This is a genomic window from Herbaspirillum lusitanum P6-12 (assembly GCF_000256565.1).
Lineage (GTDB): Bacteria > Pseudomonadota > Gammaproteobacteria > Burkholderiales > Burkholderiaceae_D > Herbaspirillum > Herbaspirillum lusitanum.
In genome coordinates this window covers 1-57671 of sequence record NZ_AJHH01000397.1, presented here as the reverse complement: position 1 = coordinate 57671, position 57671 = coordinate 1, and the positions used below count along the sequence as shown (strand labels likewise).

General features: G+C 52.0%; 49 protein-coding genes and 1 pseudogene (1 of these 50 running past the window's edge). 7 read left to right on the top strand and 43 right to left on the bottom strand.

The features are described from left to right. Positions 1 to 463: the 3' end of an efflux RND transporter permease subunit gene (locus tag HLUSI_RS0113005; protein WP_016834394.1), read on the top strand. The gene continues 2690 nt to the left of window position 1, outside the view; the window shows 463 of its 3153 coding nt (coding positions 2691-3153); its start codon lies beyond the left edge, outside the window; its stop codon occupies positions 461 to 463. Positions 464 to 741: 278 nt separating this feature from the next. After that, positions 742 to 2130 carry an efflux transporter outer membrane subunit gene (locus HLUSI_RS0113000; protein WP_016834393.1) on the top strand — a complete coding sequence of 463 codons (1389 nt, stop codon included), beginning with the start codon at positions 742 to 744 and terminating at the stop codon, positions 2128 to 2130. Positions 2131 to 2202: 72 nt separating this feature from the next. On the opposite strand, the gene HLUSI_RS0112995 is transcribed toward HLUSI_RS0113000, so the two are convergent. From HLUSI_RS0112995 to HLUSI_RS31065, 21 genes are all read right to left on the bottom strand, one after another. After that, positions 2203 to 4182 carry an acyltransferase family protein gene (locus tag HLUSI_RS0112995; protein WP_238533995.1) on the bottom strand — a complete coding sequence of 660 codons (1980 nt, stop codon included), beginning with the start codon at positions 4180 to 4182 and terminating at the stop codon, positions 2203 to 2205. Between the two features lie 155 nt (positions 4183 to 4337). Beyond that, positions 4338 to 5612 (bottom strand): lipid IV(A) 3-deoxy-D-manno-octulosonic acid transferase, encoded by a 1275-nt coding sequence (waaA, locus tag HLUSI_RS0112990; RefSeq protein WP_016834391.1) that lies wholly within the window; start codon positions 5610 to 5612, stop codon positions 4338 to 4340. Beyond that, a complete protein-coding gene (locus tag HLUSI_RS0112985; protein WP_016834390.1) occupies positions 5612 to 6481 on the bottom strand; it encodes a Kdo hydroxylase family protein in 870 nt (289 codons plus the stop codon). Before HLUSI_RS0112985 ends, waaA begins: the two co-directional genes overlap by 1 nt. 37 nt (positions 6482 to 6518) lie before the next feature. Next, positions 6519 to 7514 carry a lipopolysaccharide heptosyltransferase I gene (gene waaC / locus HLUSI_RS0112980; protein ID WP_029363476.1) on the bottom strand — a complete coding sequence of 332 codons (996 nt, stop codon included), beginning with the start codon at positions 7512 to 7514 and terminating at the stop codon, positions 6519 to 6521. A 45-nt stretch (positions 7515 to 7559) separates the two neighbouring features. After that, positions 7560 to 8936 (bottom strand): phosphomannomutase/phosphoglucomutase, encoded by a 1377-nt coding sequence (locus HLUSI_RS0112975; RefSeq protein WP_016834388.1) that lies wholly within the window; start codon positions 8934 to 8936, stop codon positions 7560 to 7562. Between the two features lie 35 nt (positions 8937 to 8971). Beyond that, a complete protein-coding gene (locus tag HLUSI_RS0112970; protein WP_016834387.1) occupies positions 8972 to 10069 on the bottom strand; it encodes an MraY family glycosyltransferase in 1098 nt (365 codons plus the stop codon). 136 nt (positions 10070 to 10205) lie between these two features. Then, positions 10206 to 11630 (bottom strand): hypothetical protein, encoded by a 1425-nt coding sequence (locus HLUSI_RS0112965; RefSeq protein WP_238533996.1) that lies wholly within the window; start codon positions 11628 to 11630, stop codon positions 10206 to 10208. Positions 11631 to 11682: 52 nt separating this feature from the next. Beyond that, complete coding sequence (locus tag HLUSI_RS0112960; RefSeq protein ID WP_040503458.1) at positions 11683 to 14097, bottom strand: hypothetical protein; 2415 nt, start codon at positions 14095 to 14097, stop codon at positions 11683 to 11685. Positions 14098 to 14221: 124 nt separating this feature from the next. Beyond that, on the bottom strand, positions 14222 to 15349 hold the full coding sequence (gene wecB, locus HLUSI_RS0112955; protein ID WP_029363475.1) for a non-hydrolyzing UDP-N-acetylglucosamine 2-epimerase: 1128 nt from the start codon (positions 15347 to 15349) through the stop codon (positions 14222 to 14224). Then, entirely contained in the window at positions 15342 to 16352 is a 1011-nt protein-coding gene (locus HLUSI_RS0112950) for a polysaccharide biosynthesis protein (protein ID WP_029363474.1), read from the bottom strand. Before HLUSI_RS0112950 ends, wecB begins: the two co-directional genes overlap by 8 nt. Before the next feature lie 80 nt (positions 16353 to 16432). Further along, positions 16433 to 17299, bottom strand: a complete 867-nt coding sequence (locus HLUSI_RS0112945; RefSeq protein ID WP_016834382.1) for a dTDP-4-dehydrorhamnose reductase family protein — start codon at positions 17297 to 17299, stop codon at positions 16433 to 16435. Continuing rightward, a complete protein-coding gene (locus HLUSI_RS0112940) occupies positions 17296 to 18543 on the bottom strand; it encodes a glycosyltransferase family 4 protein (protein WP_016834381.1) in 1248 nt (415 codons plus the stop codon). The genes HLUSI_RS0112945 and HLUSI_RS0112940 overlap by 4 nt, the downstream gene beginning before the upstream one ends. Positions 18544 to 18626: 83 nt before the next feature. Next, complete coding sequence (locus HLUSI_RS0112935) at positions 18627 to 19598, bottom strand: glycosyltransferase (protein ID WP_238533994.1); 972 nt, start codon at positions 19596 to 19598, stop codon at positions 18627 to 18629. 364 nt (positions 19599 to 19962) lie between these two features. Continuing rightward, positions 19963 to 20898, bottom strand: a complete 936-nt coding sequence (locus tag HLUSI_RS0112930; protein WP_029363473.1) for a glycosyltransferase family 2 protein — start codon at positions 20896 to 20898, stop codon at positions 19963 to 19965. A gap of 61 nt (positions 20899 to 20959) precedes the next feature. Then, the gene (locus tag HLUSI_RS0112925; protein ID WP_029363472.1) at positions 20960 to 21655 is read right to left on the bottom strand and encodes an NAD-dependent epimerase/dehydratase family protein; all 696 of its coding nucleotides are present in this window, start codon (positions 21653 to 21655) and stop codon (positions 20960 to 20962) included. Between the two features lie 12 nt (positions 21656 to 21667). Then, positions 21668 to 22813 carry a glycosyltransferase family 4 protein gene (locus HLUSI_RS31610; protein WP_083830941.1) on the bottom strand — a complete coding sequence of 382 codons (1146 nt, stop codon included), beginning with the start codon at positions 22811 to 22813 and terminating at the stop codon, positions 21668 to 21670. Between the two features lie 165 nt (positions 22814 to 22978). Continuing rightward, positions 22979 to 23869, bottom strand: a complete 891-nt coding sequence (locus HLUSI_RS31605; protein ID WP_083830940.1) for a class I SAM-dependent methyltransferase — start codon at positions 23867 to 23869, stop codon at positions 22979 to 22981. Positions 23870 to 23902: 33 nt separating this feature from the next. Then, entirely contained in the window at positions 23903 to 24844 is a 942-nt protein-coding gene (locus HLUSI_RS0112905; protein ID WP_016834374.1) for a glycosyltransferase family 2 protein, read from the bottom strand. Between the two features lie 8 nt (positions 24845 to 24852). Then, positions 24853 to 26637, bottom strand: a complete 1785-nt coding sequence (locus HLUSI_RS0112900; protein ID WP_016834373.1) for an ABC transporter ATP-binding protein — start codon at positions 26635 to 26637, stop codon at positions 24853 to 24855. Positions 26638 to 26709: 72 nt separating this feature from the next. Continuing rightward, on the bottom strand, positions 26710 to 28308 hold the full coding sequence (locus HLUSI_RS0112895; protein WP_016834372.1) for a hypothetical protein: 1599 nt from the start codon (positions 28306 to 28308) through the stop codon (positions 26710 to 26712). 106 nt (positions 28309 to 28414) lie between these two features. Continuing rightward, positions 28415 to 29701 carry a capsular polysaccharide export protein, LipB/KpsS family gene (locus HLUSI_RS31065; protein WP_016834371.1) on the bottom strand — a complete coding sequence of 429 codons (1287 nt, stop codon included), beginning with the start codon at positions 29699 to 29701 and terminating at the stop codon, positions 28415 to 28417. A 208-nt stretch (positions 29702 to 29909) separates the two neighbouring features. Here HLUSI_RS31065 and HLUSI_RS0112885 point away from each other — a divergent pair, with 208 nt between their 5' ends. The 4 genes from HLUSI_RS0112885 (at position 29910) to HLUSI_RS0112870 (ending at position 34299) form a co-directional block, all read left to right on the top strand. After that, positions 29910 to 30821, top strand: a complete 912-nt coding sequence (locus HLUSI_RS0112885; RefSeq protein WP_157137848.1) for a hypothetical protein — start codon at positions 29910 to 29912, stop codon at positions 30819 to 30821. Further along, a complete protein-coding gene (locus HLUSI_RS0112880) occupies positions 30818 to 31633 on the top strand; it encodes a hypothetical protein (RefSeq protein WP_016834368.1) in 816 nt (271 codons plus the stop codon). The genes HLUSI_RS0112885 and HLUSI_RS0112880 overlap by 4 nt, the downstream gene beginning before the upstream one ends. A 123-nt stretch (positions 31634 to 31756) precedes the next feature. Then, a complete protein-coding gene (locus HLUSI_RS0112875; protein ID WP_016834367.1) occupies positions 31757 to 33166 on the top strand; it encodes an MBOAT family O-acyltransferase in 1410 nt (469 codons plus the stop codon). 14 nt (positions 33167 to 33180) lie between these two features. Next, on the top strand, positions 33181 to 34299 hold the full coding sequence (locus tag HLUSI_RS0112870) for an SGNH/GDSL hydrolase family protein (protein WP_016834366.1): 1119 nt from the start codon (positions 33181 to 33183) through the stop codon (positions 34297 to 34299). A 24-nt stretch (positions 34300 to 34323) separates the two neighbouring features. Here the strand turns inward: HLUSI_RS0112870 and HLUSI_RS0112865 are convergent, their stop codons facing one another. The 20 genes from HLUSI_RS0112865 to rfbA all read right to left on the bottom strand — a co-directional run bounded on the left by HLUSI_RS0112865 (position 34324) and on the right by rfbA (position 55527). After that, the gene (locus HLUSI_RS0112865; RefSeq protein ID WP_040503448.1) at positions 34324 to 36297 is read right to left on the bottom strand and encodes a hypothetical protein; all 1974 of its coding nucleotides are present in this window, start codon (positions 36295 to 36297) and stop codon (positions 34324 to 34326) included. A 162-nt stretch (positions 36298 to 36459) separates the two neighbouring features. Beyond that, positions 36460 to 37590 (bottom strand): dTDP-4-amino-4,6-dideoxygalactose transaminase, encoded by a 1131-nt coding sequence (gene rffA / locus HLUSI_RS0112860; RefSeq protein WP_029363470.1) that lies wholly within the window; start codon positions 37588 to 37590, stop codon positions 36460 to 36462. A gap of 121 nt (positions 37591 to 37711) precedes the next feature. Next, positions 37712 to 38326 (bottom strand): class I SAM-dependent methyltransferase, encoded by a 615-nt coding sequence (locus tag HLUSI_RS0112850; protein ID WP_016834363.1) that lies wholly within the window; start codon positions 38324 to 38326, stop codon positions 37712 to 37714. After that, positions 38326 to 39216 (bottom strand): class I SAM-dependent methyltransferase, encoded by an 891-nt coding sequence (locus tag HLUSI_RS0112845; protein ID WP_016834362.1) that lies wholly within the window; start codon positions 39214 to 39216, stop codon positions 38326 to 38328. Before HLUSI_RS0112845 ends, HLUSI_RS0112850 begins: the two co-directional genes overlap by 1 nt. Positions 39217 to 39224: 8 nt before the next feature. Beyond that, complete coding sequence (locus HLUSI_RS32665; protein ID WP_016834361.1) at positions 39225 to 39593, bottom strand: DMT family transporter; 369 nt, start codon at positions 39591 to 39593, stop codon at positions 39225 to 39227. A 106-nt stretch (positions 39594 to 39699) separates the two neighbouring features. Continuing rightward, complete coding sequence (locus HLUSI_RS0112835) at positions 39700 to 40611, bottom strand: class I SAM-dependent methyltransferase (protein ID WP_157137847.1); 912 nt, start codon at positions 40609 to 40611, stop codon at positions 39700 to 39702. Between the two features lie 38 nt (positions 40612 to 40649). After that, complete coding sequence (locus tag HLUSI_RS0112830) at positions 40650 to 41297, bottom strand: HAD family hydrolase (RefSeq protein WP_016834359.1); 648 nt, start codon at positions 41295 to 41297, stop codon at positions 40650 to 40652. A 4-nt stretch (positions 41298 to 41301) separates the two neighbouring features. Next, positions 41302 to 42267 carry an ATP-grasp domain-containing protein gene (locus HLUSI_RS0112825; protein WP_016834358.1) on the bottom strand — a complete coding sequence of 322 codons (966 nt, stop codon included), beginning with the start codon at positions 42265 to 42267 and terminating at the stop codon, positions 41302 to 41304. Beyond that, positions 42264 to 43094, bottom strand: a complete 831-nt coding sequence (locus HLUSI_RS31600) for an NAD-dependent epimerase/dehydratase family protein (protein ID WP_029363468.1) — start codon at positions 43092 to 43094, stop codon at positions 42264 to 42266. Before HLUSI_RS31600 ends, HLUSI_RS0112825 begins: the two co-directional genes overlap by 4 nt. After that, positions 43084 to 44079: a glycosyltransferase family 2 protein gene (locus HLUSI_RS28465; protein WP_202946936.1), complete on the bottom strand. Its 996-nt coding sequence runs from the start codon at positions 44077 to 44079 to the stop codon at positions 43084 to 43086. The genes HLUSI_RS31600 and HLUSI_RS28465 overlap by 11 nt, the downstream gene beginning before the upstream one ends. Before the next feature lie 215 nt (positions 44080 to 44294). After that, a complete protein-coding gene (locus HLUSI_RS0112810) occupies positions 44295 to 45026 on the bottom strand; it encodes a class I SAM-dependent methyltransferase (RefSeq protein ID WP_016834353.1) in 732 nt (243 codons plus the stop codon). A 104-nt stretch (positions 45027 to 45130) separates the two neighbouring features. Beyond that, entirely contained in the window at positions 45131 to 46171 is a 1041-nt protein-coding gene (pseI, locus tag HLUSI_RS0112805; protein WP_016834352.1) for a pseudaminic acid synthase, read from the bottom strand. Between the two features lie 142 nt (positions 46172 to 46313). Beyond that, positions 46314 to 47888 (bottom strand): UDP-2,4-diacetamido-2,4,6-trideoxy-beta-L-altropyranose hydrolase, encoded by a 1575-nt coding sequence (pseG, locus tag HLUSI_RS28460; RefSeq protein WP_157137846.1) that lies wholly within the window; start codon positions 47886 to 47888, stop codon positions 46314 to 46316. 30 nt (positions 47889 to 47918) lie between these two features. After that, the gene (locus HLUSI_RS0112795) at positions 47919 to 49946 is read right to left on the bottom strand and encodes an aminotransferase class III-fold pyridoxal phosphate-dependent enzyme (protein WP_029363466.1); all 2028 of its coding nucleotides are present in this window, start codon (positions 49944 to 49946) and stop codon (positions 47919 to 47921) included. After that, positions 49943 to 50845: an aldo/keto reductase gene (locus HLUSI_RS0112790; RefSeq protein ID WP_016834346.1), complete on the bottom strand. Its 903-nt coding sequence runs from the start codon at positions 50843 to 50845 to the stop codon at positions 49943 to 49945. Before HLUSI_RS0112790 ends, HLUSI_RS0112795 begins: the two co-directional genes overlap by 4 nt. Beyond that, complete coding sequence (pseC, locus tag HLUSI_RS0112785; RefSeq protein ID WP_016834345.1) at positions 50823 to 51998, bottom strand: UDP-4-amino-4,6-dideoxy-N-acetyl-beta-L-altrosamine transaminase; 1176 nt, start codon at positions 51996 to 51998, stop codon at positions 50823 to 50825. Before pseC ends, HLUSI_RS0112790 begins: the two co-directional genes overlap by 23 nt. Before the next feature lie 28 nt (positions 51999 to 52026). Continuing rightward, positions 52027 to 52449 (bottom strand): MarR family EPS-associated transcriptional regulator, encoded by a 423-nt coding sequence (locus HLUSI_RS0112780; RefSeq protein ID WP_238533993.1) that lies wholly within the window; start codon positions 52447 to 52449, stop codon positions 52027 to 52029. Between the two features lie 106 nt (positions 52450 to 52555). Then, positions 52556 to 53494 (bottom strand): GDP-L-fucose synthase family protein, encoded by a 939-nt coding sequence (locus HLUSI_RS0112775; protein ID WP_016834343.1) that lies wholly within the window; start codon positions 53492 to 53494, stop codon positions 52556 to 52558. 6 nt (positions 53495 to 53500) lie between these two features. Continuing rightward, a complete protein-coding gene (gene gmd, locus HLUSI_RS0112770; RefSeq protein WP_016834342.1) occupies positions 53501 to 54586 on the bottom strand; it encodes a GDP-mannose 4,6-dehydratase in 1086 nt (361 codons plus the stop codon). Then, positions 54583 to 55527 carry a glucose-1-phosphate thymidylyltransferase RfbA gene (rfbA, locus tag HLUSI_RS28455; protein ID WP_016834341.1) on the bottom strand — a complete coding sequence of 315 codons (945 nt, stop codon included), beginning with the start codon at positions 55525 to 55527 and terminating at the stop codon, positions 54583 to 54585. The genes gmd and rfbA overlap by 4 nt, the downstream gene beginning before the upstream one ends. 309 nt (positions 55528 to 55836) lie before the next feature. On the opposite strand from rfbA, the gene HLUSI_RS0112755 reads away from it, so the two are divergent. Continuing rightward, complete coding sequence (locus tag HLUSI_RS0112755; protein ID WP_016834339.1) at positions 55837 to 56655, top strand: symmetrical bis(5'-nucleosyl)-tetraphosphatase; 819 nt, start codon at positions 55837 to 55839, stop codon at positions 56653 to 56655. On the opposite strand, the gene HLUSI_RS0112750 is transcribed toward HLUSI_RS0112755, so the two are convergent. Together HLUSI_RS0112750 and HLUSI_RS32660 are read right to left on the bottom strand one after the other, a co-directional pair. Beyond that, positions 56585 to 57385 (bottom strand): lysophospholipid acyltransferase family protein, encoded by an 801-nt coding sequence (locus HLUSI_RS0112750; RefSeq protein WP_016834338.1) that lies wholly within the window; start codon positions 57383 to 57385, stop codon positions 56585 to 56587. The two genes, HLUSI_RS0112755 and HLUSI_RS0112750, sit on opposite strands and share 71 nt — an antisense overlap. Positions 57386 to 57499: 114 nt before the next feature. Beyond that, positions 57500 to 57671: pseudogene (locus HLUSI_RS32660) on the bottom strand (dihydroorotase); the annotation flags it as partial.

The window sequence follows — 57671 nt, the reverse complement described above, 5'->3', positions numbered from 1 at the left end:
GCTGGTGGTGCCGCTGGGCATTCTCGGCGCACTGCTGGGCGTGACGCTGCGCGGCATGCCTAACGATGTGTACTTCAAGGTCGGCATGATTGCGGTGGTCGGTTTGTCGGCGAAGAACGCGATTCTGATCATCGAGTTCGCCAAGGATCTGCAAGCACAAGGCATGGGTCTGATCGAAGCGACGCTGGAAGCGGTGCACCTGCGCTTCCGTCCGATCATCATGACCTCGCTGGCGTTCATCCTCGGCGTGCTGCCGCTGGTCATCGCCAGCGGCGCCGGCTCCGCCAGCCAACGCGCCATCGGTACCGGCGTGATGGGCGGGATGATCACGGCAACCGTACTGGCCGTGTTCCTGGTCCCGATCTTCTTCGTCGTCGTGCGCAAGATCTTCAAAGGCAGCGAACGTCAGCGCCAGCTGGACGCGGCCCATCACAAAATCGATGTGGAGGATAAGAATGTTTAAGTTTCCCGCCCTGCGCCTGAAGCAGTTGAGCGCAGCCATGCTGGTGGTCGGCGTATTGTCCGGCTGCACGCTGGCGCCGACCTACGAGCGCCCGCAAGCGCCGGTCGAAGGCAGCTATCCGGCCGACGCCAAGGGCCAGGCGGCTCTTTTGAGTCCAGCGCAAAATCTTCAAAGGCAGCGAACGCCAGCGCAAGCTGGACGCCGCCCATCACAAAATCGATGCGGAGGACCACAATGTTAAGTTTCCCACCCTGCGCCTGAAGCAGTTGAGCGCAGCCATGCTGGTGGTCGGTGTTTTGTCCGGCTGCACGCTGGCGCCAACCTACGAGCGCCCGCAAGCGCCGGTCGAAGGCAGCTATCCGGCCGACGCCAAGGGCCAGTATGACGCCGCCACTCTCGGCTGGCGCCAGTTCTTCCCTGATCAACGCCTGCAGGCACTGATCGCAGCCGCGCTGGAAAACAACCGTGATCTGCGCACTGCGGCACTGAACATCGAAGAAGCGCGCGCGCAGTACCAGATCGCCCGTGCCGATTTGCTGCCGACACTGAACGCCACCGGCAGCGAATCACGCACCCGTTTGTCGGCCAGCCAGTCGACCACCGGCGCACCGCTGATCACCAAGAGCTACCAGGTCGGCCTGGCGATTCCTGCGTATGAACTGGACTTCTTCGGCCGCGTTCGCAGCCTGAAGGACGCCGCGCTGTCGACATACCTGTCGACCGAAGAAGCCAGGCAATCGGTGCAAATCAGCCTGGTATCCCAGGTTGCGCAGGCTTATCTGACCGAGCGCTCCTATGCCGAGCAACTGAAGCTGGCGCAACAGACCCTGGAAAGCCGTCAGTCCAACCTCGGCCTGGCGCAGAAACGTTTCGACGTCGGCGCCTCGTCGGCGCTCGACCTGCGCCTGTCCGACACGCTGGTGCAATCGGCGCGCACGTCGGTAGCAACGCTGCTGCGCCAGCGCGCCCAGGCGGAAAACGCCCTGACGCTGCTGGTCGGCACCAACGTCAAGGACCTGCCTGCAGGCCAGGACCTGTCGCTGCAGAACATCGTCACCGACATTCCTGCCGGCGTGCCGTCGGATCTGCTGACGCGTCGTCCTGACATCCGTTCGGCGGAACAGAAGCTGCTGGCCGCCAACGCCAACATCGGCGCGGCGCGTGCGGCGTTCTTCCCGCGCATCAGCCTGACCGGCTCCTTCGGCAGCGCCAGCAACTCGCTGGGAGGTTTATTCGATTCCGGCTCGGGCGCCTGGTCCTACGGCCCGCAGTTGAGCTTGCCGATCTTCGACTTCGGCCGCAACAGCGCCAACCTGGATGTAGCGGAAGTGCGCAAGAACCAGGCAATCGTGACGTACGAAAAGACCATACAAACGGCCTTCCGCGAAGTTGCCGATGCGCTGGTGGCACGCGGCACGCTGGACGAACAGATCGAAGCCCAGGAAGCCTTCCTGAAAGCGCAACAGGAACGCCTGAACCTCACCGACCTGCGCTACAAGAACGGCATCGCCTCCTCGCTCGACCAGCTCGACGCGCAACGCGATCTGTTCTCGGCGCAGCAAGCATTGATCCAGGCGCGTCAACTGCGCCTGAACAATGCGATCGATTTGTATCGTGCGCTGGGTGGGGGGTTGAATGAGACGACGGTGGCTGCGGCAGCAAAGTAAGCGGCCCCGACCGCCAATGAAAACGCCCCTTTCGAGGGGCGTTTTTTGTTTCTGCCAACAAGACGATATCAATCAGTGCGACACCGCGATCAATGCAGATAATTCCTCAGACGCCCGGGTAGCCAGAAATTCGGCGCCATAGGCGCTCAGGTGACCCGGATCGTAGTACAGGATACGCGGGCCGTCGATGACCTTGCAGCCATCCTTACTGCAAAAATAGGGATAAGGGTCGAATACCGGCACCTTCAAGCGCTGCATCTGAGGCAGCAAGGTGTCCCGGTAATGGGTGTCGAATTGTTCCGCGCGCGCCAGCGGCAAGTCGCAGAAATTGGCATCCGACAGACGCACTGCGCGCATGATGCATGCCTTGGGATTGGCGCCGTTTGGCGGCGACAACAGAATGACGACACGCTTGCCCAACTGACGATAGAACACCACCGTACGCTCCAGCGCCTGTGTGAACTGCTCGCCGTCGGCAAGATAGTAGCCAGGCCAGTTCTCTGCCAGCACGATTGTCTTGATGGAGGCTGTACGCTTGACGTACTCGGCAATCTTGCCGCTGATTTCACGGCAATAATCGAGGCCATATTCCAGCAGGGAAGGACACGCGCCCCGGGCGAATTGCCGGAAGACCTGATCCGGCACCGGCTTCGACCGATACAAGCTGGCGAATGTGGGCGCATACGCGCCCGAATAACTGTCGCCGATCAGCAGAAATGCAGGCTCCTGCGACGGCGCCACGGCATTGGTACACCAGTCGCGCGGATGGGCGGCGCCGACTAATTGGTCACAAGAGGGATGCGGCAATTCAAAGCGATTCAACACGGCGACTTGTTCAACATCCGCGTTAAAGAGCTTGGTGATCCGGCCCATGTCGCGAAACTCCATGCCGTTGCGCTGCACGGTGTAGTAGCCCACATAGCCGACAAACAGCATGAGGCAAGCCAGAACACCGGCAATACGTCGCCCACGAGCGCCGACACGGATGGGACGCTCGACGAACCGATAGGTCAGCCAGGCCAACGCAATGGCCAGGCAAACCGCCGCGATCCGGATTGTCGCCGGCGGCGTCTGCCCTACCAGCAGACGGGCCAATGCCAGCAATGGCCAGTGCCACAAATAGAGCGGATAACTGATGAGTCCGATCCAGACCATCGCACGCGCCGAAAAGACCCGACGATTGAGCCAGGCTTGCGGGCCGGACGCCAGTATCAGCCAGGCGCCCAGCACCGGAAAAATGGCCCACCATCCCGGGAAAGCGTGAGTTTTTGTCACCAGGCCCATCGCTGCCGCCACGGCGACAAGACCGACCCAGGAAAAGACAGTCGCTCCCGGAAGAACAAACCCCGGTTTGCGAAAAGAAAGATATGCCAGGAGCGCGCCGGCAGTGAGTTCCCAGAACCGAGAGAACGGAAGGTAAAACGCTGCGGCGCTGTCGGTCTGCACCGTTGCGATATTCACGCCGAACGACAAGAGCGCGATCACGATAAAAACCACCCCGCAGCGCCGCTTCCAGACCGCCCAGAGCAGCAGGGGCCAGATCAGGTAAAACTGCTCTTCCACACCCAACGACCATAAATGGAGCAAGGGCTTGGTGTCGGCTGACGTATCGAAGTAACCGGCCTCGCTCCACAAAACAATGTTGGAAACAAAACCGGCGCCAGCCGTCATATGCTTGCCGAGTTGTCGGAACTCCTCGGCTAGCAAAGAGAACCAGCCGAGCACGAAACAGGTGAGCATGACAAGGATCAACGCCGGGAAGATCCGCTTGATGCGGCGAACGTAGAAATCGAGGATGCTGAACGATCCTCGCTTCAGATCGTTGAACAAGATCCCGCTGATGAGGTATCCCGAGATGACGAAGAAGATATCAACGCCGACGAATCCACCGCGCAGCAAGTCCGGGAAAGCATGGAATAGCACGACCGATACCACGGCGAGGGCGCGCATGCCGTCGATGTCGGGACGATAGATAGGATGGTTATGCAGAGGATGGGCGACGCTGTCGGCTTGAGGCGGCATGAGGCGGCAAAAGAAACGTAAAGGCGGCATTATATTCTGCTCGACCGCGATTCGGCTTTTGTCAGCAAGCAGAAACTGGTCCTCAACCTCACGGACTCACGACCGGGCCAGACCTTGCGTGAGGACGTGTCGCCGCCTTGAGCAGGATCGGAAACACCTCCGCAACATCCTGGTGTGCGGTCGATTTAGTGACGGAGCAATCCTTCGACCAGGCCCAGCGTACGCTGTGTGGCGCCGCGGTGGCGTCGCGCAAATGCAGCAGCATGCCCGCTCATGGTTTCGCGCGGCTCAGCTTGCGCCAACAATTTCACTGCGGCGCGCAACAGATCGTCGGCGTCTGCAATACGGACGGCTGCCCCGGCCGCGACTGCCTGTTCACTGATGACCTGAAAGTTGAAGGTGTGCGCGCCGATCATCACCGGCTTGCCTAGCACGCATGCCTCGATCAGATTCTGCCCCCCGAGCGGTAGCAGGCTGCCGCCGATGAAAGCGACGTCGCACGCAGCGTAATAGGCGAACATTTCCCCCATCGAGTCACCCAGGACGACATCGACCGCCCTTGCGACCGATGCCGTGCCCAGCGAGGAACGGCGTTGCGTCGCAAACCCGCGTGTTGTCGCCAGAGCAGCCACTTCATCGAAACGCTGCGGGTGGCGCGGCACGATCACGGTGAGGAAATCGCGATTCGCAACCCCGCGGAGCGCGTCAAGGATCAACGCTTCTTCACCTTCGCGCGTGCTCGCGCACAACAGCACCGGACGTTCGCCGAACTGCGCGCGCCATTGTCGTCCCAACGCAACCATCTCAGCCGGCGCTTCGACATCGAACTTGATGCTGCCGGTCACGTGGACCTGGCGTGCGCCGAACAGGCGCAATCGTTCGGCATCCTGCTCCGACTGCGCCGCGACGCAATCGATGCCCGCTGCCGCTTCCAGCAGGATGGCGCCGAAGCGCTGGCCGCGCCGCAGCGAACGCGCCGACAGGCGAGCGTTGGCGAGCATCACCGGTACGCCTGCGCGTACGCATTGGCGCACCATGTTAGGCCAGACTTCGGTTTCCATCAGGATGCAGATCCGCGGCTTGAAATACCGCAGGAAGCGCGCGCACATCCAGCCGGTGTCGTAGGGAAAATAACTCTGGATCACGCGTTCGCCGTGCGCAGCGAACAACTGCTGCCCGGTCGCACGACCGGTGGCGGTCATGTGCGTGAGCAGGATCGTGTGCTGCGGATAGGTTTGCAGCAAGGCCTCAATCAGGGGTTGCGCCGCACGCGTCTCGCCGACGGAAACGGCATGCACCCAGATCAGCGGCGACAAAGCGCGCTGACGGAACTGATCATAAAAGCCGAGGCGCTCGCCGATGTGTTGCCGATAACCCGGCTCCTTGCGGCCGCGCCGCCACAAACGCAGCAACACGAACGGCAAGCCGACCCACCACAGCGCAGAATAAAGCAGGCGCATCAGACCAGCTGACGTCCGGTGAGCTTGCTCAGGATGGCGAGCGGACTGGCGGCGGGGTCATATTGCTTTTCAGCGGGCAGGTGCAGGGTCTGCTCCAGCATGTACTGACCGGACATCACGGCATGCGAAGCCTGATCCGAGAAGCACACCCAGACCGAGCCGGCCGCGAACGGCATGGTGACCTGGCCGGCGCTTTCCTGATAGGCCATGTCGCCCTTCATGCCGTCATGCAGCTGCAACATCAGGTGGTCGTATTCGCTGCGCAGTGATTTGGTCACGTGCAGCGCCTTGAGCGCCTTGGCCTGCCACGGCACATACGGCTTGGCGCGCGGCACGAACTTGCGCGCCACGGTTTCAAACGGCTCGCCGACGCGCCAGACGCGCGGCACGCCGTCGGGATTGATGTTGCTGAACACGCGCAGGATGCGCTCACCATAGTTGGGACGGGAGGGAAAGGCATCCACATGCATGCGGCGGTCATCGGCACGCCAGGACTGGGCGCGGGTCTCGACCTGCATCGGGCGGTAGCTGGTGGGCGCTACCCGCAGCGCGTCGCTGTATTTGGGCAGCAGGGAATGCACCAGCCCAAGCGCCTGCTCGCGGAAACGTCCGACCATGGCGGCCAGCGCCAACTGCTGCTCGGCGTCGCCAGCGGCGCCCTTGATGTGGCCGCGGGCGTCCAGGCTGATGTTGCGAACCTTGGGATCGCGAATTTCAGGCTTCAGCAAGACTTTCTCTTCCGGCAACAATTCAAACGGCAGTTGCGGGAAATACAGCACCTTGCCGGCCTCCAGGCCGGCGATCCATGCGGGATTCGGCTCCACCACCTGCCAGTCGGTGACGCCGATTTCGATAATTTGCGATTCCATGTCGATATTATGCCTCGTTGTTCCGTGCGCCACCGCGCTACGCGGCAGCCTGCGCCGACAATACGCCATCAATGGCGAGCAGTACTTGCGCTACATCAGGAGCCTGGCCGATATCGCCCAGATTGGCAATGAAAGGCGACCAGTTTCCTTCGGTTTTCCAGCGCGGGGAGTCGCAGTACAGTTCGACGGTAGGCCGACAGTAGGCGGCGGCAATGTGTGTGAGACCGGTATCGAGCCCGACCACCAGCGTGGCCCGTCGAACCAGCGTCACCGCCTCCATCAGCGACAGCGCAGGAAGGACCGTAGCCTGTGGCATCAACGCGGCAAGGCGCTCGGCAGCTTGTTTTTCTTTCAGATTGCCCCACGGCAGCAAGACCGGCAGATTGCGTGCATGCAGCGCCTGCGCCACGGCGACCCAGTTCTCGGGCGACCATTGCTTGGCGGCGCGTGCCGTGCCGTGGAAAAACAGGGCATAGGGATGTTGCGGCAGCCAGTCAGGTAATTCGGCTGGCGGCGGCGCACCCAATCCAAAATCCGCCGTGTCATCCGACGAATAATCGAGCGCAACCGCGGCCACGGTGCGCGCACGCAGCACGGCATGCGTATGCAAACCGACCGGCACGCTCTGCGTATGGAAAATCCTGGAAAGAGGCTCGTAGCCCGAACCCTCGGTGGCGTTGGCCAACCCGACGCGCTTGCCGCCCGGCGCCAGACGCGCCAGACGCATCACGACGCTGGTCTTGAGCAAGCCTTGCGTATCGAAGACGATATCGTAAGCCTCGTTGCGCAGCTGGCGATAGAATCCGGCGATTTCAGCGCGGGTGGCGGCCGAGCCGAGGCTCTTGCGCCAGCGCCGCAGGGCGATGGGGATGATCCGGCGGACGTGCGGGTTGAGCCGCACCAGGCTCGTATAGGCCTCTTCCACCACCCAGTCGATGTTGGCATCCGGATAATGGCGCCGGATGTCGGCGACCATGGGCATGTTGTGCACCACGTCGCCTAGGGACGAAACGCGGACGATCAGGATGTTCAAGGCTAACCCACTATTATTTGTCTGTGGGCCAGCATCTTACCCCTTTCAAAAGGGCAAGGCTACATCCGGCCGGGCCGCCAGGATCACGCGCCGGAACTCATCCTGGATGCGCGCCAGCGCTTGCTCCGTCTCGGCCTCGAAGCGCAGCACCACCACCGGCGTGGTGTTGGAGGAACGCATCAGGCCGAAGCCGTCGGCGTATTCGATGCGCAGGCCGTCAATGGTGATGACCTGTTCGGCGCCGGGGAATTTTGCATCGTTTTGCAATTTGCCGATCAGGGCGAAGTTCTCGCCCTCCTGCAGCTTCAACTGCAATTCGGGCGTGCTGATCGATTGCGGCAAGGCGTTCAGCATCGCCGACGGATCGGCTTCGCGGCTGAGCAGCTCCAGCAGGCGCGCGCCGGCATACAGGCCGTCGTCGAAACCGTACCAGCGGTCCTTGAAGAACACGTGTCCGCTCATCTCGCCGCCCAGCGGCGCGCCGGTTTCGCGCAGCTTGGCCTTGACCAGCGAATGGCCGGTCTTCCACATCAGCGGTTGTCCGCCGCGTGCGCTGATCCACGGCGCCAGATGGCGCGTGCACTTGACGTCGTAGAGGATTTCACGACCGGGATGGCGCGTCAGCACGTCGGCCGCGAACAGCATCAGCTGCCGGTCCGGATAAATGATCTGGCCGTCTTTGGTGACCACTCCCAGGCGGTCGCCGTCGCCGTCGAAGGCCAGGCCGATCTCGTTGTCGGTCTCCTGCAGGCAGCGGATCAGGTCCTGCAGGTTTTCCGGATGGGCCGGATCGGGGTGATGGTTGGGAAAGGTGCCGTCGACTTCGCAGAACAATTCCGTGACTTCGCAACCGAGCGCGCGGTACAGCTCACCGGCAAATGCGCCGGCCACGCCGTTGCCGCAGTCGACGGCGATCTTCATCGGGCGCGCCAGCTTGGCGTCGCCAACGATGCGGTCGATGTATTGCTTGCGGATATCGTGGGTACGATAGGCGCCGGTGCCGCTGGCGAACTCGTTTTCCACGATGGCGTGATACAGGGCCTGGATGGTTTCGCCATGGATCGCCTCGCCGGCCAGCACCATCTTGAAACCGTTGTAGTCGGGCGGATTGTGGCTGCCGGTGACCATCACGCCGGATTGCGTGCCCAGCACGTGCGTACCGAAATACACCATGGGGGTGGCCACCACGCCGAGGTCGATGACGTCGATGCCGGCCGATTGCAATCCGGTAGCCAGGGCGGCAGTCAGCTCAGGGCCGGACAGGCGACCGTCGCGGCCGATCACGACTGAGGTCTGGCCCTTGGCAAGGGCAGCGCTGCCGAAGGCCTGGCCGATTTGTTTCGCCACCTCGGCGTTGAGAGTCTGGCCGACGATGCCGCGGATGTCGTAGGCTTTGAAGATGGAAGGAGCAATAGTGGTCATGAATCGTTCTCTTGTCAGCGTCAATGTCGTCGAGTCTATTTATGCTTTTTCCGCAGAATCAGCCAACGTGGAGACTTGAACCGGATAATGCGCGAATACAACCAGACGTAGCTTAGTACAAACAGGGCACAACACAGCATCAGCGCCCAGGTATGACGCCACAACAACGTTGCAGGCCCAACCGCCATCAGCGACAACAGCCAGAGGTAGGGCGAAGTGAGCGAATTGCGCCGCGTCAAGGTACGCGCGTCACGTCTCCCTACGGCCCACAGGACGAGACGGCGAAAAATCAAACTGTGCAAGTGAATGCCATCCGGCATGCCGGGAGACTGTCCCCGCAGAAAGAAACGCCGATATGCTGAAAACACGGTTTCAAAACAGGGATAGATCAGCAACAGCGCCGGATACCATGTTGACACCTGTGGATTGCGCATCACCAGCAAAATCGCCAGCTCCCCCAACATGAAACCGAGGAAGTACGCGCCACCGTCTCCCATGAAAATCAATCCAGCCGGATAGTTCCAGATAAAGAAGCCGGCCACCGCACCGGCCACCAGCAGCGCTGTGATCAAAACGAAGGAGTCGCCAACTTGCAGCGCCACGTAACCAAGAGACAACAACATGCATAACGCAACGATGCTGGCCAGTCCATTGAAACCGTCGATGATATTGATGGCGTTGGCAATTCCCGCTACAGCAAGAACCGTCAGCGGAAGGCTGATCCATGTGTAGTTCAGACCCCAGCTTCCGGAAAAGTGATCAATCCGGTCAATACGAGCATCAAGCAGCCAGAACCCCAGCAACGCAGCGAGCATCGTCAGCAGCAGCCGTCTTTTCGGACTCACGCTTTTGGTGAAGTCCTCGACAATGCCTCCGCCGAAAGCAACGCTCGCACAAACAAGCACCAGTCCGATACTTCGCGCGATATCGGGCTGACGCCAAGCCGAATAAACGCTGCCGCAAATGACGGCAAGAAATATCCCGAGGCCACCGATACGTGGCACGGCATGAACATGCACCTTTTGCACACCATCCAAGTCGGAGTCCAGCATGCCATCATGCAAGCTCGAATATCGGATAACGAGCAATGTCATGACGGCCGAAATAAGGAAACTGATGAATAGCGATGACATGGTGGCTTGGCTTTTAGCTAATTAGTATTGGTTGCGCACGCATGCTGATTCGGAGGAAGAGCATATCAAGAACCTGCAGCGCGGATTGTGCCGAAAATGCCTAGTTTAAAAGCGAATCCTGACGATAGGCCCGATTTTATCCTGACTGAGCATCTCCCGATACATGATTCAATTTATGCGCAAACAATTTTTCCACGCCAAAAATGATCACCAGGTTCAAAAACAAGGACCCAAAAAGCAGGTAAGACTGCGAGGGAACGTAACCAAAACTAGAAAAACGATAAGCAACGACTTGCGCAAAGAGTGAGCACAAAATCAGATTCTTGCCGCCCAGACGATATACCGCGACATCAATTACGGCCCCTATTGCCCCCACCAGAAGCATGCACCCGAACAACAGTACAAACGAACCGGAATAAAAACAGAACGCAATGATGCCTGGCAAGGAAATGTAGTGATGAACCGAGCTGTCCGCTTTGAGGTACGGAGAATCCACCATGTTCAAATCAAAGAAACTGGTACGATTCTCGAAATATTGCTCCCGCCACCCCTGCATCCAGAGATCCCAGCTTTCCCTCCCGGAACTTGTTACAGCAAGCACTCCCTCCATCCCGACCCAACGGTCAATGAAAAGGGATTTCCCCATGTTGTTGACCATGCGGGCATTTTCTGACGAGCCGTTGCCTCGCCACCCCCAATCCCGATCTGAAGAGAATTCTTGCGCAACATGCGCGAACGCCCCTTGAAGACGCAGATAGTTGACAGAGAAAACGGAGCTTCCAAATAACAGCACGAACAACAAGACGACGACGACGAGGAAAGTTGGTTTTATCTTAAGTCGATTGAATTGCACACTACGAAAAAATCCGAAGAACAAGGCACTCCAGTTCAGCACCATTCCTCGACTCAACAAGGAAACACTGGAGGTAAAGCCTTCAAGCAGGGCAAACAGCCAGCCGGTAATCGAAGTTCGTTGCGCGACGACGTATTCATAGTGCAGAATCAATGCGCCGAACGAGGCAAGCCCAAACTGCAGAAGCCATTTGTAAACTCCATTCAAGCCGAGGGGCAAGACGATCTGGGACACTTGTCCACGTTGATAAATGCCCAACACAATATTCGTAATGGCAACGCTCAGGCATAGGACGGCAAAGGTGGCCAGTAGAAGTTTGCGGTGCTTTCGATAGAAACAATATGTTCCTAGGTGGCTCGGCACGGCCGATGGCTTCTTGTCATACTGGAACAAGCGCTCACGCACCAGGGAAACCGTCACTAATGCAAACAATCCGCAGGAAGCAACCAGAAGTCCGCGGTCAAAGGCCGCGCCGGATCCGTCGAAGTTTCCAGTCTGTTCAACGAATCGACCTTCGGTAAACGCGACGCGAATGCTCAACTTGAGCCAGAAACCAAGATAAAAAAGAACCCCGATGAAGGTATCAAAATAGATCGCGTTCCTTCGGAACCCGAGCCATAGAAGATAGTTCGATATCACCGTGAAAAGCAAATAGATATAGCCGCTACCGGGATATTCATGAAAGGTAATAACCGCCAATACCAGCATGATAGCCACAAAGACGAAGACAAAAATCCTCGTGATCAATTGAGGTAAAATTCTATGCTGCTGCATCAGGAGCCCTCATACGCAATTTTGATAATTTCGTGATCAACAACCCCCACAGGAAGAAAATGAAAACCCCTGAATAGGGCTGTCGCATGCTGACCTTGACGGTGTTGTCGACAATCACCAGATACGGGACCACCAAGCTGAGCGACAACAAGGCCGGCGAATCTTTGATTTCATGCCACATACCATGCATTCTCTTCACCGTGACACCAATGAGCAGCAACGTCGGCAGCAAAGCGATCAGTCCGAAGTTGTAGAGAAAATCCAGATAGTAGTTATGCGCACTCGGATAGCGGTTGCGTTCAGGCGCGCTACTTGCTCCCAGTAAAAGTGACTTGATGCCGGAGGTCACTCCGTTGAAGTAAAAGTCCCAATACTTGATGCGTTCAGAAAAACGGGTCTGCATTTCGATTAGAGAAATGGGATTCGCTGAGGGAGCGGTGCCGTCCTTGGCGATCGAAACTGCGGCATAGGAAGCAGCCCGTGTCGTCAGATGCGCTGCATATGTCGCGTACGCCCCACCACCGACTAGAACGCTGATCAACAGCAACATCGGCAGGACGGCATTGCGCTGTGTGCGCTGCCAAGAGAAAACAACCGTTCCGATGCACAACAACAGACAGCTTAAAATCGAGGATGACGCCACCGCATAGAGGGCCATGCAAATTGACAGCACAAAGAAACCAGGCCTGTATTGCGGCAACTTCCACAAACTAAACAAGGCGACGATGTACGCGGCAACAAACACAAGCGGCACATACTCGAGCGCCTGGTAAGCGGAAAACAACCCCAGCCTCGGAGACAGATAGCCACTTCCAGACTGCCAGGTATAGATCAGTTGGAGTGGGACAGTAACGATCAGCACCCAGAAGAATGCTTTGGGATATATGTCTTCATTGACGACATCCCGGGGCTCAAACACTTGCCCCAATACCAGAGCAAACATCGGCAGCAAAAGCTGGATCAGCAGAAGGAATTTTGCTTGCTGCTGGTCAGGAATATTTTGCGTGAGAATAATAGCCGACATGATCATCAGGACACAGGTCATGAAGATATAGCTGAACGACAAAAACGCGCGCCGATAGGTGCCCAACAACAGAATCCCGAGATAGCAGCACAACGCGGAAAATGGAATGGGAAGATCCGTGATTCTTCCCCCTGAGTCATACATGGCTGAATCGCTATGGAATACACCATGGCCGATCTGGAGAAACAGAGGCAACAGCAACAAAGCCGCAATCGCCATGCGCAATGTCCGGTCGGTCGTGACAGACCACACCTGCCCGCCCATGTTTTCCTGCTTTTCCTTCTTCGCGCTGAAGTAGAACACGTACGCCATCAATGAACTGGCTAGGTATAAGGCGCTCAGCGCCTGCAGGCCAAACAGATAGAATGAAAATGGCACTACGGCGAAGATAAGGATATTCATCAGCACGTCAGGACCGAAGACATCATGTTCGGCATCATGCTGCAATAGACGGAAGCGTGTTCTCTGGGCATGGACCATGATGACGCCACCGATCATGGATAACCCCGTTGCCTGCCAGAAAAAGAAGGATTTCTTGGTCAACTCCAGAATCGGCAGTTGCAGAAGTGCCATCACCGTCAGGCAAAGCCCGGAAAATAGCAACAGGGTCAGTGCGAGCCGTAGAAACAGGGGCTGATGAGGTTTGCCACTATTCTGCTCATGCAGAGCGATGCTCGCGCCAAGAGCATTAGCAAAGATCGAGCCGATGGCGCCGCCAATAGCAAACGCGGTAAACAGGTCTCCGGCCACCTCCTTGGTCGTCACCAGCAGAATCAACACCCGAAATACATAGACTGTGATGCCGATGATCGCGGTCGATCCAAGATTCGGCAGGATCTTGCGCACGGAGCCTCGCAGCGGGTTGCCTGCCAGACTGCGCAAGCCCACCAGGAATCTGGCGCTGAAGAGCAACGGCACGCCCGCCCATAAAGACAGGCCCACCAACGGAAGGGGAAAGTCGCCGACAATCCAGACCAGGACACCGAACAACAAGAATGATTGCAAGACAACATAGTCCTTGGCTACACGTTGTTTGCCAAGACGCTCCATCTCGCTCAAATGCACCTCGCCGATCCACTCGATGCAACGACGTGCAATCAAGATGACGGCAAACAAAGGTTCTGCGCCCGCCACATCGGCGCTCAGCCAATATGACGCCACCGCCAGCGGGGCCATTAGCAGCAACCGCCCCGACATGACCGCATACGCGGAGACACCGGAAGTCTTGCTGAGGATGAGGCTGCGCGCATTCGCCGAGAAGGCGTAGAGCAAAGCCAGCGTAGCGGCCTGGACGACACCGACCTCTGCCGCCATGACCTGATGCCCGGCGAGACCGAGAACAATGAGAAGCACCGTCACAGCGAACGTATTCGCCATGAACGCCAAGGGAAATGAGTAACGCAATCCGTATTTCTTCCATTGTCAAAATAATTATTAACGGCGACCTGCTGAGGTCTAGGACTGCAATCACACCCGTAGGTTCAATACTTGAACGAGTATCTCAGGGCTTGGACCAGACTACGCGATTGATGTAGTCAACATAACTAGCTACCACGCGGACGACTTGCTTCGATACATTGGGATTTTCGTAATCTGCAACGGGGAGCACCGGTTGACTTTTGCGCTTACGTTGAGAAGCGATGATTTCAATCGCGTCAATGACACGCTCTGCCTTAAGCCCTGCCATGATCAATGTTCCGACATCCATGCCTTCAGGACGCTCATGTGCGTTGCGTATTGTGATGGCGGGAAGATTGAGCAAGGAGGCCTCCTCTGTAATCGTTCCGCTGTCAGACAACACGCAAAGCGCATTCATTTGGAGTTTCATGTAGTCAAAAAAACCCAACGGCTTGGAAAACACAATACGAGAATCCAGTTCTTCGTACCCGATTTCTTCAAGACGCTTGCGTGTTCTGGGATGCGTCGACACAAAGATCGGCAGTCCGTACTTGCGCACCAGCGCCTGCAGTGTTTCGAGCAAGTCCTTGATCGCTTCCGGTGAATCGACATTTTCCTCCCTGTGCGCACTGACCACAAAGAATTTCCCGGGCTCGAAATTCAAGCGCGACAAGACATCCGAGTTTTCAATTTTCGGGCGGTAGTGGTCAATCACTTCACGCATGTGCGAGCCGGTCTTGATGATCGTTTCTGGCTTGATGCCCTCGCCGATCAGGTAGCGCCTCGCATGCTCAGTCAACACCATGTTGATGTCGGACAGATGATCAAGAACCTTGCGATTGAGTTCTTCCGGAACACGTTGATCAAAACAGCGATTGCCCGCTTCCATATGAAACACGGGAATCTTTCTTCGCTTTGCCGAGATCACCGCCAGACAAGTGTTGGTGTCGCCGTACAGAAGCAGCGCATCCGGTTTTTCCTGAGCAAACAACGCGTCGGATTTTTCAATCACTGCCGCAATTGTCTTGGCCGCGGTTTCACCAGCAGCCTCCAGAAAAAAATCCGGCTGACGAATTTCGAGATCATTGAAAAAGATCTGGTTCAATTCGTAGTCGTAGTTCTGTCCGGAATGCACCAGCACGTGATTGAACTGGCGATCGCACTCGGCGATCACCCGGCTCATTTTGATCAGCTCCGGACGCGTTCCAACCAACGTCATGACCTTAAGCATCAAGCGCCTCCCGAATTTCCGGCAGCTTCAATAACAGCGTCTTGATTTCTTCGACATTGAGGCGCTGCGTATTGTGCGAAGTGTAGTCGTCCAATTCAGAAATATGCGACTCGCCCTCGACGAAATATTTGTTGTAGTTGAGGTCCCGATTGTCGGCCGGCACACGATAGTACCGCCCCATGTCTTCCGCCTTGGCCATCTCCTCCCGGGAAATCAACGATTCATACAATTTTTCGCCATGGCGAGTGCCGATTACCTTCACAGGATTGTCGAGCTTGAACAATTCGCGCAATGCCTGAGCCAAATCAGCGACCGTCGACGCCGGCGCTTTCTGTACGAACAAATCGCCTTGTTGCGCGTGTTCGAATGCATGCAACACCAGATCGACAGAATCCTCCAGTGACATCAGAAAGCGTGTCATATTCGGATCCGTGACCGTGAGCGGCTGCCCCGCTTTTAACTGCGATACAAACAACGGAATCACCGAACCGCGCGATGCCATCACATTGCCATAGCGTGTGGCGCAAATCCGCGGCCCATCGGCCGGAATGCCGCGCGACTTTGCGGTAACAAGTTTCTCGGCCATGGCTTTGGAAATACCCATTGCATTGATAGGATAAACCGCCTTGTCGGTACTCAACACGACTACCCGCTTTACCTTCGAGGCAATAGCTGCATTCAGCACGTTTTCGGTACCGAGGATATTCGTGCGAATCGCCTCCATCGGATAGAACTCGCAGGACGGAACTTGCTTCAATGCCGCCGCGTGGAAAACGAAGTCGACGCCAACCATGGCCTGGGCAATGCTGTCGTAATTGCGTACGTCACCGATATAAAATTTGACCTTGTCGTTTTTCAGTGCAATACGCATGTCTTCCTGCTTCTTTTCATCGCGACTGAAGATGCGGATTTCACGCACGGCGGTGTCAAGAAAACGTTTCAGGACGGTGTTGCCGAAAGAGCCGGTGCCACCTGTGATCATCAGTACTTTATTATCAAACATATAATTTCTCGGTTTCAACAATGAATAGATGGTTTATTGATGCGATGTCTGTGACGTCAGTTCGTTCAACCCCAAAGGGCTTAGTCTGATGCCTTGTAGCGCGAGTGCATTGCCTCGATCAATTTGCGCCAGGGTGCGGCGCGAAATCCCGTTTTCCCGGCAAACCGATCGGCGCTCAACGAACGATTGATGACCAGGCTCTCATCGGGAATGATGTCGATACGCTTTCCGTATACGTCCGCAACGAGAGTCAGAAGATCGAACTTGGAAATCGGCTCTGCCGCCACATGATACAAACCGTGCAAATCGGGAGCCGGGATCACGTGGTCACGAACGATAGCGGCCATGACCGGCGTTGGCAATCCCGAGAAAATGGCTTTTTTGTATCCCGTGCATTGCCCTTGCTGCGCCAGAAACCATCCTATCAAACTGTGTGCGCCCACAAGTTCGTGCCCGATGATGGAGGTCCTCAATGTCACGACATTTTCTCCGTCAACCTCACCCAGTAATTTGGACCGGCCGTAAAGATCACGAGCATCCGGAAGTTCATCTTCGGAGTAGCCCCCGCGCGAACCGCTAAAAACACAATCGGTGCTGAAATGAATCAGGCGAATGTGCGCCGCGTCACAGAGTTTTTTCAGTCGCTGAGGCAGCAAAGAATTGATCGTGATGGCCTCCACAGGATCTTCCGCCTGCGCCAGTTGCTTGATCAAGCCGATGCAATTGATCACCACATCGGGTTTGTGCTTGTGGAAAATGTCGGCGAGAACATTAGTGTCCGCGACATCAATGCCGCTGATGAGATGTGAGGCGATCTCCGGTGCAAAGAAGCGCTTTGCCGCTTCGGAACGCATTGTTCCAAGCACATTGAAATCAACGGCCTCACTCAACACACGCATCATTGCGTTGCCCAGCATTCCCGTTGCACCCAAGACTAAAATCTTCATTCCGCTTTTGCGGCATTGCCAGCCGCATCCGATAAATAGATGATCAATTGTTCGATTAACTTCTCCCGATCAAAATGTTGCCGGGAGAACATTTTACCGCGACTACCCAGTTGTTCCCGCTCTTCAGGCGCCATCGTTGCGAGCCGCAGGACGGCATCGGCCAATGCAACAGGGTCTTCGGCCGGAACTGCCAGACCGGCTTGCGCCTGCGTTACCAGACGGGCGCCTTCACCGTTGAGGCTGGCGATAATCGGCCGACCCGCAGCCATGTATGCCTGCACCTTGCTTGGCACTGTTGCGGCGAAAATCGGCTCATCCGCCAGCGTCACCAGCAACGCAGATGCCTGTCGCATAAGGCGCGGCATGGTTTCAACCGGAAAACGACCCGGCAAATGCAGATTGTTCAATCCCCTTTTACCCACTTCTTCAGCCAGCCAATCCCACTTGCTGCCCTTGCCGAAAACATGAAAAGAAATGTCGGTGCGATGACGCAGCAACTCGGCAGCACCGACAATCACTTCTACCGCCTGGGCGGCGCCGATATTCCCGGCAAAAACGACTGAGAATCCCCGCTCCGGCAACGTCGGCATCGGTGCATCCACGCTGGATAGGAGATCAGGTTGTTCGGTACTGAACATGGCATCCACTGAGTTGGGATAATAAATCACCTGCTTTCCCGGCGCGAGAGCCTGCACGCTTTGCCTGAATGCTTCCGACTGAACCAGCAACAGGTCAGTATGGCGGTAGATGAACCCGATGACTTTTGCAAGGCACCTCAAGACGAAAGGGCTTTTGACATACCCCGTAGCAGCCAGACTTTCCGGCCATAAATCCTGTACCCAGACCGTCACTCTGGTTCGCTTGAGAAAACCGAAAAACAAAGCCGGCAGCGCTTGCAGCATGGGGGATGTTGCATAGACGAAAATAGCGTCATAGCGACGCCGGCGCAGTAACCAAGGGCCAAAGATGCAAGCGGCGGCGATAAAGGACAAATAGTTCAGCACCAACCTGACGGCGCTGCGATTCCCTCTGGCCACCAGCGGCACGCGATAGACCGTGACGCCGTCGATTGCCTCCTGCTGACAACCGAATCCCTTATAGCCCGGAAAATACTCTCCATCGGGATAATTTGGCTTGCCGGTCAGGACATCTACGTCCAATCCCTTGGCCGCCAACGCTTTCGCCATGTCGTTGATGGGAAAACCTTCCGGCCAGAAATGTTGGCTGACAATCAATATTTTCATTTCGACAGATTCAAAATCAAAAGATCCGCAGGGAAATCAGACAAGGCTGCGGCCTGTTCCGAGAGCCTCCTCTGAGAGCACCTTCAATCCTGATTGTTTTCGGCGCTTTTAAGCACGTGGTCAAGGAAGGTGCGAGCGTCTTGCAATTTGGCTGCCGGCGCTTCCCATCCCATGAACCGCCTGACCGCCCGCGCTATCGATATCGGTGATTCCGGATCAAACGTCTGCTCCGGATCCACAACGTCCCGCACATAGTCCAGTTCTGACGCCAATATCGGCAGCCCCGCCTGCCGGGCCTCAATCAGAGGCAAACCAAACGATTCCATTGTCGACGCATAGATCAAGGCTCCCGCCCTGCTATATAACTCGCCGATCTTGTCATGCGCGATGACCGAGACATTATTGATGCGCAGTCCATGTTCTTTGGTTTTGCGCATCACCCAGCCACAAAGCTCTACAAAATTGCCGCTATCGAGCGTAAGAGTCAGCGATGGATAAAAACCTTCTGCCGCCAACAAACACCACGCCTCAATCAGGCGCCGGTGATTCTTGTGCCGATCGCCGGAGGCGACATAAATGAAGTCGGTCTCTTTTTTTTCACGTAGGGAGACCGGCACCGCCTGTCGGACGTATCCTGCGGGATCCGCCACAAACGGCAAGGTGGAAACCAGCACCCGATTTCTGGTCAATGCTTCCAGCGCCCTCTTCATCGATGGTGTCTGGACAATCAGGAGATCGGCATTTGTGATGCGCGAATGCAGCCACAACCGTTCGAAAAAAAGCCGAAACCATGTCTTGAACGAGGTGGAATCAAGCTCCACGTCATTGACCAGATAACGGTTCTGAACAAAGACAACGGCGTATCCCCGATTTTTGAACAGTGGAGGAAGATTGCCAAACGACAAGAGGATGTCCGCCGTTCCCACACTGCGGCGCAACCACATCTCCGCCATGAAGCGACCGACAATTGTTGGCGGCGCACGCCGCACGACCCTGCCCTGGCTCAATTCGACTGAAAGTACAACCCGCTCGTGCAAAGACAGTACAGTTTGCATGCCCTCAGGCAACACGGCGAGTAAAGCATTCAGAAGAGTAAGACCACCGCCTTGATGAACGTTCGTAGCGTGAATGAACAACCTGCGTGTCAAACCAGACTCCGTATCACGCCACAGGCATGGGGAATCGTATTGCCCGCAACGCGGACCAATACGCAAATTGGAAGGATATTAATGATGGCACTCCAGCACTGAGCAAAAAACACACGCAATTCTAGTGCATTCGAGAACGCAGACCGGTTATTTTCAAGTCAAATACTTGAAATCCGCCTACGTATATACCGATGCGCAACAAGTGACAAAGATATTCCCGCCTCCCGGGGGGGGTGTTCATCTGGAAATTCCTCGCAGGAGGCCAAAAATATCATTTAGACAAATATTTACGAACGCGCCATTTCAGTTTCGCCCAATGCTTTTCCAGGTGGCTCAGCAGGACGCTTCTCTTTCCGCTCAGAATTTTTGCCCTCGCGGCCTCGTCAAAGACCCTGACATTCGCATCGCTAACGCCCCCGACTTCCATGTTCACTGTCACCTCGTCAAAAAAGTCTGCACCAAGGCGATCGCGAGGACGCAGCAGCAACTCGTAGTCGCCGCAAATCTTGAAACTGTCGTCGAACAATCCATATTTTTCAAACAGCGTGCGTCGATGCATGGCGCCCACATGCGCAACTCCCATATATTGTCGGAATATTGACCAACGCCAGGCGTGGCCGACTTCTCGCAATACTTTCGTATCCTTAACCAGACTCACCTTTGAGGAAACAAACTCAAGCGTGCCTGAAGGATGGTTTGCGAGAAAATCCACATAACCGTCTATGGCGCCGCTGAGGTAGGCGTCATCCGCGCCCAGAAAAGCAAGCCAATCACCACTTGCCAATTTGACGCCCCGATTCCATGCATCATAAATGCCGGCATCCGGCTGGCTGACCCAGTAGTCGATGTATTGATCGTATTTCCTCATGATATCGACGCTAGCATCCGTAGATCCACCGTCCACGATAATAAATTCGATGTTGTCGTAAGACTGATTGATGACGCTTTCAATGGTGGCGGCCAAAGTCTTTTGAGCATTGAAAACTGCAGTAATGATCGTAATCAGCGGACGGCGCTCATCATTGGCGGTGCTGCGCTTGAAATATCCTCGCGTCCTCAATCCCCCCTCTGCGGAGGGTAGGCCAGACTGGGAAAAGCGCAAGGAAAATTCAAATTTCCCATTGGCGAAATCGGCAGGCGCCGGTGGATTACGCGTGAGCCGGCGAGTCGTACTAAAAGCCGGATCCACGCAAGTGACTTCATACATAGTGCGCAATTCTTGATTTATAGGTAAGCACTAAATTCAACGCCATTACACACACGCGATGCTAAACGTTTCGATAGTATTTATTGACAACTCTCTGCAGATAAGCGGAATCAAAGCACACCCCGGCATGGCTTAACAAAGGGACAATGGCACTCGTATCTATCGCATATTCCGAGCCCAGATCCACATCCTCAAACACTGCTGGCTTGCCAAGCGCACTCTCCATCGCTTTGACGATATCGGCAACGGAATCCGCCGAGGTATTGGCAATGTTGAAGGTAGAACCCTGCGATGACTCGAGCATCAGCAACTGTTCGGTGATCTTGACAACGTCTGCAACATCGATGATGTTTCGTTTCGCCTTATGCCACAGCTTGAATCCCTCGCTGCGAGAAATGCGAGAGAAAAGAAAATTCAGCAGTGTATGTGGATTGGGCGTCTTTCCCACCACTTGAGGCAAGCGCAAAATCAAGTGCAGAGGATGTTCCCGCGCTATGTTCTCCATCGCCAATTTGTGTAAAACATAAGGTGCATTTTTCAAATCCGGATCCGCGATGCTGCATGTTCCAAAATAGACGAAGACAGTCTCGCTCGAAATTTGCGACAATGCCTGCTCCAAACGCAGGCGTTCGCGCACAAACTCTTTGACATCGGTGCATCCCGAATTGGATACGCCTGCAGCATAAATACAGATGCCCGCACGTGCCGAAAATGAAGTCGAAAACGCAGTGGCCAACAAGCCCGAGCCAATAATCAACGAAGTCACCTTTCAAAGAAGAGTAATACTTTCATAGAGCTCAGAATAGCGCTTGGCGATCTTGGGCAAATCGTAGCGATCAAGGACGATGTCACGCGCAGTCTTTGACAGTAAGCCATGACGTACATCGTTCTCCAATACCCAGGCAATCCCATTGACCAGGTCGTCCACTTGGAATGGCGTTGCCAGATAACCGTTACTCTGATGGTCAATCATGTCCGGCATGCCCCCGACATCAAATGCGACGACCGGAATACCGCACGCCAAGGCCTCCAGAACCGTGTTCGACAGATTTTCCTGTACTGAAGGCGCGACTACAACATCAGCGGCAGAATAGAGTAGCACCTGACTGATTTCATCGTGAAGATGCCCCACATAGTGTACTGGCAGCCCAAGATCCAAAGGTATCTCTGGCCTGGATGCTCCAATGATGACAAGCTCGGCGCTGTCACTCCATCCATTGGCCGCCAAGCTCTGCAAAGCAGGTATCAGAAATTGACCGCCCTTGCGTTTGTCAGACACGGCATTAACTGCTGAAAACAAGATCAGTCGCTTGTCCTGGGGCAAGTTGTAAGCAGCACGCGCTGCGGCTTTGTCGAGCGGCTTGTATTTGTCGGTATCGATCCCGTTTGGAATCACTTCTATGCGCTGATCCCGGAACAGCGAACTGGCCCTTGCCATATCCGCCAACCAATGACTGGTGGCGACGATAACCATGGGTACATTGCTCCACGAAGCTTTCTTTCGGGACCAGACTTTTCGGGACAGATCTTGCTCTTGTTCCGAATTTAACAGAGGGCATTGGCCGCAAGACTCGCGAAATGCTCCGCACTCATCGTCATAATGACAGCCGCCGGTAAATGGCCACATATCGTGCAATGTCCAGACTATGGGTCGATTGACGTGCTTCAGGTGTTCAATTCTCAAGAACCCACCGTTTACCCAGAACAAATGTACGATGTCCGGATTGGCTTTATTTACTCTTGATAACCAGTCTCCTGGAAGCCACGCAGAAGAAAACAGCAATTTCTTCCGGCCACGGTATGAACGCAGACGCAGTTCCTCCAAAGCGGGGCGAACTGCTACCACGGCTTTTTTCCACTTCCCATCTGGCCCTGTGACGCTAAAATCATCTGTCTTTTTAGTTTGAACAAGCATGCGAGAATTCACTCCCCCGAATGCAAACGGTAGGTCGCCAACGCAGCGCCACCTTGATTATCAAATGTATTGACGATTAATAAATTCACGAACAGATCATTTCAGAGAGTAAAGGTCTTGCAAATTTCGGAGCGTACAAAAGTGATGCAATCCCTGGATAAGCGACTAAATACTTTTCTTGAATACCGCCAGGTGCGTTTGTCCCACGATCTTGTTTCCACCTGAGATGAACAAGACCGGCGCCATCAAGATCGCAATCAATTGCTGCACCTTGCGCAAATATTTGTTCTTCGTTTCACGATGAATCAATGACGACAGCAGACCTCGGTAATGAACGTAGCGCAGGCTCTCCGTCTCATATCGCACAATTTCCAATCCCAGTTTCCGAGCACAAAACTCGAAGGTCTCTTTTTTCCAGGCAGTATTGTGATGTGGAGGCATATCCAACAATGCGAGATCGACATCTTTCAAATAGCCGTCCGGATTGGGCACCGATACGAGCAATACGCCACCGGGATTGAGTACGCCGGCCAAGGCCTGCAAGATTTGAGATGGTCGATACAAGTGCTCCAAAACTTCGAACATGACGATCATGTCAAACTTCTCCTGCAATTTTTCTATGTCGTCCTGCCGAACATTCAGGCCCCTTTTACGCGCGGCTTCCAAAGCATCTGGATTGATGTCCAAGCCAAGAGAATAATTGACCGCAGTCGCAGCCTTCAGCAAGAATTCTCCCGCGCCACATCCGAGTTCCAGCAAGGTTTCAGGACGAGCAGATTTGATAACGTCAAGAGCGCGATGAAACTCCCACTTTTCAGCTTCGTAGTACCAGTCGTGCTTGGACAGCTGTGCGTAAAAATCTGCATCTCCCAAAAACTCGGGGGAATGATAGATCAATGCACAGTCGACACATTGCCTTCGGTCAATCGTCTTTTCAGTAAATTTTCCGACAAATGGATCGAACCCAAAATTCAGCTTCCATCGATCAGCAAGGACGGCTACATCCACTTGACTTAATGTCATGTATTTTTGTTCGGAGCACAACGGACAGACCATGATATTTCCTCAATTACGGATACGATAAATTGCCTAACCGGCAAACCCCAATGAAATAACACTCTTTCGGTAGAGCGTTCCGAGCTTCCTGACGATGCGCCGGAACAGGGAAATCTTGTGAGCGCTATAAAAATCGCGCATCGCGGCTCGTCCGACCTGACTTTCCTGTACCGCTATGTCGCCGACATGAAGCCGGTCAGATGATATTTCCCCCGAAAACATGTCAGTTGCGCCGCAATGCGTGCCGCTACTGTCGTTGCCAATGTTTGCAACCAGACTTTTACCCGGGTACAGGGTGAGCTTGTCTTTCAGAAATGCACTCGCGTGCCAACGAATTGCCCATGAATCGACGCGCCCGGTCATCTGCATCTTGAGCATATTGGTATGGGGGTAGGCGCCATCGTAGTCGAACGTTCCGGTGAGTTTTCTGCGCGTCAGCTCTGCCAACAGCTGGGCAGAGTCTGGCTGAAACTCGTTCCACCCCCGCTGCCAGGTCGCCCATCCCCAGCAGTCTGCTCCACGCAGGAAAAAGGTCTCCGGCAGCGGACCTTTTACCGGCGAGACATAGCCATGAATGGAAATGACCCGGTCATCGTCCGCATACAGTGTCAACGCTTCGTTCATGAAACGAAGGAAATGGCGCGATGTGACCAAATCATCTTCGAGCACAATGACCCGTCCAAACTGGCTGCTGAGCGTACTTGCGCCATCAATGATGGAACGAGCCAATCCCCAGTTGCGGGAGCGTTCAACTACCGTCACGCTCTTGAAGCCAGAAATCGTTTTCAAGTATTCACGCACTTGCTGCACTGCCGGCCCGGCAAGTTCATTTTTTGCTGCATCAGAATATATGAACAGATCGCTGTCACCGGCAAGATCGTTTTGCTGGAGGCTTTCTATCGCTTTTCTGGTATGTTCTGGCCGGTTGTAGACAAAAAGAACAATCGGGGCAAGAAGAGTAATTTCAATATCCATTGGAAAAATCAATTCGTGTGTTCAGATCCGGATTGCGCCTGCAGGACATGCATCTCGCGATAAAGGGCACAACGCGCCAAAAGCTCCTGATGAGATCCGGCGTCTACAACATAGCCGTGCGCCATCACGTAAATCACATCGCAACTTACGACGGTAGACAATCGATGAGCCACGATGACAATGCTTATCGTCTTCCGCAGCTGCTCGATTTCCTTTGATATTTCATCTTCGGAGATCGTGTCCAATGCACTGGTGGCCTCATCAAACACCAACAACTGGGGATCCCGGTACAAGGCCCGGGCAATACCAATGCGTTGTCGCTGCCCGCCGGAAAGACGCAGCCCATCTTCTCCGGCAAGCGTCATAACCCCATCCGGAAGCCCCTCGATAAACGCGTCGAGATTGGCGATACTCAACACTTTGGCAAGCCGCTGTCCGTCGTACTCTTGTTCAAATGTGATGTTGAAGGCGATGGACTCATTGAGCAGAGTAATCGCCTGCGGGACATAACCCACCATCTGCTCCAGGGAGTGACTGGTAAATGGATTGAATTGCCGATCGTCAGCATATATTGCTCCGGAATCAGCCTCCTGAAGGCCCGTAATGATATCCAGCAGCGTTGTCTTGCCCGAACCTGATGGACCTACTATGCCAATTGCACCACCACGCGGGATACGCAAATTCACATTTCTGAGAATAGGACTGTCGCCATAGTTGAAAGAGACATTGCGCAACTCAATTTCCCGCTCGAAGGTGATTTGATCAACACTTCTCACATGTGCGGATTGAACCAAAGTATCGCGCGTCAGGATCAGATCCTCCATCGAGGAGAGCGAATACCTTACAGCATTGACTCCGACGATGAGGCGCGAGAATGACGGAATGGCCCTGATGGCAGTAATGGCGATAACCCCGAGTACGGGCACCATTGATTTCAGATCCCCTCCGGACAATACCAGCAGCACAATTGCGCAGACAAACGCCAACAACATGAAGAGCTCTATATACAGCCGCGGAAGTACGCCATTCAATCCATATTTCCAGGTAACGTCGGCAAAAGACTCGGATATTTTTCTGCTACGCCGATCAAATAGCACAGCCAATCCCATCACCTTGATATCGCGGATCGCGGTGACGATAGAAAACTGCAACTCGTAACGCTTCCGGTTGGCAACTGCCTGAACATAACCCAGTTGCTGGGTGCGTTTGATAACGGAGAAGTACAGTCCAATTGTCAAAAGAACGATCATGACCACAGACGCACAGCCCAGCGAAAAATTGATCTTGAATATCGCCAAGAGTAACAAACTTAAAAAAACAATTTCGTTGATGATTTGCAGTAGAGCCTGAAACACCAATGTGGCATGTACAGTGTTTGAAGAAGCGATGCCGACAATTTCGGAGGCAGGGAATTTTTGAAAAGTAGCGTAGCGTGCTCCCAGCACCAAGGAAATGGTGTCATCCGTCAGACGCTGAGTTAGTTCAGCAGCACTTTTGAACTGGTATCTGGTCAGCCGCATTTGAAGGAAATTCTTTGCGATATAGAAAAGCGCCAATCCCCCGCTCAGCCAAAACAATAGCGCTCGTGCCGAAATATCCCTCATTCCAACTGGCAACCATTTCTGCGCGAACTCACCCGGCAAGGATATGATTTGCAGATAGGGGAAAATAATCGCAATGCCAATCAAATCCAGGACGGACATCAATAACACCGATAGCAATAGCGCTATCCCGGTCTTTCGACCAACAAAACTGCTCAAAAACGTGAAAGACTGTGAATGTTTTTTATTCATTACGTAAATTTTCAAATAGCAGACAATTTCTCTGCCCACATCACTTGGCCGTCGACACAACAAGGTTGTGGATCAAACCGGCTCTGCTAAAAGAAGACAGCTCCGTACCTGCTCACGGAAAACATCTTGCTCACTGATTGCAGACAACAAGACCTGGAATCTTGCGGCATCAGGTGGAATTGCGTCGGAATAAAACGCCGTCCTGTACCGCCCAATGGCGTTCAGCAGCATCTGCTCAGCCGAGGACACATTCAGACTGTGCATGAAATAAAATTCCAGGCATTGACGCCGCATGTCATTCAGGTCGAATTCCAGGCGGGCATAGTTTTGCAACAACCGGTCATATTCATTGATGGTCGTCGCCGTAAAACAAAAATCAAAACTGATATGCGGATGATCACCGCACGCAATAACCGGTACACCAAGGTAAGCAATTTCATGAGCGACGGTACCATATACCGTCAATGCGCAAATAATGCCGGCGTCAACCAATTGCCGATTGGTAATGCGAGAGGACAGAAATTTCACACCGGGATGACGGATCATCAACGCCGAGACAACGTCAGCACTGGCGGCAATCTGATTGGGATGCGGCTTCCAGAAAACCTTCAAATTATACTTTTCGGCAATCCTGATTGTGTGCTCGACCCACTCCAAAAAATCCGGAAACAACATCCATTGATGACAATGTGGGCTGTCGAAAAAGTCATGCATGAAGATCACGAGTGCACCGTGAACATCTGGCACCGACTCCCCAGTGTTGGCATAGGCAGAAGCCCGCATATAGGCAGTAGCGGCATCGACTCCGCCCGCCAATCGCGCTGCCAGGCCTTGCTCAGCGTCTGCGATTTTCCTCTCCTTATCGCTCAGCCGCAGCCACTCACGCTGGTATTGTTCGTGCGCACGAGTATGAAACCAATCCTGCAAAGACAATCGTTTGGCCAGCTCTTGATAGTTCCCCAGCGTGAATACCTCGATGCCCATATTCAAAGCAACCCGCACCGGAATGCCATGCTGGATATAGGAGCTGTAGGACGCAAAGAACAGTAGTGGCTTTGCACGTATAAAATATTTCTCGCTTACGCGGACATTACGGTACGCTTGCCAGATGATGATCCACAGATAGACGTCCTTCAAATTGACGGTGGCTGCCGGCTTGAATCTCAAATAACTGTCATAAACGAGATCGCCAACGGAGATACCATTGATATGCAACTTGAGGAGATCATGTTTGGTATCCAAACTTTTCCAGAGCCTGAAGGCGCGCAGTGCGTTCGGAATATCAAACAAAGACACGAACAAGCCTACATTGCGGAAAGCCACCCGATCACAAAATGATGAATACAACCGAACCCATTTGCCGTCAGTAAACCAATTTACAAAAACAAACGCACGAATTACGTTGCGAATTGACTCCGAGGCACCAGGTCTCAGGTTCCGAACTACATACTGTTCAATAGAAACACTTTTCAGCTGCCGCAATTGGGTTGCAATGAGTGCGAACAATCCCAGATAATAGTAATCTTCAACACATTGCAGCAAAACTACCGGAGCCGCTGGCCCAGCATGTTTTTTGCTCATATTTTTGAGCACGTTGAAATAAGCACGCTCTGTGTCGGACAAACGATATTGCCCCACCAGACCGGCAATTTTTCGTTTCATGCTGGACATTACACTTGCAATTCCCACCGAACAAACTCCTCTAGACCTTACGAATTCATCTCCACGTGGCTGTATATGCGGAGACAGAAAAATAAACTCAACCGATGGGCCTTACTTACGCCTCATCACTGCAGACCAGTACCTCGACAGCACGCGCTACCTTCAGCGCATTTTTCTCGTTGGCATATGCCTCCACTAGAACGCAGTACAAAGGATCGACAACTCCCTCCGCTGCTTTGCCCAGCAGCTTCCTGACGGCTGCCTCCAGAACCAGCGGATCAGCGGTTTCTGCAGCGCAAAGGGTATCGATAGAAAACCCTGCGTCGAAACGAAAAACTCCCGGCAGATATCGGTACCAGGGCAAACCGAAGACAAGCGTTTTCTTGCCAAGCGATATCGCCTCCCATCCTGCGGTCCCTGTGATTGTCGCGACGAATTGCGAAGCGCGAATCAACTCCAGCGAATTTGTCGCCATTGGAACAATCCGAACATTTCGCAACATCTCAAGCCGCTGAAAAAATTCAGCATCTCGCTGCATGTCAGTTTGCTTCGGATTTTCTTTCACGTAAATCAGCCAATCGGCAGGCAAAACCTCGTCAAGACGCTCAAGCGCCAGCAACTGATCGGAATAAATACCACCCAAGGCCGACGTCGTCAGCTCAGGCTGCAAATGCAAAGGGAAATAGACATATTTACAATCCAAACTGATATTCGGCGCAATACGACGCTCAAGATTTCGCCGAAAATCGAACGCCTTCTTATATTTGTAAAATGCATACGGAAAAGACAGCGGCGCCACAAGGATGTCCTTTAACAGCTTCTTAGCACCGTATTGGTAGTCTCCAGTCTGCATGTAGAACCAGTTGAACTCACGCTCCAGCCGGTAGTGCTCATTGGAAGAAAGCTCAGGAATCTCGGCAAATCGGCCAAAATCATTCAAATCTCGCAATACCCAGAAACGATCCGGGAATGGGCTTTGATGGCACATCAACACAGGAAGCTTGAGATAGCGGGCAATTCTCTCGACAATGAAGTCAACCGCTTCATGCGGAATATTGGCAAAAACCACATATTCGATACGCTCCGATGTCAGAAGCCGGTAGCAATACCCAAATAGCAAATTGAAAGCATTGAGCAAGCCGTGATAACTTTTTTCGTAGTAGGGAAAGCTGCGAGAATAGATATCGATAAAGACCGGCAAACTTCCATATACATTGTGATAGCAGTCACGATCCACAGGCGAAGCCGGCAAAGATTCGATTGGGAAATCCAACGATGTCAATTTACCAACATGGTGGGTACAACCGGCCTCGTCATGCATCCAAACGCGAACATCCATAAACTTCTTGAGATGCAGTACGATATTCGAGTCAAATCCAGAAATGTAAGCTCTTTTTTTCATTGCGTTTTAGTTAAGTACCCAACCCATTACCGGCAACCCTCCATTTTAACCAATTTGATAAGGAATCGGCGTAAATAGGAAACCGTTACCGTGGAAATTCTTAGATCAAACCTGCGGTTTAGAGGTGCTTTAGGACCAAATATAGGGAACTTAACTCTGATAAAATGCGGCCTCATCAACGCAGACCTGAATATGGAGTAGCATTCCCGTGAGCGCAGCCCTACATGACTTCCGACTTGATGCCATACACACATTCCAGATCAGAACACTTCGTTCGCTCGGATTCCATACTCGCGTTACGCTACTCAATAAGTCAGATGAAACCCACGGTTTCGCATGTGACTATCAAATTGATTTGACTGTCTATGGGCCACAACAAACTGCAGAGAAAAAAATAACAGGAATTGCCCACCTGGCAGCAGGTACTTCCATATTGCTGGATTGCCGACAATGGGAATCCGATGACGCAGACCGGATCATCATCTTTCACCTCATCCCTACTCGGCTACAAAATATCAGTCAAGATCGGCAAACCGTCGATATCGAACCAAAGCAAATCTGGGCATTGATCGGCGCCCAGGACCACTACGTGGAATATTTTCGTGACGACGGCTTTGCCAGTGGCGTGCTGTATCAATGTGGCGCGATGAATTATGACAAAGTGGCCAAGGACTGGTCGACACTCATCCAAGCGCCAAAAATTTGTATCTCGAATACGCTCAATACCTATCTCAGTGTGATTCACACGTCTTTCACGACAAACTACACAAAAGACGCACGCCTGCATTGCGTGCTGCTGAATCCGGATGGACATTGCGTTGCGAAATGGATCGAAATAGTCAGCCCATTTCAGGCAATTCTGATTGATTTCAAAAAGATACTGCGAGAGCAGGCTGCATTCCGTCCTGCCGATGATGTTCAATTTTTCACGCTATACGTGGTATGTCCTGACGCAACAGTGCTTCCCCTTGTTCTCAATACGGACGAGGTTCAGCAAACGCTCGCGGCGGAACATTCACTGCCCCCCATCTATTACGGAAAAAAAATCGGCGGCGCGACGAGACTGGCGACATTGCGTGAGTTGAGCCAACTCCCTTTCTTCAAGGACATTCTGCAATGAGTCTCGTATCTATCACCAAAGAAGCTGTGCGCCAATTGCTTCCCAAGCCTGCCATGGACAAGCTGAAAGAATGGAAGCAACTGGTCTCGCCTCTGACGTTGACCGCACCTGTCCTGCAAATGTACATCGACGACGGAGAAATCTCATCCCACGTATGTATCAACAATTTCTATTCGTTCCTGGCTGCTGCCACAAACACCACAGCCAATCTGGAAATCGTATTCTTTGATGCGGAAGGCCGAAAGATCCTGAAACTGAAGGAGCGCCTGACACAGTTTCAATCTCGTTTTGTTGATGTGCATGAGACTTTCGCAACGCATAACATCAAATCAGATCTTGGCGTTGTCACGGTTCAATTGCGTCCGGCCCATCCACGCCGCAAGGTCTACAAGCGATTTGGCCCAAGCTCTGCTCATTTTTTTCAGTTTTTTAAAAATGCATATGGCTCGGTTTCAATGATTCATCCGTCATCCTTGGCGGATCCGGACAATAAACCATTCGGCCCGTGGATCAGTAATCAACATATTGCGACGGCAAACTTGCAAAGTATCATTCTCTATCAATGCAACCCATCTTCTGCACCCCACAATATGTGGCACTCCTTGCTAGATGCAGAGACTGGCTCACCTGTTGCCACAACTCAGACTGTGTTACCGCCCTCTAGTACAAGACGTGTCGACTTTGCTATGAGTGCAGTGAAGAATTTGCCGCCCATGGTCGTTGTCGGGGTTGACACGCTGCCGTCGGACAACAGCAAACCCATGCTTTGCCGCATGTATGCGGACAACAAATTCAGCATGAGTCATTCGTGAAGCCGTGTCTCTTCCACCGATCGAAAAAATCTTTGTGTTCAGATAAAGAAAAGACGCACCAAATATCAAGGTTTTTCCTCGCTACCTCATTTGCATTTCAAATCCTACTGCAGGCATAGTTAAGTGTTATTCAATTCGCTTGATTTTATTTTTGTTTTTCTACCGCTCTCGCTATTGGTCGCTGCGGCACTAAGAAGAAATGCCCTTCTGTTCTGGCTCACGGTATGCAGCGCCGTTTTCTATGCATTTGCGGGGCACATATGGTTTCTGATCCCTATGGCGATCACCACAGGCTTGGATTTTTGGGTTGGGCGGAAAATTTATACGTCGACAACACAAGCTCACCGCAAGCTCTATCTATGCATTTCCCTGGTGTGCAATCTCGGACTATTGGCCTACTTCAAATACTCCGGTCTTTTCTTGCATACAGCAGAATCTATCGAGGCACTATTCGGATCTACGCTACTGCATACTAATCTTCGTCTCGCACTAACTGTCGTTCTCCCCGCCGGAATTTCCTTTTATACGTTTCAGACGATCTCTTATGTAATAGACATTTATAGAAAAGATGCTGATTCGGAGCCCAATTTTTTAAAATATTTGTCTTTCGTAACGTTCTTCCCCCACCTAATTGCCGGCCCGCTGACACGACACAATCAGCTTATCCCTCAATTGAGCCTCATCGCGAACAATGGCATCAAACCTCGCTGGGAAGAGGGTATTTACTTGTTCGCCATTGGCCTGGCAAAGAAAGTGTTGATTGCGGATCGCATCGCGAATCTGATTGATCCTTTGATCTCCGATATTGGCAATGCCGGCATGATCGGGGCATGGCTCGCGCTCATTGGTTTTGCTCTGCAAATCTATTTTGATTTCAGCGGCTATTCGGACATGGCCATCGGCCTTGGTCGCCTGTTCGGAATTGAACTACCGCGCAACTTCAATAGCCCTTACAAGGCATTGAATCCAGCAGACTTCTGGAAACGTTGGCACATTACGCTCAGTCAATGGTTGCGCGACTATCTCTATATTTCGCTCGGAGGAAATCGCTGCAGTCCGGCTCGCCGCCGCCTCAATCTGATGATCACCATGGTTTTGGGCGGCCTGTGGCATGGCGCAAACTGGACCTTTGCTTTATGGGGTTTAATTCACGGACTGATGCTCGTCCTTTATCACAGCAAAGAAGGCACCTGGAATCGCTGTACCCCTTTCACGCAAAGATGTCTCACCTTGCTACTGGTCGTTATTGCGTGGGTACCATTCCGATCAGACTCCCTTACTCACACCTTTTCATGGTACCTGAGCATGGTCGGCTCCGATGGACTTCGAGGCTCCGCACTACACGGCTCGACATTGCTTTGGCTTGCCCCATTGGAGGGTATAGCCATTTGGATCGCATTGCGCCAGCACAATAGTCTGGAAATTGGATATAAAAACCTGTCCCGCTCAAAGCTCATCGCTCTCAGCGCGATTGCGTCGGCTTCAGTTTTGATGATGAATTACTCGTCTCGATTTCTCTATTTTCAATTTTGACAAGCGACAAATAAATGAAAATCTTTTTTGGAATTTTTATTTCATTCATTTTCGCCACATTCGTGTTCAATACTTACGTTGACATCGCTGGCCAACAATCAGGTAATTTTGTTTACGAACTGAGTCAAAGCCAAAAAGAAAATCAAGTCCTGACATGGGATCGCCTGTTCGATCAACGGATTTGGCTTAACGCCCGTTTTGACTCGATGCAACTCAAAGACTGTCCTGAAGTGCTGATCCTGAGTAGCAGCACCCTGGGAGGAATAGACAGTAGCAATTTCCCCAAACGAAAATTTCTCAATGGATGGATGGCAGCGCCATCCATCGAGGACTTTGAGGCAACGACACATCTGATAGAACAAAGTAACTGCCCGCATCTCGAAATCTGGATGGGTATGGACCCCTGGTTTTTCAATGCAAAGGAAAAATCAGATCGATGGACGAGCGCGATCCAACCATTTACGTCATATCAAATTGACCATGGAGATATTTTTCGATCAATCAAAGGATATTCATCTTTTTGGAGTCGCGCCAAAGATCGCCTGAGCTACGTGACAACTCGTGAGAGCCTGCTGTATTTCAAGACGCACTTGGGTGATGTCACTTACCTGGACAAGCCAAAATTGATAGCGGTGGGCCCTTCACTCGATAAGCTCTGCAGCAGTACGAAATCTGAACTTTATCTGCGGGCACAAGACGGCCATTTTTTTGGCTGTCCGCGTTTTTCTCTCACTCAAGAACAAATTTCCTATTTGTCCAGTACCTATCTGGAGCGTAACACTCACGGCATGCGGGAGTGGCAACAAGTAGATACTGACGTGGTGCAAAGGCTTTCAACCATCATGAACGTACTGACTAAGCGTGGGCATAGGATTGTCCTGATTGCCCCCGTCTACCACCCGACCACATACAACTCGTTGATTGCAAATGAACACGTTCAAAGCAAGCTCAATTTCATCGATGCTCGGATGAAAGAATTGGCTTATCGGCACGGATCTTCATTTGTCAACTTGCGCAATCCCCAAATTCCTGGCTGTACCGCCAGCGAATTCGAAGATAGCCACCACGCAGGCGCAGACTGTCTCAAGAAGGAAGTCGCTGCAATTGCACACCGTTCAGATAGCAGCAATTAGAATGGTTTTGGCGACCTGAAAAACTCACTTCGCACGATGTGCATTCCATCCTGTTTGAGTGACCTCTACGTACCCGTCGAAACCCAAGCGCTTTGCTTCTCCGAGCAACTCCTTCTCTGATATTTTTTGCCGAGAACTCAGCTTGTACAGCTCGTCTGGATAGCTGTTAAATCCATAGAAAAAGACCTCACAGCGCGATTTGTCTTGAAGACCAAATAGCGCGGGCCGCTCCGAAACTGCGACCATCGCAAAAGTCTTGGAAAAACACGGCGTAGTAGTCGGCGCATCCCAAAAATTGACATTGTCTTTCGCAATGTATACCAGCATTTTTTTGGTTTCATCTGCTTGCCGTACAGATTCCAATTGATGCAAATAGTCTGCGAATCTTGCGTTCTCGTCCGTGACCGGAAGGCGCTCAGATTTGTGTCGTGCCAAGTCATAGAATGCCAATGCCTGCGGTTTCAACTGATGGACACCAATGCACACCACAAGTAGCGGAATTATCGCGGAGATGCTTAACAGCTTGTGTTTGTGGCCTGCTACGCGGAAGCTTGCCCCCATATAAATCAAAATAAATGGCAATGCTACAAACATCGAGACGTTTGCAAAATAATATACCGCACCTCCTGGCAGTACCATGAAGACTACGGCGACAAACGCCCCGCACAAAGCGACACCGTTGTAGACGAGTGCTTTCGCATTGAGCAATTGAGTTCCTTGCGAAAAGAATGTCGCGTTGCCAACAAGAACAAGGCAAATCCAGCTGAAGAAAAAAAATACACCGGAAAATTTAAGCAGCAATCCCCAGAATCCGAAATCTCCGAGAGAGACATCTTTCAACATCCCGGGGTCTTGCACATGGACATAATTTTTTACAAAGTCAAAGTAATCAATTTTCAACATTTCTGATGTCTGAGGTGTAATTGATTTAAAACAAACCAATATAACCAGCGTAAACACCGCAAACACAATCAGCCGTTGCTTGTATTTGAATGAACTGAAAAACAGAAGATGCGCCGCATATAGGCCGTATGCAATTACCGCCGTGCTGGCCTTCGCCTGACACATCAATGCAATGCATGCGCAAACCGCGATCAGGTGAACTCCAAAGCGCTTGATATTCAACAGCGACAACATGGCACACAGCAAGATGATTGAGAGCGTGTACGATTCCGACGAAAAAAAAGAGGTCCACATCGCGTAGCGCGCGAAAAGATCGCTCGGTCCGTAGCCGAGAAAACCCGAAAAAATCAAACCGATGAAAAACTGACGCACGATATATTCGCCAATGCTTCTGGAATCAGAGATGCCTTCTGCAACTGCAGATATCGACAAAAACAAAAGGGGAATTAACACGATGCTGTACATTGCCGAATAACTGGCAAGAACCGGCACCCCCCCCAAATAGGCGATTGAGGCAAAGAAGTAATGTGAGAGAGTGTAGTACTTGATTGGAACAAGACCGTGTGCGCCAATACTGACCTGCCCAAACTGCTCAATCATCGAAGCTATTGCCATATGAAAGAAAGAGTCAGTACTGAATTGCCCAACCAACATCTTCGATGGAAAAAAAATGTCAGTGGCTTGCGGAGTGCCCAATATGATCAAGGCATAGCCAACGGCAACCAAAGGAAGCCCGATGAATGCAACTTTAGGGAAGTTGCCAGAATGGCTGAACGAACGAATCAGAAAATATAAATACAGGATGGATAATGCTGGAATCAGATACTGGAATTTGAAAAGGAGGGACAGAACGCATGGAACAATCGCCAAGAGTATCGCAATGCCAAAATTATGAAACCTTTTCACGCCAGCCCAGATGGCAAGAGCGAAATAGATGTTGATAGCAGAAGCGAGAAGAAATACTGACTTCTGCTCCCATTGACCAACCAACGCTGCGCCAAAAATACTGACGAACAACCCGCTAAAAGTGAAGGTGACTAGCCCATACTTCAGAAACAAATTATCGGCTACCGGGTGAGACGTATCTATATTCATTATTTTTTACTGGATGTTGTAGTACCCCGACTGAGCGTTGCCCGCTTCCCTGGACAACACTGTCAACGTACTCCGAAATACTTTATATTTCTGACTCAAGTCGGACAATATATTTCTGCTGCGAATCGTCGGTGTTTCCTCTGACGAGAGCCACCTTCACCGTCATGAGGTAGCGCGAGCAAAAATATCTACCACCCGATCCTGTTGCGATTCTTCCAGTCCGACAAACATGGGCAATCTGACCAAACGCTCAGATTGCGTAACTGTCCAGTTCAATTCCCCATGTGCTCGTCCATATCGCAGTCCTGCAGGCGATGAATGTAGTGGGACATAGTGAAATACTGAATTGATCTGATTTCGTTTCAACTCAGCCAACACCTGTTGACGATTTATTCCCGGCGCCAACAAGACATAGTACATATGGGCGTTGTGTTGACATGCGTCTGGAACGACCGGCCGGCGCAGAACACCCTTGCTTTCGAGCGATGCCAGCGCCGCATGATAGTGCTCCCAGCTATGCAGTCGTCGCGCTGTTATCGTTTCGGATTCTTCGAGTTGCGCCCATAAAAATGCAGCAATCAGTTCTCCAGGCAAGAAAGATGAACCGACCTCCTGCCAAGTGTATTTATCCACTTCGCCTCTGAAAAAACGACTGCGATCGGTACCTTTTTCTCGGATTATCTCTGCGCGCAAAGCTGCCGACTTATCATTTACCAGCAATGCCCCGCCCTCTCCCGAGATCACATTTTTGGTCTCATGAAAACTGAATGCGCCAAAATCTCCGATGCTGCCCAAAGCCTTGCCTTTGTACTTGGACATAACACCCTGGGCAGCGTCCTCCACCACACGCAGGCCATGACGGACTGCGATATCCATGATCGTATCCATTTCACAAGCTACTCCGGCATAGTGAACAGGGACAATCGCTTTCGTACGAGTGGTAATGGCGGCTTCGATCAGACGCTCGTCAAGATTCAAAGTGTCCTCACGAATATCCACAAATACAGGCACGCCACCACGCAATACAAATGCATTCGCCGTAGAAACAAACGTGAACGAAGGCATGATGATTTCATCCCCCGGTTTGATATCCAGCAGAAGCGCGGCCATTTCCAATGCCGCGGTGCAAGAGTGCGTCAGGAGAGCTTTCGCGCACGAGGTATTGGTCTCTATCCATTGATGGCAGCGCTTTGTAAAAGGGCCATCTCCGGCCAGCATATTCCCTTGCTTGGCTTGGATGATGTAATCCAGCTCTTTGCCGACCATATATGGCCGATTAAATGGAATTGTCATATCGTTCCTATCGCCCTCAGGCACTGTATCTCTTGGTTATCACTTCCACGGGCAGATATTTTCAGGCCCTGGTCTTCGCAAACGGCCGCCGTATCGGCGCCATCCACTTCAACAAACAGTTTCAATTCCGGCATTCCATGATGCAATGGGTATACGGGATTCCCGGCTTCTGCCGAATTTCCACGCTGCAATTGGAATATATCCCCGATACCAATTGCCGGTACTGCACTTCATTGCGAACGTTTTGCCCTCTGTCGAGAGAGATCAGGAACCGGGCTATAGGATTTTGTCCGGCGTGGATGCAAGGATCGAGAGTAACGAGACGGCCGCCGCTCTTCAACGCAGCCTTGGTCAATTTCAGCAGTGATCGTGCAGTTTCATCATCCAGGTGATGCAAAAGGCCGATCGCAAGCACCACGTCGAATTTTGGAAGATATTCCAAATCGTCCGGAGTGAACATTTTGCAATAAAAATGGCCGTGCTCGTTAAAACGTGTCCGTGCCTGCTCAATGTAAGGTTCGCTGATATCGAATCCCCAATACCTGGAGCCGGGCAGATATTCAAGAATCTCGGCAGGGCCGCATCCAATATCCAGAATGTGCATTCCTGGTTCCGGCCGTATCGCAGCGCTCACCAAGGCTGCGCGTACCGCGTGCACCCCCATGATGTTCTGAAAGGTGGAATAGATTGCTGGATGAGACAATATGGAGCGGATTCCACTGGTGATTTGGGCCATTAGCTAGTCTTTCCGATTACATTTGGATTTTTTGTTATGGTGCAATCGATAATCGGTTGCAAAGTAGCTGGTATCAGAGCAAACAAAGAATGCAGGCGCAATGCGACCAAAGCTGAAAGGACTGTACGCATTGACTTGGAACGTCTTGCAGAAAACTGTGGATCCGTCGCCACTCGCTCAATGGTGGATACCAGTAATTTCTTGTTAAAGCGGACATGCAGATCGGGCACCTTTTTAACGCCGCTCACCACCAGAGGCACGGTAATCCAATTGAGAGATTTCCACGTGCCGACGGGATCTGGAACATCCTGACGACCAAAAATTTTTCCGGCAAAGAAATGCTCTGTCAGTTTCTTTGAGAAGAGCGTCGGAATGTTGAAATGAGGCTCGTAAGGGAACAAATAATTGGGGCAAGTGAATCTGTATCTGGCGCCGTTCTTAAGAGCGTTTGATACTTTTACAACGACACCCGGCATGTCATTGACATGCTCCATTACATTGATCGAGAATGCATAGTCAAAAAAACTGTTCACACTCAATTTCTCGGCCGGCAAATTCAACAGGGTTGGCACGCAACCGGTTATTCGAGCATGCTCCAAGATGAGATTTCGTAACTTGTCAAAGTGCGAAAAACCATCGCCTAACGGCTCCAGGGCCGAAACCTGAAAACCCTCACGAACCAACTGACAGCTCAGGAGCAATGACCCTGCCCCAACTTCCAGAATAGTTGCCGTCGATGAAATCGTCGCGAGATCGCTATCAATATACTTGCGCCCAAACCGGGCCTCACCCATGTAAAGATCAAGCACACCGAGAATTTCGGGCGCCTGCACCGCAATATACTCACGAACCCCCTCCAGCCATGTGTCGATCGACTTCAGGTTTGGCATTGCCTCACTCAATTTCTTACTCCCAAAGCTATTCCTGAGAGAATTAAAGCAGCCGCCAGAAATCTCAGCGGAGTAATGTTTTCCGATAGAAACATCCAACTTCCGGCGATCACAAGAACAAAGGTAACGCCAATGTAAATAGGAAAAGCAATCGCCAGCGGTAACTTGGCAACCACAAATAACCAAATGAATGATGCCAATAGCGCTGCGGCATAGGCCGACAATAAGAGCGGGTCAGACAAATAGTGCAATATGCGATCTCGCAGCCCAAGACCATCAAAGGCAGAAGCACCCAGACTTGATGTTCGCCATTTGACGACAATCTGGCTGTACGCCACCAACAAAGCAATCGGTAAAACACTCAATAAAATTTTCATCCAAGATATTCCGTCAGTTGTATTGCCTTGATTTTCTGAGTTCCATGGTCAGGCGCATCTCTTCTCATCTCCCCGTCTATTCGGGAAGACGGATCTTTCCGCTTGCTTAGGACCGCCTGCGAATAAATACTTCCCATCCACCTACCAAAGCGTACTGCTCCTTGAAAACATACCCGGGTATTTTCAGCACGTAGGCGGCCAGTGTACGCAGAAAATGTTCTTGAAAGGACGTCTCTACAAGAGACGGCGTCGAACGAATGATCTGATATTTCCCGCCACCGGTTAAGCAATCCGAGATGTTATTCCAGAATTTCGCGCCCAAATCGTGGACATGCGCCGGATAGGTAAAGTCGAACTTTGCATTGACTATCGATGCCAGCTTCATCAACGGAAACACATGGGGGGTACGCGCATAAAAGCCACCACCGACTTTCAATACTCCAAATAGCTTATCAATTACAGGACGCGGATTCGGAACATGTTCTATCACAGCACTCGCAATAACGATATCCATCGACTGATCTTCTATTTCAGAAAGATCGCTGAAACGACGAACGTGTATATTCTCACCCGCTGACTTTGGCGTACTTTGGTCGTAGTCAATCAAGGCAATACTTACCTTTTTGATTCCCTGATTCACAAAGAACTTGGCGAGCTCCACAGAAATGGAACCGTCGCCTCCGCCATAATCAAGAATTGATATCTCAGGACGAGTCGCAGCAAACTTTGCATGCTTATAGATATGTAGTGCTATTCGTGCCGGCGCATCAACCGTTATTTTTTCGTCTTTCCCACCATAGTAATTGGCATAATATTTTTCCAAAGCCTCCGATGTTGGCATCCTCGACGCCGAAGATGCATGACAACGACGGCAATGCACAAGCGCCACATCCGGCTTCCGCTGTAACAAAGTTAGCAGAACTCTTTCAGTAGCTGCGCAAAAAGGACAAACATCATCTGCCGCAAGCAAGTCTTGCTCCAGCAAATGTATCGACTGGTGAAATACGGTTGATTTCAATTTATTTTCTTTAATTTAGGACTTATGGAGCCGTTGGCTCACGACACGTGGTGCCCGGCAATTCCGTGAAGGCTTTTGATGCACTTTACGTTCGAATGTGGATAAAGATCATCACGATCAATCAATATGGCGTTCAAGCCCAAACGCAAAGCCGGCTCAATATCCAGTCGCATCGAATCGCCCACATAGATAATCTCATTAGATTGCAGGCCTGTCACACGCAGTATTTCCTTGAAGAAATCCGGATCCGGTTTGCGTCGCCCCTGTTCTTCCGAGCCAAGAATCCATTCAAAATGGACTCCGGAAATGAGTGGCAATTTTTCTCTGAGTGAAGTATCCCAGTTCGAGAGCACGCCCATTCGCAATTTGACTGACGGAAGAAAGTCTGTGTCGGGAAAGGCTTGCCAGGGAAGATAGCTGCATGCGGAAAACAGCGCATCCAAAATCTCTTCCGCGGGGACGACACCAAAAGATCGTACCAGGTGACTATTGAAATCCCGATAAAACTGCCGGGATGTCCGGTCCGGGAAAACCACTGCTTCAGACAGAAAACGGTGTGCGGCAACCAACTTGGCATGAGGCACCTCAACGCCATGACTTAACAAAACGTCGCGCATGGTCGAATACAACTGTGGCTTATGGAGAAGTGTATTGGCGACGTCAAAAAAAATAGCTTTGATTTCCATATAACTAGAAAGTCCAGAAATGGTCATTGCTATTGGATATCTCCGAAAGAGATTTGTCCGGATAGATGACGTCGTGAATAATTCTGATGGCACTGCCTTTCAAAATATGAGGCTGATCAGGGAGCTGATTCAAAAACAGTTCTTGTACCGTATAGGCCACGTCATTGAATCCCAGTTGCGATCTTACCGAATTGGTCCCCGAGATTCTGCAGTTGATTTCAAATGGAATAACGCCATTCCTGGTGACACGACTCTGAATGTTACAAGAACCCTTGAAAGGAAAACGCGCAATAATTCGCCTGATCATGCCAAGGAGGGTTTCGTCATGATCAAAAACGACCTCACAGCGTGCAGTATTTCCTTGTTCGAGTTCTCGTTCCATGGTGATCAGGCCATGCAAACCGCCCGTCTGCAATACGTAGAACGTAGTGGTTAGTTCTGGCCCATTGAGATATTCCTGAACAACATAGTCATCGCCGAAATCAGTCGGCCGCGCAGGATCTATCACGATATTGCGGGAGCCCCTCCCCTCCCGGGGCTTGACCACCGTCTTCGCAAATTCGCCCCGATAGGCCGATGGAAGAGACGATTGTGCAAATGGCAGACCCGCACTTTCAAATTCTTGAAAATTCAAATACTTATCCAGGCAAAAACCGGTAACTTCCGGAGGTGATGCTGCGACCCGGCAAGACAATGCCTCTTCATTGAGCGACAGGTAGTAAGCCTCATAGTCGGTACTTGGAATGACAAGGCCAACCTCATGTCGAGTCACCAGATCCTTTATCGTGGCAACGTAGTCCCCATCGTAGGCAAAGGGGACCTCATAGACATGGTCACAGAGATGATTGCCAGCACTGATCTTCACAGTATTCGTCCCCACAACCGGGACGTTCAGATTCATGGCGAGCAGATTTCTCAAAATCCCCTGGCCGACCACTCCGCCAATACCTGTTACTAAAATAGACTTCATGCTCGTTGCACCATTTTCTCAAGGCTATCTGCCAAGCTGATTAAAGGACGACCAATATCCATGGCATGGTCGACGTCATACACGAAAGAAGGACTGCTATCGGCGCCACTGTGAACTACAGCGGCCCCCGTCAGCCGCGCCAATATATTGGCGACTTCATTGTTGCTGTAAGATCTGGCACCTATTCCCAGAACAGTAGAAGACTTCTCGCTGACAGCTCCCTGCAAACACATTTGCGCCGCATCATCGAGGTCGAGGTAGTTTTGCAATCGCTCTCCATTGCCGACAAGATTGATCTGCCCTGCTCGCGCCGAGGCCACAACCGCCTGAATGAACGTACCGGGCTTCATGTCGCTACCTATCAGAGACGAAAATCTGATGATGGTGTGTTTCGAAGTCTCCCTCACGAGGCTCTCCGCCTTCAATTTTGAGAGTCCGTAAGCATTTGGCGAGTTCGGTTGGGACACCACTGACAACGGCAGTGATACCGGCGTTCCATATATCGACACCGAGGATGAGAGCACGTGGTGTGCGTCCGGATACTCCCTTACAAGTTTTTTGACCAACTCGACATTTACAGCTTCCAGTTCGGGAGGAGCGCCATTGGCTGGAGACGGAACGCAGGCAGCCAGATGCAAAATGGCGTCAATCGACTTCAAATCCCTGACCAAATCATCCACAGAGTCGTGACTACTGTCGTAGTCTGGTGAAGCAGTCGTTCCGGGTCGCACCAGCGCGGCCGGTATCCAATTTCCAGTAAGTTGACGAACCACTGCGCGCGCCAGGAATCCGTTTGCGCCGGTAATTAGCAGGGCTCTAGACTTCATGACTTTCCTGAACCATGTTTGATGTAAAACCCACCTCGCTCCTGATGATATAGAGAGGGCGTTTTTTGGTCTCATCAAATGTCTTGCCGAGATAAATACCCAAAATTCCCAAAATCGTAATGATCACGCCACCGATAAAATACAAGGACACGATCAGACTGCTCCAACCTTGAATCGGCGAGCTGTATATCAAGGAATATCCCAAAATATAGGCACCATAAACGAAGGAAAACAATGCCATCAAAAAACCGAAACGCACCGCCAGTCGCAGCGGTTTGTCCGAGTGGGCAATAATATTTTCCGAAGCCATGTTCCACAACATGGCAAAGGTATAGTTGGATTTCCCGGCAAAACGCTCTGCATGCTGGACCTCAATACTTGAGGTGGGAAACCCCATCCACTGCACCAGTCCGCCAAAGAAACGAAGCTGCTCCCCCATACGGCGAAAATTCTCTACAACCTTTCGTGACATGATGCGGAAGTTACCACTATCCCCGTCATATTTGACGTCTGCCAAGTAACTGAACAGCTTGTAAAAGACGTGGGAAGTAATTCGCTTCACCAAAGGATCTCGCCGCACACCCCTCTTGGCCAAGACGACATCATAGCCTTCTTGCGCCTTGGCATAGAGACGTGGTATTTCTTCCGGCCGATCCTGTAAGTCGCAATCCATAACCACCACCCAATCGCCCCTGCAGCAATCCAGTCCTGCTGTAATGCCATAGTGTTGGCCAAAATTGCGACTGAACTGGATACCCCGCACACGCGCGTCGGATGCAGCAAGTGCCCCAATCATTTCCCATGAGCGATCCCCTCCGCAGTCTTCCACCAGTATGATTTCGAAGCTTGAGGAAACTTGCTCCAAGGCATTTTTCAGGCGAAGATACAATTCATCCAAACAACGTTCAGCCTTATATACAGGGATGACTACGGAAATAAGAGGTCGGGCTATGTTTTGCATGTGAGCAGCGTGATTGGTAGGCATGGTAACTATTATGAAATATGGGATACCCCATCGAACAAAAAATTTAATTTCCCTGTGAAGTGCCAAGGGCAGCATTCCAACATTTGGGCGACTCACGTGACGTCACAACAAGACAAGCCTTCAATCGGACAAGATATTCCTGCCATCCCCCATCTTTTTTCGTTGGTCGCAATTTATAGTTCAAAGCTCCGTCTCATGCCGAATATTTTTTAGTATCAATTCTTACGGGCGACTATTACAGAATTACAAAAAAAATCGTATCTACGGGGAAAAATCATGTTCAGGCCCAAGGCCAATACCGTAAGCGGAAAGATAAAAACAAGCTGAGAAAGTTGCTTGAGCCATTTGTTTTTTGGCAAGACATGCTGGTACAAGTACGCAATAAACATCTGGCAGATCGTCAAAAAATAAGTTGTCGTTTTTTCATACTCAAGAACTTCAAATCCGTGCTTGGACAATAAATGCAACATTCCAAAACTCGTGTAACGCGCGAAGTCATATGGGGTTTCGTGCTCGTCCCAAACAAAAGGAACCGACAACATCAACTTGCCACCCGATTTCAACACACGATTCAACTCAGAAAAAATGCTGTCGGGTTCAAAAACATGCTCAAGAGTTTCGAACGAAACCAGTCCGTCAAAATAGCTGGAATCAAAGGGCAAGGTTTTTCCGTCGTAAAAGAAGTCGACTTTGCTGGCGACATGATCGTGCCCGCTCACTTTGATGTCGACTCCAATATATTGCTCCGCGTTGACAAACAACTCTTCATAGGGCTTTGATCCACATCCGAAATCGAGAATACGCCCCTGCATCAAAGGTGAAAAATGTTTTATTTCTTTGTATAGCCCATTTCTAATGATGTAGAACGGATTGACAATTACGCCCAAACACGAGGGTAAAAACATCTCCTTGCGAATTCGTTCTTTGATCTTAGCTAGAAAAGCCATTCACTTCTTTCAAACAATACAGAGTGCCTTAACCAGTCACAACCGACGATCAAAAGCAAAATAGATATACTCATGGAGCTCCCTGAGGGTGTCAGAGAAGCGAATCAAATCAAATCCCAAGAGACAGGCGTGCCTCGTTTCACAGCGCTCTTGACTGCCTTACCCAGTATCTGCGGCAAGTGCTTTGTCTGCAATCCGGATCCAGGCCGAATCGCTCGAACATTGTCTGACGAAAGAAGATCTCCGGCGCTCATATCTTTGACAACATACAAAGTGCGTCGGTACTGAAGCGATTTTTTTTCGGCCTCCGTAGGGCCATAGCTCACACGCCCCAACGCCTCCCACGCACGTTCAGTCTCCAAAACCAGCTGAGCCATTTCCGCGGGTTCCATTGAGAATGCACTGTCGACACCTCCGTCAGCCCGACTGAGCGTAAAGTGTTTCTCAATGACAGTGGCTCCCAGCGCGACACTGGCGACAGAAACGCCAACCCCCATGGTGTGATCGGATAAACCGATTTCACAATTGAACAATTGGCGCATATGCGGAATTGTCAAAATGTTCGTATTCTTTGCCGTCGCAGGATAAGTACTGGTGCATTTAAGCAAAATCAAATCCGTGCATCCTGCTTGCCGTGCGGCATTGACCGTATCTTCCAATTCGGCCACCGTTGCCATACCGGTCGAAATAATGACTGGTTTACCGGTCGCCGCGACGCGACGTATCAACGGTAAATCTGTATTTTCAAACGACGCAATCTTGTAGCAAGGAACATTCAAATCGTCGAGAAAGTCGACAGCAGTGTCATCAAAAGGCGTGCTGAAGATGATGATTCCCAACTCTTGCGCACGGTCGAAAATAGCCTTATGCCATTCCCATGGTGTGTATGCCTCACCGTACAACTTGTATAACGACGTCCCTGCCCACAGACTATTTGGATCCCCTATGTGAAACTCGCCCTCATCAAGATCCAGCGTCATGGTGTCCGGCGTATAGGTTTGAATCTTCAGCGCATGGGCACCGGTCTTGGCAGCAACTTCGACGATTTCCAAAGCCCGCTCCAACGATTGATTGTGATTGCCGGACATCTCGGCAATAACGAAGGGTGCATGCCCCAGTCCTATTTCTCGATTACCTATTTTCATTCTTTTCTCTCAGTACCAACACCAAAAAAATGGATCACAATTTGACGCGAACCCGAATCAATAGATAACGGGCCGTGTTTGTGCCGTCGAGACTTCCTCGGCACGGAACAGAGGCTTCACGGCGAACTTCGATTTCACGAATTCAAATATCGCCGAGCCTGAGGAATTTCTCTGTTACTTCGACTCTCTGCGTGAAGTTCAAGTAGTAATCAAACTGATGACCAGAAGGGTTCGGTTCCTCTAAAAAACCCAAGCCAAGAAAGACTGCTCTGGACGCGAAATTTTCATATTTGACCACAGCACGAAGCCGAGATGAATTCAAATTCATCAACGAATATATGCCAAGAACAATCAAAGCTTTCCCCCAACCCCGCCCACGGACGACCGTATCAAGCGAATATCCTATATTCAAATCGTCCTCACGTCGCTCGAAACGAACTTGTCCCACTGGTAGCCCTGAGACTTCCAGGACGAACAAATAGCTTCCGGCATCTTCTATTTTCCCCTGAAACCATTGTTCGTGAACCTCCCAGGCAATTGGTTCCGAACTAAATCCATTGCTACGAACCGCAGGATCATTCGCCCAATCGTAATAGAGAAAAATATCATGAGCTGCAGCTCTCCTGAGCTTGAATTGCTTTTCGGGGCTGGGACTCAGGGCTTCTACAACGCGCATTGCGCCCATTCCGTCAACCAATTGCTGGTTCCGCACTGTCAGTTGTCTCAACTCGGATTCATCGTTGATCAAATAATGTAGATCACGCTTTAGCGCCTCCGATACATTGTCAGAATGATGCCCAACGTATTTGATGAGCTTCTGCTTTGCCAAGGATCGCGCACCCGGAAGTTGGTTTTCTGCTACAGATATCACCAGTGATGGAAGTCCCAGGCACATGCGCTCCCAAGTAGTCCCTCCCGCTGCACCTATCGACAAATCGGCACTGGCCATGAGATCTGCCAAGTGACTGCGGGGACCATACAGCACCGTACGAGGTCTCGCATTCGAGATTGCTTCGATTTGTACCCGGTGTTTGTTGTTTGCACCGACGATCACGTCAACTTCGATATGAGAAAACTCGGGGAGGCTCAATACAGTCAGTACCAATGCCGTCAAATTGAACGAGTCAGTTCCGCCAAAAAATATCAGTATTTTTCCAACAGTCCCGCCACGGCAAACACTCTCCCGGTGCTGCCGATATTCAGGACGAAGCAATGCATACCGCGGCCCCAATAGGGATTGGCACGAAACGGGTAGCAATTCAACATAGCGCTGATCATTGAGCGCATAGTTCTGGTCTAGTAAAACGTCACACTCGTGGACCCGGTTGGCCAAATCATCGATCACCATGATTTTCTTGGCAAATGGGCGAATTTTCCTTTCCCACTCCACATCCAGACCATAGTGATCGACAATCAGCCAGTCAGGAATTTCTCCATTGAGTGCATCGATACTGTGCCCCGCGTCTTCAATTTGCGAAACGCCAAGCCACATTGCGTAGTCTTCAGAATGCTGAGAGGCCCGCTCCGCGGGTCGAGGCAATACAAGTACCGGTATATTCCGGTCTTTGAGCAGTGCAACGAGATTGCCCGAATGATCACGACAGATGAATTGAACCCGAACACCTCTTCCGAGAAAAATGTCGGCAAGAGTCAAGCAACGCATCAGATGTCCGGTTCCAATCTGATCTGATGCATCAACTCTAAATGCGATATTCATCGTATGCGCCACTTCAATCTTCGTCGTCAACTAATTTAATCGCTTGAAGCCACCATGGCACACCGGTCCGTTGAGAAGGCTCATTACGTCGCGACCATCCTCGCACTCTTTAACCAATCCAAAAATCGGATCCAGAGCCTCAAAGAAATTATCCACAACTGCCGGCGTATGCTCGGTGCAAACATAAACACTGGTTCCTGCCAGATAGCCTTTGGCCAGCATCTCTTGTGTAATCAAGGTTTTATAGGCAAGCGCATTCGAACTTTGGAAGCCGAATCCAGTCAGCGCAGCCAGGCCATTGGTGCTGATCGACAAGCCGTGTTTTTCTGCCAGCTTTTTCCATCGCTCCGTGATATCAAGTCCTGTCTTGGTAATCGTTTCCCACGACTTGAGACGGTTCATCACATCCAAAGTCGCCAGGGCAGCGGTCGGGCCAATACGCTCCGTCCAGAAGGTGCTGCTGATGAAAGTGGTTTGTGCCGCCTCCATGATTTCACGCTTGCCGATGGTGGCCGTGATGGCATAACCGTTACCCAAAGCCTTGGCGAACATTGCCATGTCAGGTTCGACGTCATACATTTTGTGGATACCGCCATAGGTCTGGCGAAAACCGGAAGTACATTCGTCAAAAATCAGCACGATACCGCGCTCGGTCGCAAGCTGACGTACCTTTTTAAGGAAATCATTTTCAGGACCGAAGTTGCGCACGACTTCCATTTTGATCACACCGATGTCGTGCTGGTCGACCAAAGCCTGAAGCTCTTCAAAATTGTTGTAATTGAATGGGAACACCGTGCCTCGCAAGCTTTGCGGCACGCCGTTTGGTTCCAGGCCTGGCAGCAGATGTCCTGCAAGATTCTTGTCGTCGCCAAGATTGGCGGACAGGTACCAGTCGTGCCAGCCGTGATAACCGCAAATGGCAACCTTGTCTTTTCCGGAAGCGGCACGCGCAATACGGATGGCAATGGAATTTGCTTCACCACCGGAACGCGCGAAACGCGCCATATCGGCCCATGGGTGCAGCTCTATCAATTTTTCGGCAAGATAGACTTCTTCCGGGCAATTGAAGGTAGACATGTTGCCGGCATCAATAGTGCGCCTTACTGCGTCATCCACTTCCGGATGGCCGTAGCCCAAGGTGTTGGTACCGATGCCCATGATCGACATGTCGATATACTCATTGCCATCGAGATCCCAGACTTTGCAGCCTTTGGCTTTGCTGAAATAGGCCGGCCACAGATCAGGGAGAAACATCTCTGCCCGCTTGGAGAGCAGCATATTGCCCCCGGGGATGACTTGCTTGGCGCGCTTCCAAAGCTTCTGACCGGTGCCCATTGTTGCTCCTTCGTTACGAATCAAATGTTGGTTGAGTTCAAAAATTTCAGGCTGCGATTCTTGCAGAGCAAGCACTTCGCGCCAACTGAAGTCTATACGGGGAAAAAAATGCGTAAATACTCTTTCAATCACTGCAAAATCGGCGGGTTCATCTACAGTCCAGCGCAAGCCGGACAAGTCAATATCGTTGCTTGACGATGCCGTTTGGAAGCGATTTGAACTACGCAGATAAGGTGTTACGTGTTCGTGATCGAACGGAGTGTCTGTCTCTTGCAAAGCCGTCGTCAGGGCTTCAAAAGAAAATACTTCAATATCCAGTCCATCCGGGTAAGTTGGTGGAGCAATGTTGCTGAAATAATCGACATTCGCATTTTTATAGCCGCGGATGACCTCGTCAACCAATTGAAAATCCACCAACGGACAATCCCCGGTGATGCGCACAACCACGTCAGCCTGGTGCGCCTTGGCCGCATCAACGAAACGTTCCAAAACATCATCTTCACTGCCTTGCTCACAGGCATATCCCAGTCGGCGAACATGATCCACCAATGGTCGATTGCGTTCATCAACTGATGTCGCGACCACGATCTGATCAATTTCCTCGGAACGAGACAAACGCGCCAGCAACAACTCAATCATCGGCACGCCGTCCATCGGTTTCATCACCTTGTTGGGGAGACGTGTCGAGCCCATACGTGCTTGAACCAAAGCGACTATTTTCATAAAGCGGACCATTTTGCTGGATTAACGAAATTTTCCTCGTCACTACTCAGATCGGGGAAGTCATATGAAGCCGTTCTCTTTGCCGCAGCAATGATTTCAGTCAATTGGACTGTCGAATCGGCACCGATGACAACGCGATCGATTTCAGGGAAAGACAGTGAAAATGCCAGACATGCCTGAACCGCAGTCACATCATGCTGGTTCAGCCATGCATGCCATCGCTGCCAGATACCGGTCCATATTGAAAATTTGGAAGGGATGGACGACTCCGACATGAGCAACAAGCCCTGCAGAAAAGCCGAACGCGCATGCACCTCAATCCCCAGTTCCTTGAGCTTTCGCAACCAACCCGCGTGATGCATCCGGCGATCAACCAGGTTGAATGGGATCTGAACAATATCGAAATTGAACTTGGCAATCAACGTGTCCAGGTCAGCAGGGCTATACACCGAGATGCCGATTTTTTGCACTTTTCCTTCGGCCTTCATGTCGGACAAAGCAGAAAAAATCCGGGCGCCATCATGTGTCAACAATTGCTCCGGACGATGCAACATGAGGCCATAGACACGCTCAACCGACAAACGGGAAAAGGACTTGGCAAGCTGATCTCCCACCCAATTCCCGATGTCAGCACAAGCGTCTGGAATGCCGGGCAGCTTTGTGATTAATTTGAATGACCCACAGCCTATCTCGCCCAGGCAGCGCTCGCTATCTCCGTAGGCAATCGCTGTATCCAACGTATCGATGCCGTTTTCTTCGGCCAACCGCAACATGGCCGAAGCCTCTTCACGGCCAACTTGACCGGCATGATTAGCGATACCATAAGGCAGACCGAATTGAACGGTGCCAAGCGCTAGACGATTCATAAACAACAAATCAAAAAAGTGTCTGGTGGCCAATCGGGGTTGTCAGGCGCTGCACTACTTCCACTTGCTGGGCATGCGTCAGCGCAGGAAACATGGGCAAGGTAATCGCCTCGGCGTAGTACTTTTCAGCCTCGGGGAAGTCGGCAGGATCAAATCCTTGCTGCTCAAAATAAGGCTGCCTGTAAACAGGAATGTAGTGAAGATTGACACCAATACCGGAAACCCGCAGTCGCTCGAACACTTCGCGATGAGTGGCATGGATCGCATCCAGCTTCAGCCGGATAACGTACAAGTGCAACCCTGAATAGCCATCTTCGTGCTGCAGGGGTGTCGTGACGGGCCTGTCTTTCAGAAGCTCATCGTAAGTCCTGGCCAGTTCGTGCCGTTTGGCGACGAACTCGTTCAGACGCTGCATCTGGCTCAAACCCAACGCCGCCTGAATATCCGTCATGCGGTAGTTGAAACCCAGTTCGATCTGCTGGTAGTACCAGGGTCCATCAGGAGCATGCGTCATTTCTGCCGGATCTCGGGTGATCCCATGACTTCTCAAGCGCGCCATATGAATGGCAAGTTGCCGGTGATTGGTCACCGCCATGCCGCCTTCCCCCGTGGTGATGATCTTTACCGGATGAAAACTGAAAACAGTGATGTCGCTGTACCGGCAATTGCCGATAGGTTCTTCTTTATAACGTCCACCGATGGCGTGGGAGGCGTCTTCAATAATGCGGAATCCATATTTTTTTGAAAGCGCGTGAATGCCTTGCATGTCACAGGGCTGACCACACAAATGTACGGGGATGACAACCTTCGGCAGTCTCCCGGCAGCCTCCGCACGAATCAGCTTCTCTTCGAGACGATCAACGCTCAGGTTGTAGGTCACCGCGTCAATGTCGACGAAATCGACTTCCGCCCCACAATATCGCGCGCAATTGGCGCTAGCAACAAAAGTGATGGGTGTTGTCCACACCAGGTCGCCTGCACCAACACCCAGAGCAAGGCAGGCAATATGCAATGCAGATGTAGCGCTATTTACGGCAATCGCGTAAGCCGCACCGCAATGAGCGGCAACCGCGCTTTCAAATGCAGGAACTACTGGTCCCTGCGTCAGAAAATCGGAGCGTAAAACATTTACTACTGCATCGATATCCGCCTCGGAGATATCTTGGCGACCGTAAGGAATTGTCATGTTCAATAGTGGTTGTTATATAGGACGATCAGTAGTTGTCAGACAGACGCAATCGCTCAACTTCAGATCTGAGATCTTCGATTTCGTGACTCAAGCTTTCATACTCACGCACCTTGCTCTTCAGGAATAGCATCGTAATCAATGTTTTTTCTTCTATGCCCTTGGGTGTCAGCAGGTAAATGTAGCCACGTTTATTGGGATTGGCCTGGAAGTTGTTAACCTTGATCAAACCTTTTTCTATCAAGGCATTCAAACAAAAATTGACCTTCCCGAGGCTGATACCGAGGTCCCGCGCCAGTTCGCGCTGGCTGGTCTCCGGCTGGCTTCCCAGACGTTTCAGAATCTTGTATCGATATTCTTCACTGAGCATAAAAATCCAAAGACGCGAATGAACCGGATGGCAGAAACGCTGCGCACAGCGTTCATGAACTGAACATTGGTATTGGACCATCGCCGCAAGATAGAATCAAGAGGAATTTGGATCGATGGGCAATAATTCAAACAGCAGCCGGAAATTTGGCGAACAGAACACTCATCGTAAATTATCAAAAAAACAATTACTGATTGAGAGATAAATAGTGCTGATAGGTTTTTATCAATCCTTCATCCAACATCGTTTTTGCTCGCCACCCCAATGAGGCAAGCAATGAAACGTCCAACAGCTTCCTGGGAGTTCCATCAGGCTTGCTGGCATCAAAAGCCAACTCCCCATCGAATCCCACCGTTTCCAAAATGGCCCGTGCCAAATCACGGATAGTCACGTCCGCTCCGGTGCCAACGTTGTAAGCGCCGTTCCTGACACCCTGCTCCATCAAAAAAACGCAGGCATCGGCCATGTCGTCGACATACAGGAATTCCCGCATCGGCTTTCCGGAACCCCAAACCACCATCCGTTTTTCGCCGCCCAATTTCGCTTCGTGTGCTTTGCGCAGCAATGCCGGCAATACATGGCTGGTTGCCAAATCGAAGTTGTCGTTTGGTCCGTATAAATTGGTCGGCATGACAGTCACATATTCGGTCTGATATTGCCGGTTATAGGACTCACACATTTTGAGACCAGCGATTTTGGCAATCGCATAAGGCTCATTGGTGATTTCCAGCGGTCCGGTCAACAAATACTCTTCCCGGATAGGTTGCGGACAATCACGCGGATAGATGCAAGAAGACCCTAGAAACATGAGCCGCCGTACTCCAGCCTCATGCGCTCCGGAGATGACATTGGATTGCATCACCAGATTCTGGTGAATGAAATCAGCCCTATAGGTGTTGTTGGCCAGAATACCGCCGACCTTGGCCGCCGCCAAAAATATGTAGTCCGGCTTTTCCCTGCCCAGAAATTCCCGAACACGAGCCTGGTCAAGCAAATCCAGCTCGGCGTGCGTGCGCACGACCAGGTTGCCATAACCATCATTCTGCAACCGTCGCGTGATGGCAGAGCCCACCATACCGCGGTGGCCGGCAACGTATATTTTGGATTGTTTATCGATGGCAGACATGGCAACTCATTCGCGGTTTTCGAAGGTTTTGTAGCCATGACGCTTAACAATTTCATCACGCTCAGCAGACTTTAAATCTTCTCTCATCATTTCTTGAACCAGCTCAGCGAACGTCGTCTTCGGCGTCCAGCCCAATTTCTGTTTGGCCTTACTGGCATCGCCCAATAATGTTTCCACTTCTGCGGGACGGAAGTAGCGGGGATCAACGGCAACGATGCATTTCCCACTTGCGTCATAGCCCTTCTCCTCAAGACCCTCGCCCTCCCAGCGGATCTCGATGTCGATTTCCTTGGCAGCCGCATTGATGAAGTCGCGTACGCTATATTGCACACCAGTGGCAATCACGAAATCTTCAGCTTGCTCCTGCTGCAACATCAACCATTGCATTTCCACATAGTCACGGGCGTGTCCCCAATCACGCTTTGCATTAAGATTGCCAAGATAGACGCAATCCTGCAAACCCAGCTTGATTCGTGCCAGTGCACGGGTAATCTTGCGGGTGACAAAAGTCTCGCCGCGAATTGGACTTTCGTGGTTGAACAAGATGCCATTGCAGGCGTAGATGCCATAGGCTTCACGATAGTTGACAGTAATCCAATAGGCGTAGAGCTTGGCAACAGCATAAGGACTGCGCGGATAAAAAGGCGTGGTTTCTTTCTGCGGCATTTCCTGCACCAATCCATATAGTTCAGAGGTCGATGCCTGATAAAACCTGGCTTTCTTTTCCAATCCCAATATGCGAATAGCCTCAAGAATGCGGAGTGCCCCCAAGGCATCAGAATTGGCCGTATATTCCGGCTCTTCAAATGAAACAGCAACGTGGCTCTGCGCCGCAAGATTGTAAATCTCGTCAGGTTGCACCAGTTGAATGATGCGGATCAGGCTGGTCGAGTCGGTCAAGTCGCCATGATGCAATTTGAAACGCACATTTTTTTCATGCGGATCCTGATACAGATGATCGATACGATCGGTATTCAGCAAGGAGGTACGACGCTTGATACCGTGAACTTCATATCCTTTGTCCAGCAACAACTCGGCCAGATAGGCGCCATCTTGCCCGGTAACGCCAGTGATCAACGCAACTTTGCTCATTTACTTTTCTCAATTTTAGTCTTAGGTGACAACAAGTCCGGCGAATGCAAACTGAAAATTTTGCTGTTCAACAAGCTCAGCAAATATTTTCCATAGCCGTTTTTAATGTAAGGCTGCGCCAACACTTCAAGTTGATCAGCGGAGATGTATTTCTTCCGAAACGCAATTTCTTCCGGGCAAGCAATCTTGAGTCCCTGGCGACTTTCTATCGCGGAGATAAACTGGCCCGCATCCAGAAGAGACTCATGCGTGCCGGTATCAAGCCACGCCATGCCACGCCCCATCAATGCCACACTCAACTGGTTTTGCTCAAGATAAACGCGATTGACATCGGTAATCTCCAACTCTCCCCGTGCTGACGGCTTGACCGAGGCGGCAATGTCGCAAACCTGTCGATCATAAAAGTACAAGCCGGTCACGGCGTAATTTGACTTGGGCACCACCGGTTTCTCTTCGATGCTGATAGCGCGACGCTGCTCGTCAAAGTCGACCACACCGTAACGCTCGGGATCCGTAACGTAGTAGGCAAATACGTACGCGCCATCCGTTTGCTGATCAGCCGTGCGCAGTTGCGATTCAAACTCGTTGCCGTAAAAAATATTATCGCCAAGAATCAACGCTGAGGGATGACCGCCGATGAAATTGCGGCCGATCGTGAAGGCTTGCGCCAGGCCGTCCGGCGAAGGCTGTTCGGCATAGGAAAGGGAAATTCCCCAAGCGCTGCCGTCGCCCAGCAAGCGTTGAAACATGGGCAAATCGTAAGGCGTGGAGATAATCAGGATGTCCCGGATGCCGGCCAGCATCAGCGTCGACAGCGGATAGTAAATCATCGGCTTGTCGTGTACCGGCAGCAACTGCTTGGAGACAGCTTGGGTCACGGGGTACAGTCGGGTACCGGATCCACCGGCCAGAATGATGCCTTTGCGCTGGATATTTGTCATTGGGGGGCTGGCTCCGCGGGTGGCGCGGGTTGGCAATGGCACGCTGTCCATGAATCAGACACGAACATCATTTTTTACCTCGTTTACACGTAATATTCAGTTTAACTCGCAATTTTACTGGCAAAACGTCCAAACGCGTCCGCTCAGGCGCATAGATAAGCATTCCCGATGACAATTGCATGCCCGGAGATCATCTTTTGATGCATCAACAACACGATATTGACGTCCGTCGCCAAGACATACCCTTTAGTATTGAAGAAGTCGCTACCATCCGGCTCACCCCTTGCACCTTTAACTGAACAAGATTCCATGCCCACCTACGCCATCGGCGACCTCCAAGGCTGCAACCAACAACTGCAAAACCTGCTCGACCTGATCGAGAAAACTTCGCCGGATGCGCAATTGCTGTTCGTCGGCGACCTCGTCAACCGCGGTCCGCAATCGCTGCAAACCCTGCGCCGCCTGCGCGAGCTGGGTTCCCGCGCCAAGGCGGTGCTGGGCAACCACGACCTGCACCTGCTGGCGGTATCTCAGGGCATCCGCCCGCAACACCGCACCGACACCCTCGACGACATCCTCAACGCCCCCGACCGCGACGAATTGCTGGACTGGCTGCGCCACCGTCCGCTGGCGCTGTTCGAACAAGGCCACCTGCTGTTCCACGCGGGTCTGTTTCCACAATGGGATGCTGCCAAGACCATGGCGCTGGCGCAGGAAGTCGAAGCCATGTTGCGTGGTCCGGACTGGATTGATTTCCTGCGTCACATGTATGGCAATGAACCGGCGGTCTGGTCGGATGAACTGGAAGGTTACGACCGCCTGCGCTGCATCATCAATACGCTCACACGCATGCGTTTTTGCACACCCGACGGCGCCATCGATTTCAAGATCAAGGAAGGACTGGGTGCGGCGCCGGATGGCTATCTGCCGTGGTTCGACATGCCCGGCCGCCAAACCGCCGGGGTCACCTGCGTCTTCGGCCATTGGGCTTCGCTCGGGCTGACGCGGCGACCCAATCTGATCGGCCTCGATACAGGCTGCGTCTGGGGCGGCAAGCTTACTGCGGTGCGGCTTGAGGATCGGGCGCTGTTCCAGGTGGACTGCCCGCGGGCGGAGCAGTTTGCATGAGATCTTCGGGGACATAACCCAGTCCGTCGGCAACCACCTTGCGCGCCGTCACGGCGAGTTCGCGGCGATGTGCGCCGTCGGTCGGAATGCTCGGCAACTGCGTCAGCTCCGCCGTGATCGACCCGGCTTGCAACACCGCCAGGATGCTTTCCACAATGGTGGTGTCGCCGATGAAGTCGGCGGCGGCATGGTAATTCCCCTGTGCATCAAGGTAGCGCAACGCATACGGCTGCACCGGCACCCTGGCGTCCAGCGCCGCCTCAAACAGGTTGGCGTGGAACGGCAGCAGCTTGCCTTGTGCTGCAGTCGTACCCTCCGGGAAGAACGCCACGCGGTCGCCCGCTTCGATGCTTTCCACGATGCCCTTGAAGATGCGGCGCACGTCGCTGGCCTTGCCGCGTGAGATGAAGATCGTGCCGGTCTTGGCGCACAGCCAGCCGATCAGGGGCCAGCTGCGGATTTCCGACTTGGCCACGAAGCGGCAGGGCTGCAATGAATTGACCGCGAAGATATCCAGCCAGCTCACGTGGTTGGACACCAGCAGCGAACGTGGAATCGGCAAGGGACTGTCGATCCTGATCGCGATGCCGCAGATGCGCAGCAGCTTGCGCGACCAGCGCCGGATATGCGCCTCGCGGCCCTGCTGGGACGTGAACGGGAACAGGAAGGCACAGACCGCCATGCCCTTGAAGAGATGCGCGATCAGGCGCAGCAAACGGAAAACGAACATGGCGTAATCAGGTCGTGATCAGGTCGTCGTCGACGGAAAAACGGCTTAAGCGGAAAACAAGATCAAGGTTGCCTGAAAGCAACCATCGATCAAGCAAGAGTCAAGCTGCAGCAATCACCGCTCGAAGGCGATATGCCCCGACACGATGGTGGCCTTGACCACGCCCGGCAGCTCGTAACCCAGGAACGGGGTGTGCTTGCCCTGGCTGGCGAGTGCTTTGGCTTCGACGGTCCAGCGCGTCTTCGGATCGAAGATGCAGACGTCGGCGATGTCGCCGACCTTCAGG

What these genes read in the sequence shown, in the direction of transcription:
- HLUSI_RS0113000 (WP_016834393.1), top strand. Translation starts at nt 742, where the DNA reads ATGCTGGTGGTCGGTGTTTTGTCCGGCTGCACGCTGGCGCCAACCTAC.
- HLUSI_RS0112995 (WP_238533995.1), bottom strand. Translation starts at nt 4,182, where the DNA reads ATGCCGCCTTTACGTTTCTTTTGCCGCCTCATGCCGCCTCAAGCCGAC.
- waaA (WP_016834391.1), bottom strand. Translation starts at nt 5,612, where the DNA reads ATGCGCCTGCTTTATTCTGCGCTGTGGTGGGTCGGCTTGCCGTTCGTG.
- HLUSI_RS0112985 (WP_016834390.1), bottom strand. Translation starts at nt 6,481, where the DNA reads ATGGAATCGCAAATTATCGAAATCGGCGTCACCGACTGGCAGGTGGTG.
- HLUSI_RS0112975 (WP_016834388.1), bottom strand. Translation starts at nt 8,936, where the DNA reads ATGACCACTATTGCTCCTTCCATCTTCAAAGCCTACGACATCCGCGGC.
- HLUSI_RS0112970 (WP_016834387.1), bottom strand. Translation starts at nt 10,069, where the DNA reads ATGTCATCGCTATTCATCAGTTTCCTTATTTCGGCCGTCATGACATTG.
- HLUSI_RS0112965 (WP_238533996.1), bottom strand. Translation starts at nt 11,630, where the DNA reads ATGCTGGTATTGGCGGTTATTACCTTTCATGAATATCCCGGTAGCGGC.
- HLUSI_RS0112960 (WP_040503458.1), bottom strand. Translation starts at nt 14,097, where the DNA reads ATGGCGAATACGTTCGCTGTGACGGTGCTTCTCATTGTTCTCGGTCTC.
- wecB (WP_029363475.1), bottom strand. Translation starts at nt 15,349, where the DNA reads ATGCTTAAGGTCATGACGTTGGTTGGAACGCGTCCGGAGCTGATCAAA.
- HLUSI_RS0112950 (WP_029363474.1), bottom strand. Translation starts at nt 16,352, where the DNA reads ATGTTTGATAATAAAGTACTGATGATCACAGGTGGCACCGGCTCTTTC.
- HLUSI_RS0112945 (WP_016834382.1), bottom strand. Translation starts at nt 17,299, where the DNA reads ATGAAGATTTTAGTCTTGGGTGCAACGGGAATGCTGGGCAACGCAATG.
- HLUSI_RS0112940 (WP_016834381.1), bottom strand. Translation starts at nt 18,543, where the DNA reads ATGAAAATATTGATTGTCAGCCAACATTTCTGGCCGGAAGGTTTTCCC.
- HLUSI_RS0112935 (WP_238533994.1), bottom strand. Translation starts at nt 19,598, where the DNA reads ATGCAAACTGTACTGTCTTTGCACGAGCGGGTTGTACTTTCAGTCGAA.
- HLUSI_RS0112930 (WP_029363473.1), bottom strand. Translation starts at nt 20,898, where the DNA reads ATGTATGAAGTCACTTGCGTGGATCCGGCTTTTAGTACGACTCGCCGG.
- HLUSI_RS31610 (WP_083830941.1), bottom strand. Translation starts at nt 22,813, where the DNA reads ATGCTTGTTCAAACTAAAAAGACAGATGATTTTAGCGTCACAGGGCCA.
- HLUSI_RS31605 (WP_083830940.1), bottom strand. Translation starts at nt 23,869, where the DNA reads ATGGTCTGTCCGTTGTGCTCCGAACAAAAATACATGACATTAAGTCAA.
- HLUSI_RS0112905 (WP_016834374.1), bottom strand. Translation starts at nt 24,844, where the DNA reads ATGGATATTGAAATTACTCTTCTTGCCCCGATTGTTCTTTTTGTCTAC.
- HLUSI_RS0112900 (WP_016834373.1), bottom strand. Translation starts at nt 26,637, where the DNA reads ATGAATAAAAAACATTCACAGTCTTTCACGTTTTTGAGCAGTTTTGTT.
- HLUSI_RS0112895 (WP_016834372.1), bottom strand. Translation starts at nt 28,308, where the DNA reads ATGTCCAGCATGAAACGAAAAATTGCCGGTCTGGTGGGGCAATATCGT.
- HLUSI_RS31065 (WP_016834371.1), bottom strand. Translation starts at nt 29,701, where the DNA reads ATGAAAAAAAGAGCTTACATTTCTGGATTTGACTCGAATATCGTACTG.
- HLUSI_RS0112880 (WP_016834368.1), top strand. Translation starts at nt 30,818, where the DNA reads ATGAGTCTCGTATCTATCACCAAAGAAGCTGTGCGCCAATTGCTTCCC.
- HLUSI_RS0112870 (WP_016834366.1), top strand. Translation starts at nt 33,181, where the DNA reads ATGAAAATCTTTTTTGGAATTTTTATTTCATTCATTTTCGCCACATTC.
- HLUSI_RS0112865 (WP_040503448.1), bottom strand. Translation starts at nt 36,297, where the DNA reads ATGAATATAGATACGTCTCACCCGGTAGCCGATAATTTGTTTCTGAAG.
- rffA (WP_029363470.1), bottom strand. Translation starts at nt 37,590, where the DNA reads ATGACAATTCCATTTAATCGGCCATATATGGTCGGCAAAGAGCTGGAT.
- HLUSI_RS0112850 (WP_016834363.1), bottom strand. Translation starts at nt 38,326, where the DNA reads ATGGCCCAAATCACCAGTGGAATCCGCTCCATATTGTCTCATCCAGCA.
- HLUSI_RS0112845 (WP_016834362.1), bottom strand. Translation starts at nt 39,216, where the DNA reads ATGCCAAACCTGAAGTCGATCGACACATGGCTGGAGGGGGTTCGTGAG.
- HLUSI_RS32665 (WP_016834361.1), bottom strand. Translation starts at nt 39,593, where the DNA reads ATGAAAATTTTATTGAGTGTTTTACCGATTGCTTTGTTGGTGGCGTAC.
- HLUSI_RS0112830 (WP_016834359.1), bottom strand. Translation starts at nt 41,297, where the DNA reads ATGGAAATCAAAGCTATTTTTTTTGACGTCGCCAATACACTTCTCCAT.
- HLUSI_RS0112825 (WP_016834358.1), bottom strand. Translation starts at nt 42,267, where the DNA reads ATGAAGTCTATTTTAGTAACAGGTATTGGCGGAGTGGTCGGCCAGGGG.
- HLUSI_RS31600 (WP_029363468.1), bottom strand. Translation starts at nt 43,094, where the DNA reads ATGAAGTCTAGAGCCCTGCTAATTACCGGCGCAAACGGATTCCTGGCG.
- HLUSI_RS28465 (WP_202946936.1), bottom strand. Translation starts at nt 44,079, where the DNA reads ATGCCTACCAATCACGCTGCTCACATGCAAAACATAGCCCGACCTCTT.
- HLUSI_RS0112810 (WP_016834353.1), bottom strand. Translation starts at nt 45,026, where the DNA reads ATGGCTTTTCTAGCTAAGATCAAAGAACGAATTCGCAAGGAGATGTTT.
- pseI (WP_016834352.1), bottom strand. Translation starts at nt 46,171, where the DNA reads ATGAAAATAGGTAATCGAGAAATAGGACTGGGGCATGCACCCTTCGTT.
- pseG (WP_157137846.1), bottom strand. Translation starts at nt 47,888, where the DNA reads ATGAATATCGCATTTAGAGTTGATGCATCAGATCAGATTGGAACCGGA.
- HLUSI_RS0112795 (WP_029363466.1), bottom strand. Translation starts at nt 49,946, where the DNA reads ATGAAAATAGTCGCTTTGGTTCAAGCACGTATGGGCTCGACACGTCTC.
- pseC (WP_016834345.1), bottom strand. Translation starts at nt 51,998, where the DNA reads ATGACAATTCCTTACGGTCGCCAAGATATCTCCGAGGCGGATATCGAT.
- HLUSI_RS0112780 (WP_238533993.1), bottom strand. Translation starts at nt 52,449, where the DNA reads ATGGTCCAATACCAATGTTCAGTTCATGAACGCTGTGCGCAGCGTTTC.
- HLUSI_RS0112775 (WP_016834343.1), bottom strand. Translation starts at nt 53,494, where the DNA reads ATGTCTGCCATCGATAAACAATCCAAAATATACGTTGCCGGCCACCGC.
- gmd (WP_016834342.1), bottom strand. Translation starts at nt 54,586, where the DNA reads ATGAGCAAAGTTGCGTTGATCACTGGCGTTACCGGGCAAGATGGCGCC.
- rfbA (WP_016834341.1), bottom strand. Translation starts at nt 55,527, where the DNA reads ATGACAAATATCCAGCGCAAAGGCATCATTCTGGCCGGTGGATCCGGT.
- HLUSI_RS0112755 (WP_016834339.1), top strand. Translation starts at nt 55,837, where the DNA reads ATGCCCACCTACGCCATCGGCGACCTCCAAGGCTGCAACCAACAACTG.
- HLUSI_RS0112750 (WP_016834338.1), bottom strand. Translation starts at nt 57,385, where the DNA reads ATGTTCGTTTTCCGTTTGCTGCGCCTGATCGCGCATCTCTTCAAGGGC.